Raw genomic sequence first — 53229 nt, forward strand, 5'->3', positions numbered from 1 at the left:
AGTACGCGCCCGCCTGCAGCAATGCGAACTGCAGGTCCGAATCCTCGCCCCCCGCCGCATCGTGATCTTCCGCGCGCTGCAGCTCGGCGACATGCTCTGCAGCGTGCCCGCGTTGCGCGCGTTGCGTGCAGCCTGCCCCCGCGCGCACATCGCCCTCGTCGGTCTGCCGTGGTCGGCCGATTTCGTGGCGCGCTACCCCACGCTGGTCGATGAGCACATTGTCTTTCCCGGCGCGCGCGGCTTTCCCGAACAGGCCGAGGACGAGCGCGGCCTGCCGGCGTTTCTCGACGCGATGCGCATGCGCCGCTTCGATCTCGCGATCCAGCTCCATGGCAGCGGAGGTGTGGCAAACGTGCTGGTCGACGAGTTCGGCGCGCGCGCGCTCGGAGGCTTTAGCCAGCCCGGCGAAGCGCCGCCGCCCGGCTGTTACCTGCCGTGGCCCGACGCGCTGCCCGAGCCGCAGCGCTACCTCGCGCTGATGCACGCGCTGGGCGCGCGAGGCCATGCGCTGCGCGACGACACCCTCTGGTTTCCGCTCTACGACGCGGACTACGCTGCGTGCGACGACCTCGTCGAGCGCTTTGGACTCGACCCCGGGCGGCTCGTGCTCGTGCATCCGGGTGCGCAGCTGCCCTCGCGGCGCTGGCCGGCCCAGCGCTTTGCCGCCGTTGCCGACGCGCTCGCCTTCGACGGCTGGCAGATCGCCGTGACCGGCACCGCGGGCGAACGCGAGTTGACCGCGAGCGTACTGGGCGGCATGACGCAGACGGCTCATCATCTCGCGGGCGAAACCACGCTCGGTGCGCTGGCGGCGCTCGTGCGCCAGGCCCGGCTCGTGCTCTGCAACGACACGGGCATTTCGCATGTGGCGGCCGCCATGCGCACGCCGAGCGTGGTCGTCGCCTCAGGCAGCGACACGCGGCGCTGGGCGCCGCTCGACCGCGTCCGGCACCGCGTGCTCGCCGACTGGCCCGCTTGCCGCCCCTGCTCGTTCCACGCCTGCCCGTATGGCCACCCTTGCGCGCTCAACGTGAGCGCGGAGCAGGTCGCGGCCGTTGCGCAAGCGCACTTGCTCGATACCCACCGCATGCCCGGCTTCGCAGCCCGGGGAAGCGTTGCCCCCATGCCGATGAGGAGGACCCCGCCATGCTGATGCGAAACACGCGGCCCTTGCGTGTGCTCACCTGGCACGTACACGGCAACTATCTTTATTACCTTACGCAGGCGCCGCACGACTTCCATGTCGTGACCAAACCGGGGCGCCCGTCGGGCTACGCGGGCCGCGCGGGTGTGCTTCCCTGGGGCGCGAACGTCCATGAGGTCGTTGCCGAGGACGTCGCCTCGAATGAGTTCGACGTAGTCGTGTACCAGCAGCGCAGCCATTGGGAGCATGACCGGTTCGATCTGCTGAGCGACGCGCAGCGCCGCTTGCCGCGCGTGTATATCGAGCACGACCCGCCGCAGGAGGCGCCGTTTGCGCAGCGGCACTGGGTAGACGACGGCGGCGCGTTGCTCGTGCACGTCACGCCGTTCAACGCGCTCATGTGGGACAGCGGCGCGACGCCCACGCGCGTGATCGAGCATGGCGTGCTCGTGCCTGAAGGCGCGCGCTACACGGGCACGACGCCGCGCGGCATCGTCGTCGTCAATCATCTGCGCGAACGGGGGCGGCGGCTCGGCGCGGACGTGTTCGCGCAGGTTCGTCACAAGGTGCCGCTCGATCTCGTGGGCATGGAGGCGCAAAGCCTCGGCGGCATCGGCGAGATTTCGAATGTCGAGCTCGCGCAGTTCGTGTCGCGCTACCGCTTCTTCTTCAATCCGATCCGCTGGACGAGCCTCGGTTTGGCCATTGTCGAGGCGATGATGGTCGGACTGCCCATTGTCGGGCTCGCCACGACGGAACTCGCAAGCGTGATACGCGACGGCGAGAACGGCTTCGTCGATACGCGCATCGACCGCCTGGTCGACTGCATGCGCACGCTCATCCGGGAACCTGCACTCGCACGGCGCCTCGGCGAAGGCGCGCGGCGCGGCGCGCTCGAACGCTTTTCCATCGATCGCTTCGCGCACGACTGGGATCTCGCGTTGCGAGAAGTGACCGCGTAAACGCGTGGCTTGCAGCGCTTTTCAAAGGACGGCAAACGTGAAAGAACTCATCCGCAAACGCATTCTCGTCACCGGCGGCGCAGGCTTTCTCGGCTCGCATTTGTGCGAGCGGCTAGTGGCGCTGGGCCACGACGTGCTGTGCGTCGATAACTTCTATACCGGCTCCAAGCGCAACGTGGCGCATCTGCTCGACAACGCCAACTTTGAACTGATGCGCCACGACGTCACCTTTCCGCTCTACGTGGAAGTGGACGAGATCTACAACCTCGCCTGCCCCGCCTCGCCGGTGCACTACCAGCACGATCCGGTGCAAACGACCAAGACGAGCGTGCACGGCGCGATCAACATGCTCGGGCTCGCCAAGCGCGTGCGGGCGAAACTGCTGCAGGCCTCCACCAGCGAAGTCTACGGCGACGCGCGCCGCCATCCGCAAACCGAGGACTACTGGGGCCACGTGAATCCCATTGGCCCGCGCTCGTGCTACGACGAAGGCAAGCGCTGCGCCGAAACGCTGTGCATGGACTACATGCGCCAGCATGGCCTCGACATTCGCATTGCGCGGATCTTCAATACGTACGGACCGCGCATGCATCCCCGCGACGGCCGCGTCATCTCGAACTTCGTCATGCAGGCGCTGGGCGGCGAGCCGCTGACCGTCTATGGCGACGGATCGCAAACGCGCTGTTTCTGCTACGTGGACGATCTGATCGACGCCCTCGTACTGCTGATGAGTCGCGCAACGCCCCCGGACGGCCCCGTGAATATCGGCAACCCGCAGGAAATCTCGATGCTCGACACGGCCCGCCGCGTGATCGCCGCCGCGCAATCGAGCTCGGAAATCGCCTTCGCGCCGCTGCCCGTGGACGATCCGTGCCGCCGTTGCCCTTCCATCGAACGCGCGCGCGCGCTGCTCGGCTGGTCGCCGCACACATCGTTCGATGCCGGCTTGAGCGCGACCATCGCGTATTTCCAGCGCGAGATCGCAAGCGCTGATCCAGGAGGCTTGCTCGCGAGCACCGCCGCGGCAGCGGCGAAGACGAACCGTGTGGAGACGCAGGTATGCAAGGTCTCTTCTTCCTGAACCGCCGCATCAGCGTGGTCGTGCTCACGCACAACCGGCGCGCCGAAGTCATGCGCACGGTCGCCTCGCTGTTGCGTCTGCCGGAGCGGCCCGAAGTCATCGTGGTGGATAACGGCTCGACCGACGGCACGCCAAACCTGCTCGCGCAGACGTATCCGGGTTTGCGCGTGCTGCGCTGCGAAGCCAACCTCGGCGCAGCCGCGCGCAATGCGGGCGCCGCCCGCGTGACGACGGACTATGTGGCGTTCAGTGACGACGACACCGACTGGCAGCCGGGGTCGCTTACACGCGCTGTCGAATTGCTGGACCGCCATGCGCGCATTGGCGTGCTCACGGCGTCCGTGCACGTGGGTGAGGAAGACACACTCGATCCAGCCTGCGCATTGATGGCCGCGAGCCCATTGGCGCATGCGGCTCATCCTCTGCCGAATCTGGTCGGCTTCATGGCAGGTGCATGCGTGTTCCGCACCGCGCTCTTCAACGCGCTGGGCGGTTATGAACCGCGTCTTTTCATCGGCGGCGAGGAAGCATTGCTTTCGCTCGATGTCTTGCAAGGCGGCCACGATATTGCTTATGCGAGCGAACTCGAAGTGCACCATCGGCCTTCGCTCGCGCGTGACAGCGCGCTGCGCCGCCGAATGCTGGCGCGCAATGCTGCGCTCGTTGCGTGGCTGCGTCTGCCCTGTGGCGAAGCGCTGACGGCGACGTGGCGGGCACTCGGCAGCGCGTGCCGTGCGGGACGGCCAGGCGAGGATCTTCGTGAGCTTTGGCGGGGCATAGGCTGGGCCCTGCGCCGCCGACGGCCCGTTGCTGCGCGCGTGCTGCGCATGCGCGCGGCCGTGCGGGAGGCAGAAAAAAACCGTGGCGATCGCGCGCCGCGGGGGGCCGTCGAGCACGCGGACACGTCGGCTTCAAATTGGTAGTGGAGGCGCTGTGCCTACGTGGGCAATGCAGGCCGCTCCACCTGCCAGTAACGCTCGGGCCGCTCCACATCCGGCGGAAACGGCCCAAATGCACGCATCTGGCTCGGATACGCCCCCACTGCGCGCCGCTTGATCGCCGCGAGCCGCCGAGCCGGATACCGGCCGAACGCCTGCGCGCGCATCGGGCTCACCCGCAAGCGCTCTGCTTCGAGGCGCTGGAAGCCTGCATCGAGCACACCGGGCATTGCGCGGTAAATCGCGTCCTCATAGGCGATATATCGTTTAATGCGCTCCGTTTGCAGCAGCGAACGGCACGCGGCGCCCACGAGTTGATGATCGGAATGCCACAGGCCGAACGGGCACACGGGCAGCCAGGCGCCGAAACGCGCGAACTGCTCGGCCAACGCGTGCGCAACGTCCGCGACGTCGGGCGTCGCGCCGTACTGTCCATCCAGAAAATCCAGCCACAACGGCGTCGCGCCACACAGCGCAAGCGCGCGCTCGTCCTCCCGCTTGCGCGCGCGCACGGCTTCGTGCGCATCGGCAAAGCCGCTGGCTTCATCCCATTGCGTATGCATCGGCGTGGCGGGTTCACCCGCGAACACCGTGCAAACGATCGAACCAGGGCACCTTGCGATGAGACCTGCGCAGCCGAGCACCGCGTCGTCCAGATGTGGCGAAACCACAATCAGCCGCGGCGCGCCGTCGCTCATGTCGTGAGGCAGAGCAATCGACATCGTTTCTCCTTTTGGGCTCCAGACGCCCAATGGCATGCACGTGATATGGCGCGGTGGTGCCCCGGATCGTATCGCTTGCAGCGCTTGCACGTAGCTTCTACAACTGCATATGGCCGTGCAATGCCGATCAGATTCATTTCGCACGCGGCGGCTCGATACCTTCGTCGGCGCGATGCAGCTTGCCCGCGCGGAGCGCGACCACCGCTTTTCCCACCGCGCGCGCCACATTGGCCACCTCCTGCTGGAAGCGCACGTCGGCGTCGAGTGCGTCATGTGAGCTCGCGTAGGGTTCGTAGTAGCCCACCATGCGATCGATGCGCGCCGACGCGCCCGCGTCGACCCATCCCATCCAGTCGAGCCAGTCGGCAAGCGCGCGGCGAGTGTCCTCGATGCCTGCCACATCGCCATGCACGATCGCGCCGTACGCTCGTCCCGCAAGATGCCTGGGATAATGCCAGCCCGCCAGTTCAAGCGCTTTCGCTTCGTCCGGATGCTTGCCGTGAGTCGAGGAGGGATCGGGATTGCCGCCGTCCGCGCATACGAGCCGGTCCATCATCAGCTTGAGCGGGCTACTCACCTGATACCAGTACACCGGCGTCACGAAAATCGCGCCGTGGCAGGCCGCGAAGCGCTCGTAAATCTCCGCCATCCAGTCGTTGACCTGACCGAGCGAATGGTTCGGATAGCAGCTGCACGGCCAGTGGCATAGCGGCATTGCCGTGGAAACACAGGCCTTGCACGGATAAATGTGAAGGTCGGGTTCGGCAGCGAGGCGCGAGAGGTCGAGCATGTCGGCTTCGATGCCGGCCTGCGTCAGTTCATGCTCGCAGATCTGCGCGAGTCGAAAACTCTTCGACATCTCTCCCGGGCACGTATAGTCATTGCGCGACGACGCATTCACCACGATCACGCGGGAGCGCGTGCCGCTCTCCCGCTGGCGCCGCTGCGCGGCTTCAAGACGCTGGTGCGTCAGGCGCCATTCGGTGGAGAGGTCATAGTCGGGATCGGCGTAACCCTCCCCCGCCTTCGCGGTCAGCGGCGCCTTGCGTCCTTCGCTATAGGCATCCCAGGCAATCGTTTCGAGGCGCGCGAGCGCGGCGTCTTCGGCACGAAACGCGGGATCGTGATAGCGGGCCATAAAACGCGCCCGAAACGCCTCGCGCGACAGACCTTGCATCATCTGTCCTTTTCGCACCCGCGGCGTGCGTACTTCCGCCGGCTTCTGTTTCATGATGGATCCCTTGTCGATACGGCTTGTCGAACGCCTCTCCCGCGCAATTGGCGTTCCGGCTCGGCCCGTTGCCATGGCGCGCCGCCGCGGGCGCGCGGGTTGCGGAACGGTGTTTGCGTGCACACCTGGGCGCCGCCGCTGTGCTGCGCTCGCCGGCGCGGTCCTCGAGTCCGGCGAAGACTGGCGGCAGCGCTAAAACCCGCGATCGCAAGGATAACGATGGACCGTCCCCCCACATCGCTCGCCAGCTATTTCGACAGCAAGTTCGCCGCGAACCCCGATCCATGGCACTACCGCGACAGCTGGTACGAGGCGCGCAAGCGCGCGCTGCTGCTCGCGTCGCTGCCGCGCGAGCGTTATCGCATGGCCTTCGAGCCGGCTTGCGCAATCGGAGCCTTGTCCGCCGACCTGGCGCGGCGTTGCGAGCATCTGGTTTGCGCCGACTTCTCGCCTCGCGCCGTCGCCGTGGCACAAGAGCGCCTCGCCGCGTTCGCGAACGTGGACGTGCACGCGCTCGCCATGCCGCGCGACTGGCCCGCCGGACAGTTCGACTTGATCGTGATGAGCGAATTCGCGTACTACCTGAACGCAAGCGACTGCACTTCGCTCGCCACGCTAGCCGCCTCCTCGCTCGCCGCCGATGGCACGCTGGCATGCTGCCACTGGCGTCACGGCGGCGAGACGTGGATGCTGCAAAGCGCCCAGGTGCATGGCATCTTCGCGCAGGCGGCGGCAAACGCCGCGCTGCATGCGGTCGTTCAGATCGAAGACACGGATTTCCTGCTCGATGTCTGGAGCCGCGATCGGCTCAGTGTCGCGCGCCGCGAACGCGCGTGAAGACACGCTGAGACTCAAGGCGCAACCGACTGCTCGCTATCGTCCACGCCGTCCGCCCACGCGGCGAGCGTGTCGCCGAAGCCGCCGCGCGTACGCGCGTCGCGCCGCCCGCTGGTCACCACGCGCGGCGCCGCGCTCCACGCGAGCGTGGCGCCTGTCGCGATCAGCAGATCGACCAGCGCGACGTCTTCGCTGCAGGCAAGCGGCGGAAAACCGCCAGCGCGCAAATACGCGTGCGCCGCGACGCCCAGGTTTGCGCCATGAATGTGGCGATGCCCGTCCGCGTCGCGGTAGCGCCGTTCCCAGGTCGCGCGGGCGCAAGGCGCCAGCGCGCTCCAGTCGTCCACGCTCACGGGCCCGCACACGGCGTCCGCGGCAAGCGCGAGCTGCGCGGCAAGCCAGTCGGGCGCCACGTGACTGTCGGCGTCGGTGAAGGCCAGCCAGCGCGCGCCGCAGGCGAGCAAGGCCTCAGCACCGGCAGCGCGGGCGACGCCAACGTTGCGCGCTTCTATGCATAGGGCCTCGAACCCGAAGTCCGAGACGATCTCAGCCGATGCGTCCGTGCAGGCGTCGAGCACCACGAGCGGCCGAACCGCTTCGCCTCGCAGCGCAGGATGCGTCGCGGCGCACCGCACCGAGGCAAGACACGCGGCGATCAGGCCCGCTTCGTTGTGCGCAGGAATAATGACCCCGATCATTCGAACTCCATGGTATTGGCGTGACATTGCGTCATGCCACCCGAAGTTCCATCGTGGCGTACGCAGCAAAGGCCAGACTGCGCCGCTCGCGCATTTCGCGCTCGAGCGGCGCAGTCTCATCCCCTGCAGCGCACGCCGGATGCCTGCGCCGACCGCCCCTATACCGGCGCCTGCGCGGCCTTCGACACCCGGAGTCGCAATGTCGATGCGTACGTACCGTTCTCGTCCACTCCTTCGCCGATGCCTCAGTCGAACCTTTTCGCAGCGTTGCGCCGGCCCCGCTCGCGCCTTGGCGCGGCATTGGCGCACACGCGTCTCGCGGCACATCGATTGCGCTTGGGGTCCCACAGAAGAGACCGGAGCACGCTATGGCTGGATGGATCAAGGCAATGGATGTGGCAGCAGTGCCCCCGACGGCCATGCGGCGCATCGAGCTGGAAGGGGTCGCCGTGCTGCTCGTGAACGCGGGCGATCGCATCCGCGCATTCAGCGCGGACTGCCCGCATGCGGGCGCGCCACTCGAACAGGGCGCGCTTTGCGCAGGCCGCATCGTGTGCCCATGGCACAAGGGCGTGTTCTCGATCGAAAGCGGCGCGTGTCTCGAACCGCCTGCGCTGGAGGGGCTGACGTCGTACCCGGTGCGTATCGAAGGGGACGCCGTCCTCGTCGAACTCACGCCACTGCGTGCCGCCGCGCCTCGCACGCCCTCCGCGCACGCCAGGTCCGCCCGTCGTTTCGCGGTGATCGGCGGCGGTGCGGCGGGCGCAGCGGCCGTCGCCACGCTGCTGGAAAGCGAATTCGCGGGCGAGGTGACGATATTCACCGCCGAGCCGCAAGTGCCCTACGACCGTACCTGTCTCAGCAAATTCGTGCCCGCCGGCGAGATGACGCCCGACGAGGTCCCGCCGATCCTGCCCGAAAGCGTGGCCCACGACAAGCGCTTGCGCGTCGAGCACAGAGCGGTCAAACACTGCGACGTCCAGACAAGACACGTCACACTAGCCGATGGCGACATGCATACCTTCGACGCCGTGCTCATCGCAAGCGGCTCGGTGGCAAAACGACCCGATATACCGGGCGCCGAACTTGGCAACCTGTTCACGCTGCGCACCCTGGCAGACGCCACAGCCATACTCCACGCGCTCGCGCCAACCGAGCGCGCCGTGGTGCTGGGTGACAGCTTCATCGGCCTGGAAACGGCCTCGGCATTGCGTAGACGCGGCGTCGAAGTCACCATCGTGTCCCCCGCAGGTGTGCCGCTGCAACGCGTGCTTGGCGAGCGTATCGGCGGGATGTTCCGCGACTGGCACGAATCCCACGGCGTGGTGTTTCGGCGCGCGAAGGCGCTGCGCTTCAGCGGCGCGCGCGAGGTCGAAGCGGTCGATCTCGACGACGGCAGCGCGCTGGGCGCGAAGGCCGTGATCGTAGGCATTGGCGTGCGCCCGGCTACGCACTTTGTCAGCGGCGCCGAGATCGGCGAAGACGGCGGACTCGATGTGGATGCGACGATGCGGGTCTGCGGCGAAACCTACGCGGCGGGAGATATCGCGCGATTCACGCTCAGCAGCGCGTTGGAAACGCCGCAGCGCACACGCATCGAACATTGGCGCGTTGCACAGCAACAAGGACGCATCGCGGCGCTCAACATGCTGGGCCAGACGGCAAGCTACGACGGCGTGCCGTTCTTCTGGACCCAGCACTACGACAAGCGCGTCGACTATCTTGGGCATGCCGGACATTGGGACGATCTGGTGATTGCCGGCCGCGCCGGGGACGATCGCTTTGGAGTCCTCTACGCTGAGTCGGGCCGCCTTCGGGCCGCACTCGCCTGCGGCTACGATCGCGAGATGGCGCTCATGAGCGAGCGCATGCGCAGGCCCCTGTCCGTCGACGCAGCGCGCGGAATTCTGGGCTTTTGATCCCTTTCTCTGCGTGCCGGAAGAACAGAATGCGATGCGGACCCATGACTCGAGGCGCTGATTCTTTAACGCCTGGTAAGTCCAAACAGCAAGCTCGCCAAAAAGAGGATCACGAAAATGACGAACAGAATTTTGGCGATACTCGCCGCGCCTGCGGCGATCCCACCAAACCCGAAGACAGCTGCGATGATGGCTATCACGAAAAAAACGATCGCGTAGTAAAGCATTGCCCGCTCCTTGAAGTATGCCAACCAGAGCGCACCCTCTGTGCCTGGGCGCGCACTGCGAGGAACTGGCTGTCAAACGGAGTGTTTGCGTGAAATGGGATTGCGCGGCATGCGGGATGCTGTTCAGTGATCGCCTCTAACCACCCTGGAGCACGAAATGACTACCTCTGATCCCCTCTCGCCCAACGCTGGCGCCAAGATCACCGGAGGCGGTATCGGCGATGGGCCGGGCCCTGAAGTCATGGCCGCCGCCACGCTCGACGGCAACAAGGTTTATTCGTCCGACGGCGAACACGTGGGCAAGATCTCCGACATCATGCTTGATGTGCGAAGCGCCCGCGTTGCTTACGCCGTGCTGTCCGAAGGCGGATTTCTCGGTATGGGAACCACCCTTCACGCGATCCCGTGGAGCGCGCTGACGCTGGACACTGCCGAAAAATGTTTCCGCGTCGACCAGACGGCCCAGCGCATCAAGGACGACCCCGGCTTCGACAAGGATCACTGGCCTTCGATGGCCGACGTTTCGTGGGGTACGCAATTGCATGACTACTACAACCGACGCCCGTACTGGAGCGCGAGCGGATCGCCTGTCGCGCGTAGTGGATCGGAGGACCCACTGCTCTGAGAGCCAATGGCGGAGGTTTGGCAGTCATGCCTCCCTTCGGCTATGAATGTCCGCGCTGTGGCCTCTTCGAGGCCCGGCGCGCGATCGCCCAGCGAGACCACGAACGCGCTTGCACGGCTTCATGAGAACGCTATGCAGCGACGGCAGCGCCGGGCGGCTGCATGCCATTCTCCCAATGATGGTCTGACTATTCGCGATGAGCCATCCTGTTAACCATACCCAACCTCACTATCTCCATGGTTCGCATCGCGATGCATGCTCTATTGTGGCCGGAGCCCCATATTTTCTTTTAATTCGTTTCCCATCGAATTCAGAATTAATATTTGTGCTCCGGGCCTGAAGGCTTGGCTTCGAATTCGCAAGGTCCGGAAAAGCTTCCGGAATAAATGCCAATTTCTCGCGACTGATCGTCTGAAGGCGTGGCGCCCCTATGTCCTTCCTTATGTATCTCACGTGAAATCTCCATGCTGAAGCCCGACGACGCGCTCGCATTCGGTACTGCGGTGGCCGAGCTGAAAAGAGCGACGCAGGACCTGGAACGCCTTGAGCACGATCCAGCGACGTCCCCCGCTGGGCTTGCGAGGGCGCAGGATCGCTATTATCTGTCTCGACTGGAGTGGCTGCGCAGCGAGTGCCAGCTGCGCAGGTCTGCCGCCCATGGCGTACCGAAACCAGCGCCGGTATCCGGACCGATTGTGATTGTTGGGCACGACAAGTGGGTCCGGGATTCGTTAGCCGTTTTGCTCGACGTGAAGGGTTACGGGCGGGGTTACGGGCGGTCGAAGGCGCGTGCCTTCGATACCTGGCACGAAGTCTGGCTCGAACCATCGCAACTGATCGTCGTCGATGTCTCGCTGTTTTCTCGCGGCGCCTCCACGTTGCTGATAGAGGGCTTTGATACCTGCATCGAAAGACCACCTATCATCGCACTGGTGTGGCCGCAGGACGCGCCGGCTTTCACCGGCAAGGTCGACGAGATCATCCACAAACCACTGGCGCTCAATGAGCTGCTAAACGCGATCGACAGGATCGGCGACTGCCATGTCGAGCGCATAGCAGACGACCACTGACCGCGTGCCGATCATGCTCCCGTACGGGCCGACTCAATGAGATCGCGCAACTGCTCTGCCGAAAACGGTTTGCGCACGGAGGCGAACTCAAAGCCCACATCGTGGGCGGGCGGCGCCTCGGTGCCCGAAGCAAAGATGACTTTCAGTGTCGGCACCCGCTGAAGTGCAATCCGGGCGAGTTCGATGCCCGACCCGTCGGGCAGCGCGATATCAGTGACAAGGATCTGCACACTTTCACTCACCTCGCGCAGGGCGCACTCCAGATTGCCGGCCTCCCGGACTGCGTAGCCCATCTGCGACAGTAGTTCGCTCACTGCTTCGCGGGAAGCAGCGTCATCGTCGACTACAAGTATGGAAACTTGCGGCGCGCCCGCGTTGGGTGCACTTCGCGCAGCGGGACGAACCGAACCGGGCCGATGTGCCAGCATGCGCCGTATTTTCCTTGCCAGCTGTTCACGGCTGTACGGCTTGCTGAGCAGATGCACCCCCGGGTCAAGCCGTCCTCCATGGACGATGGCGTTCTGTGTGTAGCCCGAAGTAAAGAGCACCTTCAGGCCCGGCAAGACACGCACCGCCATTTTTGCCATTTCGGTGCTGCGCATCGGCCCCGGCATCACCACGTCGGAAAACAGCAGATCAATCCTGGCGCCGCTCCGGATGATCACCATCGCGCCTTGTGCGTCATCCGCCTTCAGCACGACGTAACCAAGTTCGGTGAGCATCTCGATCACGGTGGACTGAACACGCTTGTCGTCTTCGACCACGAGAATGGTTTCTGAGCCGCCCGGAACTCGTGGCATCGGTAAAGGCTCCGGCTCGACAACCTCTTCCGTCGATCGCGGCAGGTAGATCTTGACCGTGGTCCCGTGTTCGACTTCGCTGTAGATCCGCATGTGGCCTCTACTCTGCTTGACGAAGCCGTAGGCCATGCTCAATCCCAGTCCCGTCCCTTCCCCTTCGGCCTTGGTGCTGAAATACGGTTCGAACGCATGCTCCATCACTTCCGGCGGCATGCCCGTGCCTGTGTCCGTAATCGCAAGCAGCACATACTGCCCCTCGGCGACATCGTCAGGAAGCGCGTGATAGTGGCTGTCGAGCGTTGTGTTCGACAACTCAAGCGTCAGCCGACCGCCCCGGGGCATCGCGTCGCGGCTGTTGATGGCGAGATTCAGCACGACATTCTCCAGGTGATTGGGGTCGACGAGCGTGTTCCAGAGACCACCCGAGACCACCGTTTCCACCTGAATCATTTCGCCGAGCGCCCGGCGCAGCATGTCGTTCATATTCCTGAGCATGACCGCAAGGTTGACCACTGCGGGCTGCAATGCTTGCCGCCGACCGAAGGCGAGCAGTTGTGAAGCGAGGGTTGCGCCTTGCTCGGTCGCCTCGATTGCCTTTTCGAGGCGCTCGCGGGACCAGGAATCGCGGTGGCGGCGCTCCAGCAGCTCGAGATTGCCACGCAGCACCTGAAGGACGTTGTTGAAGTCGTGCGCGACTCCGCCGGTCAGCTTGCCGATGGCTTCCATTTTCTGCGACTGCAGCAATGCGGCCCGCGCCTTCTCCAGCTGTTCCTGGGCAACCTTGCGCTCGGTCACGTCGCGCGTGATCTTGGCGAAGCCAACGAGTTCGCCGTGCTCATCCCGAATCGCATCAATGATGGCGTTGGCCCAGAAACGACTTCCGTCTTTCCTGACGCGCCATCCTTCCGCTTCGAAGCGGCCCTCACGCGCAGCGATCTCCAGACCGCGTTCGGGTAGCCCCTTCGCAGCGTCTTCGGGCGTATAGAACCACCGCAGGTGAGTCCCGACGATTTCGTCCGCCTCGTAGCCCTTGATTCTGGCAGCGCCGACGTTCCAGTTCGTGACAATGCCCTCTGGCGAGAGCATGAAGAGCGCGTAGTCGGTAACACCCTGGACGAGCAGCCTGAAATTGCGCTCGCTTTCGAGCACTGCTTCGTGAGCAAGCCGCTTGTCCGTGACATCCCGGACGATGTTTGCGAACCCGCTCAAACTTCCGTCCGGTGCCGAAAGCGGTATAACCAGGACGTTCGCCCAAAAACGTGAGCCGTCCTTGCGCAAGCGCCACGCCTCGGCCTCGCAGTGCCCGTGCTCACGGGCAGACTGCAGCATCGCCTCCGGCACGCCGGCTTGCCTGTCCTCGGCGGCGTGGAAAACGGAGAAGTGCTTGCCGATTATCTCCGCGGCATCGTAACCGCTGATGCGCGCCGCGCCTGGGTTCCAGGTGGCGACGATTCCCGCATCCGTCAGACGGAAGATCCCGTACTCGGAGACGCGAGCGACCAGCGCCATTTCCCAGGCCATCGCTGGGTCGGTGGATGGAGACTGGGACATGCGCTGCTCCATTATCGCGACTCGCTGCGCGACTCCCGGCGCTTCCCGCAAACCGCGGCGTCGAAAACGGCGTCAACAATGACTTTCAGCATTGGCCCTCCCGATGGAATCCTGAACAGCACACCCCAGAGTGGACGTAGAGAGCAATTTCTGAGCCTTGGGTGAATTCGTCCCGAGCCCGACATTGGAACAAGCCGTATTTCCGTGAACGAGTCCATCCGCGGCGGGCATACGGCCAGGGGCGATATCCTTCACACAAATAATCTGCCAGTTTGGAGGGATGCCTCGGCGCCTGTTATGTCGCTTTCCCACGCATTTGGCTGAGATAGCTCATCTATCGCGCGCCCCTGCCGCGATGTGTGCGACGACCGGCAGATGATCCGAGGCCACCGGTGCCTCGCCGTGGCTCCAGGCCTGCACGCTCGCCAGGCGCGACGCTGGATGCATCCACACGCGATCGAGCGCGAGCATGGGCCAGCGCGAGGGAAAAGTGGCTGGTGCCGGCGCTGCCCGGAAATGCCCGGCCAGCATGCGCAATGCGCGGCCCCATAGCAACCACTCGTTGATGTCGCCCGCAAGTATGACGGGAAGCCCCGGCCGGTCGAATGCTGTCAGCAGCTGGGCAATCTGTGCGCGCCGCTCACGCGGCCGCAAACCGAGATGCGTCGCGACCACACGCAGCGCCTCGCCGTTGCACAGGAGGTCGACGTCGAGTGCGCCGCGTGGCTCGCGCCCGCCAAAGGAGAGGTCGAGCGTGCGCGCCTCGGTCACAGGCCACCGTGTGAGCACCGCGTTGCCAAACCGGCGCTGAGGCGTATCAAGCGTCGGGCCCGCTACGGCCCGGCGGTTCGTGGCGCGGGCGAGTCCCGCCAAAACATCGGCGCTCGCCGCAGCCGCGCCGCCGAGTGGCACTTCCTGCAGCGCAACGATGTCGGCATCGATTTCGATAAGCACGCGCGCAATGCGCTCCGGTGCGCGCGCGCCGTCCGTTCCCACTGCGCCGTGAATGTTCCAGGTGACAAGCGTCAGCTCGCCGCCCCGCCCGCCTTGCACCTCCTTCACGAGACCGGCTGTCACTTCGGGCCGCCTTTCGCCGCAGCGTTTCCTTGCGATGCACGCGCTCCGAAAAAGCGCTGCAGCGCTGCGGACAGTGCCACCAGCACGGCACCGATTGCCACAAGCAATGCCACCGACCCGACTCCCGGATGGTGCACAGCGGCGGCAAGCTGTTGCGCGAAGGTGGCACCGAGGATAATGCCAGGCCCCATGCCAATGAGCGTGCCCAGCAGATAGTCGCGCAGTCCGATGTGCGAAGCGCCCGCCGCCAGATTGACGAGCACGAAAGGGGCCAACGGGAGAATGCGCAGCACGACCACCGCGGCCACGCCTTGTTTGCCAAGCCGCGCCGAAAGCAGGTTCAGGCGCGAACCGGCGTGCCGCCGCACCGCGTCGCGGCCAGCCCATCGGCCGATCGAATAGGTGATCAGTGCGGCGAGCAGCGATCCAGCCAACGCATAGAGACTACCCGCGAACGCGCCGAATAACACCCCCGCGCAGACGATCAGAACCGTGACAGGCACCGAAGCGACTGCCGCAAGCGCATAAGCGCCCACCACGAGCACGGGCCCGAAGCGCACGGCCGCCAGCGCCCGGGCCGCGTTGCCGATACTGGCGAGGTTCGCATAGCGAGCGAGCCCTGTGTAGTGCCACGCGAGCGTCATCAAAACGGCAAAGAGCGCGCCCAGGCCGAGCAGCATGAGCCGTCCGGTAATCGAGCGTCCCCCGCGGCCGGGCACGAACTCGCGCACGACTTCGTCCGGCACGGCAGGTTGCTCCGGATCGACTACGGCGCTTTCGGGAACCCATTGGTCGAGCATCGCACTCACCTTCGGCTCGAGCACGTGCAGACCGCGCGTGCCGCCTGCACAAGCACCGATCACGCGGTGGATGTCGCCCTCGAATCGCACGAAAGCGGCGTCGACCTGCGCGCGATCCACGCCCAGATGCTCGGCAAGCAGCGCATTGCGCATCGCCGCGATCGCGGCGCGCACACGTTGGTCGCCGGCGGCTTCCAGCACGACGTTGCATTCTGTATCGAGCACCATCGATCGATTGTTGAGGTTCGCACTCCCAACGATCAGCAGCGCATCGTCGACGATCATGAGCTTGCTGTGGACGTTTATGGATACGTCACCTGAGTCGCCGCTCCAAGGCGAGTACAGTCGTAGCCGCGCATACCGGTCCATATCACGCAGTCTACGATAGAGTCGCGCGCGCAGCGTGCCCATGGTCGCGGCTTGCAGCCAGCCGGTCTGTTCGCGCGGCATGACGGCGGCGACCGCGGGCGGATCGGGCTGCGAAAGCCGCTGCGCGAGTGCGTCGCCCACGGCACTCGCCGTAAAGTACTGATTCTCGATGTAGAGGGTTCGGCGCGCAGCGTCAATCGCGGCGCGATAGAGGGCGCCGATCTGCTGGACCCCTTCGCGGTGGTCATGGGGAGCGCACGTAAGCGCAATCCCCAGCTTCACGTCCTCGATATCGGGCGCGTAGCCCGGGGGCCAGGGATCGACGCTTGCAGATGGGGATGCCGGCGAGCGGACCGGCTCAGTCGCAGGCCACGGGGACACTTCCTGCGCGCGCGGGGCCCTCCGCGAGATCCTCTGCGCCATATGCCACCGCTCGTTCGCTATTGCCGCTACAGTGCGGGCGGCCTCGCCGTCGAACATGGCCTGTATGTCATGGGTCGGTCCATAGTACTGGCGCGGACCGTTGCTCCGGCGCGGCTCATATGGCGCGTGCGCGGACGAATCCCAACGTGAACGGGCAAGATCAATGCCTCCCACGAAGGCCAGCCGGTCGTCCACGACCACCATCTTCTGGTGATGCGAGGCACCCGGTGGGTGATGGCTGTCCAGCCGCACGTCCATGCGCTTGCCGCTGCGCCAGCCCAGCTTGTATGCGGGCAACCATTCGCGCTCGAGCGCATACAGCATGGCAAAATCCCACGCCAGAATCCGAACGTGCAACAGAGGACGGCTGGCCACCACGGCGGCAAGAAAATCGCCGAGCGGCTCGGGGAATCCATCGCCCGCGCCCGCGGGCACAAGCGTCATGCGGCTGTCAATGTCCCAGCCGACAATGATCACGCTGCGGCGCGCCCGGACTATCGCTACACGTAGCGCCGCGAAATAGTCCGCCGCGTCGATCAGCAGACGGAAACGCGCGGCATGACGAACGCATTCGCAGGTCTGGCCAGGCTGGAGCAAGTTTGGGGAACCGGCGCGCGGGTCCTCGAGCGCACCGCTTGGACGCCTCTTGATCTGCGGGTTCATGCGTGGACCGGCGCAATTCGCGGTCCCGAATCACTTAGCCTGCATACGACCGGATCAGACCACGGCTGGTCTCGGCGCAAGTGGCCCCGTGTAGATCACGGTTGCCACTGCGTTCCGGTTCAAGCGCCGCTGCGCGCGAAAGCCAACGCCGAATTGACGCGGAGTGGCGGCACGTCGTCATGCCACGGTGGTCGCGGCGCGAAGCGCTCGACGACGCCCGGCTGGAAAATCAGGCAGTAGGTGCTTCCCCCGTACTGAAACCACCCGAGCTCGTCGCCCTTTCCAAGCTCATCGCCTGGGCGTACGCATATCTGGCATGACGAAACCTCGGCCATGCCCACGAAGACGCACGCAACTTCCCCAATGACAGGGTTGTCGCTTTCGATGACGATCACTGCGCGAGCGGCAACGGCAGTGGTGTAGCCCTGGGAGTCGTTAAGTCCACTCGGGTCTTCGCCCTCCGCTTCGGCATCCGAATAGTAGGTGCCGTCGACGTTGTAGGCTTCGCGGACCCTGCCGTCGACAGGAGCGTGCCACCGATGGTAGTTGTACGCGCTCAGATAGCCCTGGTACACCGTGCCACCGACAAAGCGTCGGGCAAGCGCCTCGTCGCTCGACGTCAGTATCTCCTTGAGCGAATAGGGCTGCGACTTGATCCAGAAGCGGTCGATCAGCTGCACGCCCTCGCGCACGTCGAAGGGCGACGCTTCGCACGCGTTCACGATCACGGCAGGATCGTCCGGGCTCGCCACCGGCCGGGCGCCGGGACGCAGATGGCGCGTAAAGAAACCGTTCCACGAATCGAAGCCCCAATGCGCTCGCGTACGATCATGGACGAAGTCGTCCATCCCGAGCTTCTCCAACGCGGGAGGGCTGAACCAGCCCTTCGGCGCATCGTTGAGCCATACGCGTGACCGTGGGCCGCTGAGAAACGCGCACCACGTATTGAGGACGCGACGCAACTGCGCATTGAACGCCGGATCCCGGAAAACCGCATAGCCGGACGGCATGCACATTGGCCATTCAAGAACGGTATTGAGTGGCGTGGCCATCGGTGCATCGCTGTCGAATGGCGGGCTGTATGTCGTCAGATAGTCAATGATGGCGAGCAGCTCGTGGATATCCGAATACCCCAGCTGCTTACCCTGCTCAAGCGCCTCGCTTATCGCTCGCGCGAGGTTCATCCGTAGCACCGGATCGCCGTCAATGAGTTTTCCGAGATCCTGCACGACGCTGGACAGCGCTGCACGCGCCGCGCGCGCTCGGGCCTGCCGCGCGATTTCCAGCCTGAACGCCGCGCTTTTTTGCTCCTCGCCTGGCATCCAGTTACCGAGGCGCCGGCGCACTGCTCCCGTTTCCATACTCATTGCCCTCCTCCACGCAATGTCGAAGTCCCAGCAATCCGCACGCCCGCTACGTTGGCGAGCCGCGTTCACGAACAGCCGTCCTGCCACTGAGCGAAGCATAGAGAGTGGCAACACGACGACCATTCGTCGCGATACTCACGGGTTGCCCGCTCCACCCGAGGCGCCGTAGATCTGTCCGGTAATGTACGAGGCCTGCGCCGATGCGAGTTCGACATAGATCGGCGCGATTTCTGCCGGCTGACCCGGCCTGCCCATCGGCACCTGCTCACCGAACTTCTGCACGTTCTCCATGGTCTGGCCACCACTCACTTGTAGTGCGGTCCAGAAAGGTCCTGGCGCCACACCATTGACCCGGATTCCCCGCTTGATCATTTGCTTCGCGAGCCCCTTGGTGAAGTTCGCTATTGCCGCCTTGGTCATGGCGTAGTCGAGCAAGTTAGCAGACGGGTCGTAGGCGTTAACGGAAGTCGTGTTGATAATTGCGGCGCCTGCCTGCATGTGCGGAATGGCCGCCTTGGTGATCCAGAACAACGCATACAGGTTGGTCTTGAGGGTCCAGTCGAACTGCTCGGTGCTGATGTCGAGGATCGAGTCGTGGCTTTGCTGTCGTCCCGCATTGTTCACGAGGACTTCGAGGCCGCCTAGCCCTGACACCGCGCGTTCCACCAGCGATTGACACGCCGCTTCGCTGCGGATGTCGACTGCCAGCGGAACCGCCTTGCGGCCTGCAGACTGAATCAACTGTACAACTTCGCGGGCATCCGGCTCCTCCTGCGGCAGGTAGGCGATCGCGACATCGGCGCCCTCCCGCGCGAACGCGATGGCGGCTGCGCGGCCAATGCCCGAGTCGCCGCCCGTTACGAGCGCCTTGCGGCCGCTTAGACGCCCGGTGCCGCGATAGCTCGTTTCCCCGTGGTCGGGCCGCGGCGTCATGCGTCCCGCGAGTCCGGGCCAGGGTTGCTGCTGGGCAGGAAATGGCGGATGCGGATAAGCGGCGCGCGGATCCTCCTGCGGCGTCGGACCACTCGCGGTACCCGGCTCCTGCGCCATCGCGGCGGGCGCTACTGCGGCAAGGACACCTGCCGAGGCGGCTTGCATCCAGTTGCGACGGGACGCCGATATTTCGCGGGAAGGCATGCTGGACTCCAATAGGGATGGGCAACGGAAAGGCGAACCTGTTTGTTTGTGCCCGCCTTCTGCGCATTCACCGTACCCACGGCCTCGGCCGGTACGCCGTCGCGGTCGGCGCTGCGGGAGGGTCTTCGCGGGCTGGGCATGGCGACTGCGCTCAATCCTGCCTGATCGTCAGGCCTGAAAACGCCAGACGGGCATTCACTTTCAAGGGGCTAGCCATGCAACGTACAAAGCCGGAATCTGGCCAGAATGAAATTCCATTGAATCCGGGTAACGAAGGCCAACCGGGCGCGCCAGGCGTAGGCGAGGACCTGTGCGGAGCCTGCCACGGCACCGGGCTGGTGCAGGGCAAGCGCTGTGCCGTTTGCGGAGGCACGGGAAAGGTCATGCAAGGAATCGGCGGCGGCTGAGCCGCCATCGCTGCGCGCGCCGCTTACGCTCACGTCGTGCGAGGCACGGCACAATGACTTTGCCTCGACGTCTGCTTGCTGGCGGTTGCGGTCCTGATCGCGCTGCTGGTTCATTGCATGCCGGGTATCGTTCCCGCGCCACGCACGGTTGATGCGTGGGAACGGGGCGGCGGGGTCCAGGCGCTCGCGTCGCCTCGCCCCCCGGTGCTCGAAGCAAGGACTGGAGGTGCGAAAAATGAACACACTGAACGCGGTTTTCGGGGAAGGCAAGGATCTCGACGCGTGGCAGATGGCTGCCCGCGCCGCAGCAGCGTTCCTGCTTACCCTCGTCCTCATCCGTATTTCGGGCAGGCGGTCCTTCGGGCAGCGCTCGACCTTCGACTATGTCGTTGCCATCCTGCTCGGCGCAACCCTGAGCCGGTTCATTGTCGGCGCGTCGCCTGCCGTCCCCACCGTCGCGGCGTCCCTCGTGCTCGTGCTGATGCACCGGGCGCTTGGGTGGCTGTGTGTGCGCTCACGCTTCGTCGAGCGCGTCATTGGCGGTCAGGCCCGTACGGTGTACCGCGACGGGACCTTCGATGATGCGCAGATGTCCGCGGCGCTCATCACGCGGGCCGATGTGCTCGAAGCCGTCCGCGTCGGACTTCACGGTTCCTCGCTCGATAGGGTCGAGGCTGCGCTGCTGGAAAGGAATGGCGAAATCAGCCTGATCGTGAAGCCCAGCGCCGACGAACGCAACAGCCGCTGACAAGGCACTGCAAATTTCGCCCCGGACGGCCGAGCGCGTGGAATGGGGCTTGCGCACCGGAAGCGCGTTCACGTCCCGCGCGAGGCATGCCATGGCAAAAGGTCAGAGATCGAAGGAAACGCCCCAGGCGCGGGAGAGCCGCCGGACTTCGGAGTATCCCTACGCCTCCGGTGGCTGGGGATCGCTGAAGGCCGTCACCCGTATCCTCGTGAAGGAGAAGGTTGCGCTCAAGGACATGAGTCTGCTTCCCCTTCAAAACAAGCCGGAAGGCTTCATGTGCGTGAGCTGCTCGTGGGCCAAACCAGCCAGGCCACACGCCTTCGAGTTTTGCGAAAGCGGAGCAAAAGCCACGGCGTGGGACACGACGCCGAAACGGGCCGACCGTGAATTCTTTGCTGCACACAGCGTGACCGAACTCATGCAATGGCACGACCATGACCTCGAAGAGGCGGGCCGCCTGACCGAACCGATGCGCTACGACGCGGCAACCGATCATCTGGTGCCGGTTTCGTGGGAAGAAGCATTTGAGTCGATCGGCGCCGAACTTCGCGGGCTTGATCCGAAGGGCGTTGTCTTCTACACCTCGGGCCGCGCGTCCCTCGAGGCGTCGTACATGCTCCAGCTTTTTGCGCGAATGTACGGGACCAACAACCTGCCCGACAGTTCGAACATGTGCCACGAAAGCACGAGTGTCGGCCTGAAGGAGGCCATCGGCGTGGGCGTAGGAACGATCGGCCTCGATGATTTCGACACGACCGACCTGATGTTTTTCTTCGGGCAGAACGTAGGCACGAATAGCCCCCGCATGCTCCACCAGTTGCAGGATGCGCGTCGGCGCGGCGTGCCGGTCATCACCTTCAACCCGCTGCGCGAACCGGGCCTCGTCGCCTTTGCCAATCCGCAGTCGCCCCACGACATGCTGCTGCCTGCGAACACGCAGATCAGTACCCAGTACCATCAGTTGCGTGTGGGCGGCGACACGGCGGCGATAACAGGAATCTGCAAGGCCGTTATCGAAGCGCATGACAAGGCAGTTTCACTGGGGCAGCCGCCGGTACTCGATCTCGTCTTCATCGAAGCACACACCAAGGGTTTTGACGAATTCGCGCACTTCGTCCGCGAGACCGGCTGGGACGCCATCGAGCGAGAAAGCGGCTTGCAGCGCGTTGCGCTGGAAGCCGCCGCGCGCGAGTATAGCGTCGCCAACGCGGTCATCGTTCATTACGGCATGGGCCTCACGCAGCACCGTCTGGGCGTCCAGAACGTTCGCATGATCTGCAATCTCCTGTTCCTGCGTGGCAACATCGGCAGGCCGGGCGCAGGTCCCTCGCCAGTGCGAGGACACTCCAACGTGCAGGGACAACGCACGGTCGGCATCACGGAGAAGCCCGAACTCGCCCCGCTGGACGAGCTCGCGAAGCAGTTCAACTTCGAGCCGCCGCGCGATAAAGGGTTCAACACGGTCGAAGCCTTCGAAGCGATGCTGGAGGGCACGGTGAAGGCCGTCGTCAATTTCGGCGGCAACCTTGTGCGTTCGGTGCCTGACAGGAACCGCACACAACCTGCATGGGCGAACCTGCAACTTGCTGTGAACGTGGCGACGAAACTCAACCGCAGCCATCTGGTGCACGCGAAGACCACCTATGTGTTGCCTTGCCTGAGCCGTATCGAAATCGATCGAACCGGTGGACATGAACAGTTCGTCTCGATGGAGGACAGCACGGCGCGTTTCCATGGCTCGCGGGGCGTGGCCGAACCTGCCGCGCCGACCGTACGGTCCGAACCCTTCATCATCGCGGGGCTTGCTCGCGCCACGTTGCGCGAGCGTTCGACCGTCGACTGGGAGGACTGGTGCGCGGACTACGCGCGGGTGCGTACGGAAATGGGCAAGACATGGCCCGCGATGTTCGCCGGCTTCGAGTCGAGCATGTGGACACCTGGCGGGGTTGTACGGCCGCTGCCCGCGCGCGAACGCACGTGGAAGACCAAAAGCGGCAAGGCAGAATTCATGGTGCCCGAAGCGCTTTCAGAAGATCCCGACATGAATGAGCGCGAGCCCGACGCGCTGCGGCTGATGTCCCTGCGCGCGGATGGCCAGTTCAACACGACGCTTTATAGCCTTGACGACCGCTTCCGTGGCGTGAAGGGTTCGCGCATGGTTGTACTGATGAACCGCGATGACATGGAGGCACGCGACATAGAAGAGGGCGACCGCGTAACACTGCGCACCATCGCGGACGATGGCGTTGTGCGTGAGGTTGCGGGCCTTGCGGCGAAGCCCTACGATATCCCCCGCGGATGCGCCGCAGGTTACTATCCCGAATGCAATCCCCTGCTCCCGCTGTGGCACTACGCAAAGGAAAGCAAGGTCCCCGGTGCGAAATCGATACCGGTGCGCGTGGTCGCGATTGAACCAAAGCGTGCGCGCGGAAGTGGGTCCGACAGCGCGGGCAGCGACAAGTTGCCTGGAGCAACCGCGTCGCACTAAGTGCCACGACAGCGGGCGAGTGGCTCCGACGGTGAAACTCCGTAGCGCCGGCAATGCGCCGCGGCGGTGGCGGCCTGCTTGATGTCGACAAGACAGGGTGGCCCCCCTGGAGAACACCTGCCGTCGAGCGCCTGCTTCATCGCAACCCTGACGACTGTCGGCCGTTCCGCGCGTTTCGTCTCGTCCGTGCGTGCGTCGTCGAACCCGCTCCTCCGAAGCCGGATCGCTTCGCGCCCGCCGTCCGGACATACAAACAACGCTTTTATCTGGTGATATCCCCTGCGTTCAACCGTGCCAGGTCGCCGAAAAACGCCATCCCTGTCATGTGGCCGCCTTGTCAGACAAGCGGGCAATGATGGTGAGCTGCGAAGAGCGCGCAAGTGCCGCGTTCCATGCAACCGGCCCTCCCCGGCGCGCCACGGCGGGATCAGTGTTGAGCGCCGTTGACCGTCGGTCTCATCGGCAGTAATGTGCGATTCCGTCAGCGCATACGGGGCGCCCTCGCCGTCGGTACGCCCCGCAATGAAGCCGGACTGATGGACCCCGCGTGCCGGGCCGGCGGTGACAACGAAAGGACTTCAGCATGACAACTAGTGCTCCAGGCGAAGACAGCCATGCCAGCGGCGCGCGCCGCGTGACGACTGGCTCGCCATTCGCGGTCGTCGGCATTGGGGCGTCTGCCGGCGGCGTCCCCGCGCTGGTCGACTTCTTCAGTAACGTGCCCGCCTCAATGGAGATGGCGTTCGTCGTCATTCTGCACCTCTCACCGGAGCACGAAAGTCATGCCGACGCGATCCTTCAACGGGCGACCTCCATGCCCGTGAAACAGGTCACCGCGTTGACGCGCCTGGAGAAGGATCACGTCTACGTGATCGCGCCAGGCAAGCAGCTGCACCTGTCGGACGGCTGCCTGAAGGTGACCGATCGCTACGAACATGACCGCAGGATTCTCACGATTGACGAGTTCTTCCGCACCCTGGCCGACGCCCAGGGTATGCGCGCCATGGGAATCGTGCTCTCGGGCACCGGTTCGGACGGCGCAGCGGGGCTCAGTCGCATCAGGGAAAGCGGCGGCGTGACGATGGCTCAAGACCCGAGTGACGCCGAATATCCGGAAATGCCTCAGCATGCCATCACGACCGGTCATGTCGACATCATCCTGCCCGCGGCTGCAATGCCCGGCAAACTCCGCGAATTAAGGAACAACGCCCAGCGGATCCACGTGCCCGAACTGGACGGGATGACGCCCGGGAAGGACGCACCGGATATTCCGCGAACCGGTGACGAACGCGCGCTCCAGGATATCCTCATGCACCTGCGAGTACGTACCGGCCACGATTTCCGGCATTACAAGCGCGCAACGGTGCTGCGCCGCGTCGAGCGGCGACTGCAGGTGAACGGGCTGACAGATCTCGAGAGTTATCGCAATTTCCTGCGTAGCACGCCGGACGAAACCAGTGCGCTGCTGGCCGATATGCTGATCGGCGTGACGCAGTTCTTTCGGGACCGGGAGGCCTTCGATGTTTTGCGGCACGCAGTGATCCCCGGTTTGTTCCGTACTGCCGCCAGCGATGGGCAGATCCGGGCCTGGGTTGCCGGCTGCTCGACCGGCGAGGAGGCGTATTCCGTCGCGTTGCTGATGGCGCAGGCGCGCGAGGCGGCCGGATCGGCTTCGGCGATGCAGGTATTCGCGACGGATATCGACGACGCGGCCATTGCGCGGGCGCGTTCAGGATCCTATCCCGAGTCGATTGCTGTCGACGTGCCCGCCGACCTGCTGCGACGCTACTTTACGCATGAAGGGGGGCGGTATGCCATTGTCAAGCCGGTACGTGAGCGCATTCTCTTTGCCGCGCACAGCCTGCTCAAAGATCCGCCGTTTTCCCATCTCGACCTGATTACGTGCCGCAACGTGCTGATTTACCTGGAGCGCTCGGTACAGAGACAGATCCTCGAACTGTTCCACTTTGCACTGCGCCCCGACGGCTATCTGTTCCTTGGGTCCGCAGAATCGGCCGACGCTGCCGATGATCTTTTCGCCGTCGTCGACAAGAAACATCGCGTTTATCGAGCGCGCAAGATCGTCAATCGGGCAAGGCAAGCTACGGCCTTTCCCTCGCTCGCGCAGGCGAGCGGGGTCCCCGAGGAGGTGCAGGCGGTCGCGGGAAGCGCAGTCCCGCCGCCTCCGGTCGAGCGCCGGAGCTTCTCCTTCTCCGCCCTGCACCAGCGGGTCCTGGAAGAATACGCGCCGCCGAGCGTCATCGTGGACCGTGATTCGGCGATCGTGCATCTATCCGACAACGCGGGCAGGTTCCTGCACCACGCCGGGGGCGAGCCGTCGACGAATATCATGACCGTCGTCGTGCCGGAACTGCGTCTCGATCTGCGTACGACATTGTTCCGTGCCCTGCAGACCGGAGCGAGCGTCGAGGCGAGGCGCGTGAAGATGGTCCGCGACGGCCGCCCGTCGTGGATCAACATGACCGTTCGCCCGTTCCATGATCAGGGCGTGAACGCCGACTTCTTCCTGGTGCTTTTCGACGAGGTGCAGGAACGCATGTCGGACGAAGGCGAAGCCGAGCAAAAGGGGCAGGACCCGGTTCTCATGCAGCTCGAACAGGAGCTGCAGCACAGCCGCGAGCAGCTGTCCACTACCATCGAGCAGTACGAAACTTCCGTCGAGGAACTCAAGGCTTCGAACGAAGAACTCCAGGCAATCAACGAGGAGCTCCGCTCGGCAACGGAGGAGCTCGAAAGCAGCAAGGAAGAGCTGCAGTCGGTCAACGAGGAACTCACCACGTTGAACTCGGAGCTGCACGCGCGTGTCGAGGAAACCGCCAAGGCTAACGATGACCTGCAGAACATCATCGTCTCGACCGAGATTGCGACCGTGTTTGTCGACAGGAAGATCCAGGTCAAACGCTTCACCCCGAGCGCCACACACATCTTCAAGCTGATCGAGTCCGACATCGGACGCTCGCTGTTCGACATCACGCACTCGCTGAATCACCCCACGCTAGCCGCGGACGTCAAGGAAGCCTTCGAGACGCTCAAGCTGATCGAGCGCGAACTGCAAAGCCAGGATGGGCGTTGGTATCTGATGCGTCTGCTTCCCTACCGAACGGCCGACGACCGTATCGACGGCGCCGTGCTCACGCTTATCGATATCACTGCGCGCCACGAGGCAGAAGAGCAGGCACGCATCGGCGAGCAGCGGCTGCGGCTCGTGGCGCAGTCAACCAACGACTATGCCATCATCGTTCACGATCGCGCCGGCAGCATTGTCAGCTGGAATACGGGCGCGGAACGGATCTTCGGCTACACCGAACGCGAGGTCATGGGCCAGGATATCGCGCTCATCTACGAGCCGGACGACCGCGACGCGCACGTTGCGGCGAGCCAACGGGAAGCCGCCGGCATTGAGGGCCGCGCTGACGATGAGCGCTGGCACGTCACCCGGGACCAGCGGCGCGTATGGTGCAGCGGCGTCGTCACGCCGATCGCCGATGCCTCCTTCACCGGCTTCGCCACGATCCTGCGCGATCTCACGCAGCGCAAGCAGCGCGAGGATGCAAAAGAGATCGCGTTGCTGCACGAACAGGAGGCAAGGCAAAGGCAAAGCGAATCGAACCAGCTCAAGGACGATTTCATTGCGGTCCTTTCGCACGAGCTGAAGCACCCGTTGAATCTGATAGGCATGAAGGCAGAAATATTGACGCGGCAGCCCGAGACCCGCGAGATCACGTTTGTGCGGGAAACCGCCGACGCGATTCGCCGTGCGGTTCGGGGCCAGGCGCAGATCATCGACGACCTGCAGGACCTGTCGCGGGTGCGCACCGGCAAACTGGCGCTGGAGCTGGAGCCGCTCGACATTGCCTCGATGCTGCAGGGCATCGCGGGCGCCTGCACACAGGATACAAGGGCGAAAGGCATCGACCTGTCGGTAACCGTCCCCCCACCGCCGGTTATGGTCCATGCGGATCGCACCCGCTGCGAACAGATCCTGTGGAACCTCGTTTCCAATGCGATCAAGTTCACCGGTGACGGAGGCAGGATCGAGCTGCGCCTCGCTCCTGAAGCGTCGATGGTGCGGATCGATGTGATCGACAGCGGCCAGGGCATCGCCCAGGAGGAACTCCCGCACATCTTCGACATGTACCGCCAGGGAATGCGCGGGCGCTCAAAGACAGGCCTCGGAATCGGGCTTGCACTGGTCAGGCAGCTGGTTGAAATGCATGGCGGGCGCGCGATTGCCCATTCCGACGGTCCGGGCCTCGGATGCGCGATGACGGTGTGGCTGCCGGCCGTCGAAGCGGCAGGTGAGTCCGGCGCTGCAGCGCTACCCGCCGGTTCGCTCTCAGGTGTACGAGCCATGATCGTACTTGATGATCCGGATACCGCAGCCTCGTTGGGAAAACTTCTCGAACTGGAGGGCGCATCGACCGTGATGCTGGCTGGCGCAGACACGGTCCTGGCGGCACTGGAAGCAGAAGTCGTTGATGTCCTGATTTGTGACGTCGGCAGCTCTGGCATCGACGCCGCCACGATCACCGCCCATCTGAGGTCGGATCCGCGGCTTGGGAAGCTTCGATCTGTCGCGGTGACCGCGAACGACACCGAGGCGAACCGGCGCGCCGCACGCGAAACTGGCTTCGACGCGCATGTGAGCAAACCGGTCGACTTCCAGACACTGGTTCGGGTGCTCCGCGACCTCCTGCCAGCGCTGCGCCGGTAAAAAAGGGCGGCGTGCCTGAGCGCGACGCGGCCGTTGCATGCAGGGTGTGCGGTTCCTGCCGGTCGCTGCACAGCGGGACCGCCAAATGCGCTCGCTAGAGGCATGGAACAACGTGACATTGTCGTCATTGGCGGCTCACGCGGTGCGTTCGGCGTTTTGCGCATGATCGCCGCCGGTCTGCCCGCCGATCTCCCGGCCGCCATCTGCATCGTGCTGCACGTTGGCAGGCACGATAGCGTGCTGCCTCAGTTGATGTCGAATTGGGGCCCCCTTCCTGCCAGCCATCCCGCCGACGGCGAAGCGCTCGAGAATGGCAGGATTTACATCGCGCCGCCTGACCGGCACATGCGGGTGTCGCAGGGGCGACTCAGACTGGATAGCGGAGCCGCCGAGAACTTCGCGCGACCCGCGGCGGATCCGCTATTCAGGTCGGCCGCGCTGGATTACGGAGCCCGCGTGGTCGCCGCCGTCCTTACCGGCGACCTCGATGACGGCGCGGCAGGCCTTGCCACCGTCCGGGCGCATGGCGGCTACTGCATCGTGCAGGATCCTGACGATTGCGAGGCGCATTCGATGCCCCGTTCGGCGCTTGCGGCCGCAGGCGCGGACGCTATCGCCGACGCGGCGCATCTGGCAGCGCGCATCGTCGCCGCAGTGCGCGGCGCTCCAGTGAAGGAGCCGCTCCCGATGTCCACGAACGATCTTTCTCTCGAGGCGCGTCTGGACCAGCTTGACGTGCTGCAGCCCGAGGACCTCGACCGGATCGGCGAGCGCTCGCCGCTCGCCTGCCCGGAATGCGGCGGCATGCTATGGCGCGTGCTTGACGATCGGGTGCTACGTTACCGCTGCCACACCGGCCATGCATACAATGCACTCTCCCTCGAAGATGGCCATGAAAAGGCTGAAGAAAACGCGATCTGGACGGCCATACGGACGATCAACGAACGCATTGTCTTTGCAAGAGAGCGGCAGAAATGGGCCGAGCGCGTCGGTGACAAACAGCAGATAGAGATCGAACAGGCGCGCATCAACGAAGGGATGACGCTCCTTGACGCGCTCCGGCATGCGTTTCCCGCAACCCGCACTGACCGGCGGCCTTGAAGCCGATACGACTACCGAGGCATACCCGCGTAGTGGCTAGACAACCTGCCGCTCTCCCATGCGTGCGGCCAATCGCGGTTATGACGCGAGCCTCGTTCGGCTCGCCTCACTCGCTTGCGATAGACAGCTCCCGACCCATGCTGGAGCCGCATGCATCGCGCCGCGTCGCGCGATCAGCGTGTCGTATGCGGCGAGATAGTCATCGCACATGCGTTCGGCCGTAAAGCGTCGCTCGAATTCGGCGCGGCAGCTGTCGCGGGAAAGCGAAGGCAAGCGTGCTACCGCATCGACGGCCGCTTCCAATCCATCGACGATGAACCCGCTGACCCCATTGCGGAGGACCTCGGGCACAGCGCCGCGCCGGTTGGCAATCACTGGCGTTCCGCTCGCGAGTGCCTCGATCATGACAAGTCCAAACGGCTCGTCCCAGGTGATCGGCATCAACAACGCTTCAGCGCGGCTCAACAGCATCGTGCGCAACTCGCCGCCCACTTCCCCGAGATACTCCACGCAGCTGGCATGTCGCCTGAGCAGTGGACGCATACGATCCTCGAACCAGGCGCGCTCTCCCGAATGGACTGCTGCCGCCATCTTCAACGGCTTGCCGGATCGTCGGGCGATTTCGATGGCCGCGTCGGGCCCCTTGCCCGGCATCATGCGGCCCATCCACAGCAGATAGCCGTCGTGAACCGCGCTGGGCCTGAACAGATCGAACGGCAAGCCGTGCCCGATCGTCGAGAGCCAGTTCGCGTGCGGAGCGCCCTCACGCTGCGCTTGCGACAGTGCGACGAGCACCGCGTCCCGCGATACATCCAGCAGCACGCCCAGATCCTGCGGGCGGATTACGCCGTGCAGCGTCGTGAGCGAAGCGACGTTCAGTCGGCACGCCAGCGGCAGATGCAGCGGTTCGGTGTGAAAATGCATGACGTCGAACTCGTGCGCTCGCGCGGCCACCCGCTCCAGCTGCGCAACATGGTGAACCAGTGTGTCGGTAACGTCCCGGTCGTGCCATAGGGCCCGCGCGCAGCAGGGGATGAGGGTGGCGTGAGTCTGCGAATCGCCACTCGCGAATAGCGTCACCTCGTGGCCGCGCTCGACCAGGGCTTCGGTCAGGTAATGCACGATCCGCTCAGTGGCACCGTAACGCTGCGGCGGTACGCATTCATAAAGCGGAGCGATCTGGGCAATACGCATGTCATTCCTTCGCAAGCGCAACCGGCGCCGGGAAATGTCGGCGCACTAGTCGGGGCCTGGTACGCGGCGCGCGACTCGATGGATGAGGGGCGAGCGGTTCCGACGCCACTGTGAGCGTCGGAGCGCGCACCCACTCGGTCGTACCGGGCACGACGACTTCACTGCGTCGAGGTCGCCTTCGGATGGGTCGTCTTCCGGTGGTGCATCGTCCCGCTCGACGGGCCAGAATTGCCCATGGTGTTGCCACCCTGGGCATTCGATTCCGTGGCCGTAGAGCCGCCGGAGTTGGGCGCGCTCATGCCTGTGCCGCCACCACCGCCAGAGCCTCCTCCGGTGCCACCTCCGGTGCCGCCTCCGCTACCACCACCTCCACCGCCTCCGGCGGCGAATGCGCCACCGGAAAGCGCAAGACAAGCCAGCGCTGCTATCAATTTAGACTTCGTCGTCATGTTTGCCTCCATTCCAATCGATTCGAAACTCAAGGGGTCGTCTCGCGACATCGACGCCGCCAGAGTCAAAGCCAGCGAGTGCGCCATGCAAAGCGCGGCAGTCGGCGTCCGCGGCGGCAGCAGTCACAATCCGCAAGGCACATGCCGGGTGACGGGGCTGGCGCATACGCACCACGCAGCCAGTCGACAATATGCTTCTGCGCTGCGGTCATTTTGAGTCTCCCTCAGGCGGCACCTGAACAGGGCTCTCGGGCCGGATGGCTGCCTCGCCAAGCTCGGCTCCCGTCTGCGGGTCCACGGCGGTCTCCGAACTCAGTCGCTCGCGCATGGCTTTCAGCGCGGCCTGCTGGCTCTCGTCCAGGTTGACCCACGCGTTGCCGTCGCCGCCATCAACCGCCGGTTCACCCTGGCGCATCTCCAGGCCGTTGCCGCTGTTCCATGGCGCGGCGATCGTTTCGCCTCCGTGCGACATCTTGTAGTAGACGTTGGCGAATTTGGCGACGGGCGGACGCTTTCCCGGCGGGAAGTTGCCCTGTATCGCATACAGGGCCTTCTCGAATGACTTCTGGTGCGAGACCTCGCGCGTCATCAGGAAGCCCAGGGCGTCACGGATACCAGGATCGTCCGTCACATTGATCAGCCGTTCATACACGATCTTTGCCCGTGCTTCCGCGGCGATATTCGAGCGCAGGTCTGCCGTCGGTTCACCGATGGTGTCGATGTAACCTGCGTTCCAGGGCACGCCTGCGGAGTTGACCAGCGGCGGCCCGCCACCGAACAGGACCTGCGTGACGTGGCTGTCGTTGCCAGCGCCGTTGAGCTTGCGGTAAAGCTCAGCCTGCTCATCTACGGCTTCGGCAAGCTCGCCCTTCGCACCCTTGTTGAGCATGGCGACGATCGACCCGATGATTTCCAGATGGCTGAGTTCCTCCGTGGCAATATCGAAGAGCATGTCCTTGCGGCCGGGATCTTCCTCGGCAACCGCCTGGGTGAAATAGCGCATCGCAGCGGCCAGTTCCCCCTGCGGCCCGCCGAACTGCTCGAGCAGCAGGTTGGCGAGACCAGGATTGGTCACGTCGACGCGGACGGTGTACTGCAGTTTCCTGTTGTGCATGAACATCAGGATCTCCCGGTATGACCTAAAAAATTACGCATTGCTAATCAGTCGTTGCCGCACGAAGCAGGCGCCGCTGCCGGGTCGCTCACCCCTTACCCGCCGCCTTCGCGTTGCCCGCCGACTCGGCAAACTTCGAGAGCTTCAGATCGGTAGCCTTTTCTTCCTCAAGCGTTTCCTTGAGCAGCTTCACCGCCTCGTCGTGACCGAGAAGCTTGCCCAGCGCACAGAGGCTGCCGTATGCCGCTATCTCATAGTGCTCCACCTTCTGTGCCGCCGCGATGAGGCCGGCATCGAGGACCGGGCCCTTTTCGATTTCCTCGATCAGTTCGTCGGCTTCCTCAATCAGGCCTTCCATCGCGACGCATTTCATGCGCTTCAGTCGCAATCCGGTGGATTCAACCGCCTTGTCGATGCGCTCGACCTGCCCGTGCGTTTCTTCCAGATGCGTCTTGAAAGCGCCTGAAAGCTCAGGATCGCTGACCGTACGCGCGAGCTTTCCGAGGGCGCGGGTCAGTTGCTTTTCTGCGCTGTAGATGTCCGACAGCATATGGACGAACAGGTCGTCGACCGTCTTTCTCTGGCTCATGATCACCTCCGTGGTTTGGGTGATGCGCCTCACGCAACAGCCATTCCTGAGGGAGGGGTTCTGGACGGAAACGGCGCGCTCGCCGCTTCTCTGCGCGGCTCGTCAATCGACGCCAAACGGGGGCGGCACGGCCAGCTGTCTCGCGGCATCACCGCTTGCCGGCGCCCCGCCGAAGCGCGTAGCGCCGGCAATGTTCGAGATACTCCGCTTCGTGGGCGACAGCCAGCTCGACCATGCTGCGCCAAAGCCACGATGGCGCGCCCGGCGATCCGGGCCGCCTCGCCTGCAGTTCATGCAGCCAGCTCCGGCGGGTCGGGGCATCCATCTGTCCCGCGTGCGCCTGCCCGACCACCAGCGCCAGGAAATGTGCAGCTTTCACGGCGTCGGCTTCCGTGAGCCGGTCTGCGTCGATTTTGAGATCCTGTGGCATGAGCTCGCGGATCACAACCGCGCAGCCATCCAGACGGGCGGCGAGCATGCGGTCTCCAAGCAGCGGCGAGACGTGTCGGGCACCCTCCGCCACCCGCTTTGCATTGTCGCGCGGCATCGTGGCGCCGACGTGGCGAGGCGCAGCGGCGGCGGCGGCCTGCTTGATGTCGACAAGACAGGGCGGCCCTCCTGGAGAACACGTGCCGTCGATATCGAGCAGCACGGCATAGCGCCGCCGCCCGAGGGAGCTGCATCCCTTTACCCAGAAGGCAGCGTCAAGGACGTCTATTTTCCCGCCGCCCCGCACAGCGCGTCCCAGCGCTTCCCGTACCGCAAGCCCTGACTGCGATTCGAACAGCGTGCGCACCGCCTGCGATTCCTCTTCGGACAGGGGCCAAAAACGTTTGCCAAGTGGTATGCGAGGCGCGACGCCGTCAATCGTCTGCCGGTCCAGCTTGCGCCACGAGCGGTGCAGCGCCTGCTTCATTGCAACCCTGACGACTGTCGGCCGTTCCGCGCGTTTCGTCTCGTCCGTGCGTGCGTCGTCGAACGCCTGTTCGTATCCATCGATAAGCGCTTCAGCCATACGGCTGGTGATCACGCCGGGCAGATCCGCGCTACGGGCGGCAGTGGTCAACGACAGTCCCAGGCGCAGGAGATCGTGCACCGGGTTGCCGATGACGCTTTGATCCAGGTCCCGGATCTGGACTGCCACCCGCCCTGAGGCATCGGCCAGCGGGCCGAGATTGCCGAGGTGGCAGTCGCCGCAAATCCATACGGGAGGCCCGTCAGGCAATGTCCCGGATGCCTGGCTGTCGAGCCACGCATAAAAGCGGTCCGCGCTGCCGCGTACATACGCGTGCGCTGATCGCGCCATCTTGCGCATGCGTAGATCCGCCAGGCGGGGCGCCCGCTCCTCCGGAGTCGGGACACCTTTTAGCGATGCTTTTTTCACGACTTCTCCCTCAGCGCAACACCGGCTGCACACGGCCGCTGGCGCGGCCTGAACCCCGGGGCGCAAGGACCGTGCCAGACGCGCCGAAGCGGCAGTCAGGCATTCGGCACGGAAGTTGCGGAATGGGGCTATGCCGCAGGCTGCGGCTTCGAAAGGAGAGCTGCGCCGTGTCGGACGAAAAGGATCTGGAACAGGACCATCTCGAGCCCGAGGCCGCGGTCACCGACCGCACGGAACGCTCCTGGCTGTCGCGCCTCGGCCCCGGCCTTGTGACCGGCGCGGCGGACGACGACCCGAGCGGCATCGGGACGTACTCGCAAGCGGGTGCGCAGTTCGGCTTTACGCTGCTATGGACGCTTCTGCTGTCCTATCCGCTCATGGTCGCCATCCAGATGACGAGCGCGCGCATCGGCCGCGTCACGGGCAAGGGACTCGCCTCGAACATGCGCGCGTTCGGTCCGAAATGGCTCGTCGTCGTGCTGGTGCTGCTGCTGGCCGTGGCCAATACCATCAACATCGCAGCAGATCTCGCCGCGATGGGCGCGGCGATCCACCTTCTCGTTCCTGGCCCCGAGCATCTCTATGTCGTTGCCATTGGCGTGCTCTCTGCCATCATTCAGATTACGCTGCCCTATGAGAGCTATGCGCGCCTACTCAAGTGGCTGACCCTGGCGTTGTTCGCCTACGTCGCGGTCGCGTTCGTCGTCCCGGTCGACTGGACAAAGGTCGCCGTCTCACTGGTCTGGCCGCGCGCCAATATTTCTGGCGAGTATCTCACCACCGTTGTGGCCGTGCTTGGTACCACCATCAGCCCGTACCTGTTCTTCTGGCAGGCGTCACAGGAAGTCGAAGAAATGCGCTCGAAGCCTGGCGAGCGGCCGCTGCGATGGATCTCATCGTTCCGGGCCTACCGGCACATAGACCGGATCACGGCTGACACCTGGATCGGTATGGCCGTCTCGAACGGAGTGGGATTCTTCATCATGCTGACGGCCGCCGCGACGCTCTACACGCATCACATAAAAATCCAGACATCCGCCGATGCAGCGAGAGCCCTCGAACCGGTTGCAGGCCATCTGGCGGCATACATCTTTGCCGCCGGCATTGTCGGCACAGGCCTGCTCGCGCTGCCTGTTCTGGCCGGCTCCGCGGCGTACGGGGCTGCTGGCGCGTTCCGGTGGCGCAGCAGCCTTTCTCTGCACCTCACTCTTGCGCGTGAGTTCTATGCCGTCATCGCCCTGGCCATCCTCGGCGGCACCGCCATCACGTTCTGCCACCTCGATCCGGTCAAGGCGCTGTACTGGAGTGCCGTCGTCAACGGACTGGCGGCCGTGCCTGTCATGGTCGTGGTCATGCTGATGGGTACCAACCGGCGCGTGATGGGCAAGTTCGCGATATCCGGGCTGCTGAAAGCGGGCGGCTGGATCGCAACGGCATTCATGGCGGCTGCGGCCGTGGGCATGTTCATTCCCGGCTAGTGGACAACGTTGCAGTGCCGCGAGAGTGGGTGAAGCGTCAGGAAAGTGCCCCGCGCAGGTCGTCAGCCGTATAGGGCTTGCGCAGTTCGCGCCATGAAAAAGGCAGCTGGCCGGTTGGGGGAACGCTCGAGCCCGATCCAAATATCACGCGAATATGGGGCCGTTCGCGCACGGCTTTCAGGGCGAAATCCACGCCTGACATGCCAGGCAACGAGATGTCCGTCAGCAATACGTCGAACTCCTGCTTGCGCAGTGCCTCGTCGGCGCTCTCGGCCGATTTGTGCAACTGAGGGCAATGTCCAAGCATTTCGAGCAGCGCGCCCACGGCATCGGCCGAGCCCGCGTCGTCGTCGACCACCAGTACGCGCAATGAGCCGGGGGCCAACCCTTGTTCGCGCTCGCCTTCCTCGACCACTTCGAGATCGATGCCGGGCGAGCCAAGCAGGCGGCGGATCTTCCGCGCGAGCTGGTCGCGGCTGTACGGCTTGCTGAGGAGTTCAACGCCCTCGTCCAGCCGCCCGCCATGCACGATGGCGTTCTGGGTGTACCCGGAGGTGAACAGCACCTTTAGCTGAGGCAGCGTCTCGCAAGCCTGCCGCGCCATGTCCGGACTCTTCAGCGGACCCGGCATCACGACGTCCGTAAAAAGCAGGTCGATATGCACGCCGCTACGGATGATGGCCAGCGCCTGTTGTGGGTCGTCAGCCTTGAGCACCGTGTAGCCAAGGCCGCCCAGCATGTCGACAACGGTCGATTGCAGCTTCGCATCGTCTTCCACGACGAGCACGGTTTCCCTGCCACCGCGCAGCGGTGTGCTGACGGGCGACGGACGCTCGATCGCACTCCCCGTCGAGCGCGGCAAATACACCTTGACGGTAGTGCCTTGGCCGACTTCGCTATAGAGTCGCAAATGGCCGCCGCTCTGCTTGACGAAGCCGTAGACCATGCTCAGACCCAGGCCTGTTCCGTAGCCTTCCGGCTTTGTCGTGAAAAACGGGTCAATCGCCCGCGCCAGTATGTCGGGGGACATTCCCACTCCCGTGTCCGTCACTGCCAGCAGAACGTATTGTCCCGCTGGAACGTCCTGCAGTCCGGCCACATAACGGTCATCGAGCATTGTGTTGCCGAGTTCGAGCGTCAGCCTCCCGCCGTCGGGCATCGCGTCGCGGGCGTTGATCGCAAGATTCAGAATGACGTTTTCGAGTTGATGGACGTCCGCATAGGTGTTCCACAGACCACCGGCCACGACGGTTTCGACCTGGATGGTTTCGTCGAGCGCGCGGCGCAGCATGTCGTCCATGTTGCGCAGTGCCGTTGCCAGATTGATGACAACCGGCTGTAACGGCTGCCGCCGCCCGAACGCGAGCAATTGCGAAGCGAGCTTGGCCCCGCGCTCTACGGCGTCGATCGCCTTGTCGAGGCGCTCCTGTATCTGGCTGTCGCGACTGAGCCTGCTCTCGATCAGCTCGAGATTCCCGCGCACGACCTGCAGCACGTTGTTGAAGTCATGCGCGACACCGCCAGTGAGCTTGCCAATCGCCTCCATTTTCTGCGACTGGTACAGCGCCATGCGCGTTTCGTCGAGCGCGCGTTCCGTCTCGCGCTGCTCGGTAACATCCCGCGTGATTTTCGCGAAACCGGCCAGCGCACCGTCGTTGTCGCGAATCGCATCGATGACTACATGCGCCCAGAAGCGGCTGCCGTCCTTGCGCACGCGCCAGCCCTCGGATTCGAAGCGACCCTCGCGCGCGGCCGTTTCGAGCCCGCGCTGCGGCAGCCCTGCCGCGGCATCCTCGGGCGTATAAAAACGCGAAAAATGGGAGCCGATGATTTCAGGTGCCGCATAGCCCTTGATTCGCCGTGCACCCTGGTTCCAGTTTGTAACGCGCCCATCGGGCGACAGCATGAATATGGAATAGTCCGTGACGCCGTCTACCAGCATCCGGAATCGCCGCTCGCTTTCGACCACCGCGTCGTGCGCCCGCTTCTTGTCGCTCATGTCGCGCACAATCTTGCCGTAACCAAGCAGTTGCCCGGCAGGATCGTGCAGTGCCGTGAGAATCACACTTGCCCAGAAGAGACTCCCGTCCTTGCGCGAGCGCCAGCCTTCGGCTTCGCTGCGACCGGTTTCCCGTGTCTCGCGCAGTACATCCTCGGGTACACCGTCGCGACGGTCCTCGTCCGTATAGAAGATGGATAGTGGACGCCCCAGAATTTCCTCGGGGGCATATCCGTAGACCGACTCGCCGCCGGGGTTCCAGCTCGCAACGCGTCCGTCGGTCGTCAGCGCAAAAATCGCATAGTCGGAAGTTGAGTCAATCCATCGGGCCGCCCAGTCTGTCGTCTCCCAGACTACGGTCAGCTTTTGCGATTCGGCCATGCTGGTCCCCTCTTTTGCACAATGACGTCCCCGCACTGCCTGAAGCGCGGCGGAGCCCGCCGCGCTTCGCGCTTCGCGACGACAGTCGAAATGGCACCTTCGCCATTTTGCATGCTGTCGGCAAGTCGATCCGTTGCATTTCGTCGACGCGCCGCCCACGCGCCCTGATTTCATCGCCGTGCCGGGACGGAGTTCGCTGCACGGCTACGTAAAGGATGCGGCACAGGAAACCCGGCGAGAGAAAACTGTCATCAAGGCCGACGCTCGGGTTGCGCCGCACGCGCCACCCCGGCCCGTTTGGCGGCATCGCGACACACAGTTTGCACCAGTTCGAAGGCGGGGCGCCCCAACGAAAGCGAACGCGCATGCCGTGATCCTGGATCAACCGGGTGGCATGTGAACGGGAACACAAGCACCAGGTCACGTCGTGCAAGCGCTGCGAGACTATGCGAGCGACAGCTCCGTCACGTCAGCCAGACGAGATGCAAACTGGGTCTGCAGGTGCCAGTCCTGAGAGGCACTCTCACGCCAGAACAATATTCCCATATGTTGGGATATCTGGCACGATGGAATGGTGTCCACCCAAGGAAACCGCTCATGCGGCCCACGCCGAGTGTACCGGGAGTCGTGCACTTCGCTCACGCCTGCATCCACCCTCCGTCTAAGGTGGCGCTCTCACGACTTCCGGACCGACGACGGGGGTGCCACTCGTGACACCCAACAGGTGGCTGCTTCTCGGCGTATTGCTGCTTGTCGCATCGATCGCCGCACTGTTCATATGGCACTGATTGCGCGTCTATTGACTCGCAAGGATGCGCCTCACATGGCTTCGGGCGTCGCGGCGAACGGGCAGCTTGTCCAACATGCGTCGCGAGGTTCGCAAACGTTCCGATCAATCAAACATCACCCATCCCGGCATTGCGGAAAGCGCAGGAACTCGGGCTGGCTGATGGTACGGCTTCACAGGAGTCCGAACGTTTTCCTCAAGCTTGAATCGACGGGGCCGGTGGGCATAAAGCGTCGCAATTTTCTCAACAGAGAGGCCTCACCCGCCGGTGTGCGACGCATGCGCCAGCTCCCAAGCGCCGCTTCGACAATCGTGTTCGCTACGCCGTCGGGCGCGGGGGCGCCTTTGACACTCTTGACGACTGCGCTCGATGCAAGGCTACGCTCGCGATCATAGGCGGCGATTTTCGAGCTTGCCAGAGGGGCGTTGGTGTCCAGGTTGGTCCTGGTAAAGGACGGTTCGACCAGCGTTGCGCGTATGCCGAACTGGCGCACCTCATGGTCCAGGGTCTCGGTCAGCCCTTCGACGGCATGCTTGGACGCCGAATAGAGACCCATGTAGGGGGCGGGAAGGAAGCCAAGCACCGAACTGACATTGACGATCCTTCCGCCACGCTGTTCCCGCATGTGAGGGAGTACCGCCTGCGTCGTGCGTAGAATGCTGAATACATTGGTATCGAACAGCGACACGGCCTCGGCAGCCGAAGTTTCCTCCACGGCACCGATCAGGCTCATTCCCGCATTATTGACGAGCACATCGATTCGCCCGGCGAGTTCGATGACGGACTGGATTGCGGCCCGGACCGATGCATCGTCGCGAACGTCCATCTCGACGAGCTCGACGCCGGAGACAGGCACCGCTGTTGCGATGCTGCGCACGGTACCCAATACGCGGCAACCCCGGCCGGCAAACTTCTCGGCGGTGGCGCGTCCGATACCCGATGACACCCCGGTCACAACGACAACGGTGGATTTCGACATGAACAGCTCCCCTCAGGTGAAATTGATGATGTTTTAAGTGCGCGCGTCGAGCGCATCCTGCGTCACCGGTTCTGAATGCGATGACTGGTTATCCCGGCTCTTGTGCGAACCCGCAGAAGTGCCGGGGCGGATCTTGAACCAGATGGAATACATCGCCGGCAGGAACACCAGCGTGAGAATCGTCCCGGCGAACGTACCGCCGATCAGCGTGTAGGCGAGCGTTCCCCAGAACACCGAGTGGGTCAGCGGGATGAAGGCGAGGATCGCCGCCATGGCCGTCAGGAGCACCGGGCGGGCGCGCTGCACGGTGGCTTCGACAATCGCATGGAACGGATCCAGCCCGGCATGTTCGTTCTGATGAATCTGCCCGATCAGGATCAGCGTGTTGCGCATCAGGATGCCCGACAGCGCGATGAGGCCGACCAGCGCGTTGATACCGAAAGGCTGCCGGAACAGGATCAACGTCGGCACCACGCCGATCAGGCCGAGCGGGCTCGTCATGAACACCATCACCATCGCGGAAATCGAGCGAACCTGGAAAATGATGATGACCAGCGTGATCGCCAGCATGATCGGGAACAGCGGCAACATGGCGGTCGTCGCCTTGCCCGATTCCTCGATGGAGCCCGCCTGCTCGATGCGATAGCCGCCGGGCAGCTTCGCGATGATCGGCTGAAGCTGCCGCGTGATGGCCGTTGAGACGTCCGGTGGCTGCAGGTTGTCGGCAATGTCGCCGCGTACCGTGATCGTCGGCACGCGGTCGCGCCAGCGCATGACCGGCTCCTCCATGCGCACGTCGACCTTGCCCACCTGCGACAGCGGGATGCGCTGCCCGTTGGCCCCGGCCAGCGTGAAGTCGCCGAGCCGGGCCGGGTCGAGACGCACATCGCCGGCCGAACGCGCGATGACCTGCACGCTTCGAATATCCTCACGCACGGCGGTGACGGGCACGCCGGTGAGCAGGAACTGCAGTTGTTGCGCGACGGCGCTGGAGGTGAGCCCCACCGCCTGCAGACGGTCCTGCTGCAGCGTGAAGTGCAGCGTGGGCGAGCGTGTGCCCCAGTCGGTGTTGACCGTGCGCATCATCGGACTGGCCTCCATCACCTGCTGAACTTCAGCCGCGATTGCGCGCAGCTTGTCCGGGTCCGGACCGGTGACGCGATAGGCGACGGGAAACGGCGAATACGGCCCGAACACGAGTTGCGTGACCCGCACGCGCGCTTCCGGGGCGAGACCGTCGGCGATGGCCTGACGCAGTCGCTGCTTCAACGCGTCGCGCTCGTCCTGGCTGTCCGTACGGACCACGATCTTGGCGAACGACGGATCGGGCAGCTCCGGCCCCATGGCCAGGTAAAAGCGCGGCGCACCTTGCCCGACGTAAGCCGTGACGATTTTGGCTTCCTTCTGTTTTGCCAGCCACGCCTCCACCTTTTCGGTCGCGGCGCTGGTTTGGGAAATGGAGGTGCCATAGGGCATCTGCACCTCGACCAGCACTTCAGGACGGTCGGAGATCGGGAAGAACTGCTTCTTGACCACGCCCATACCGAGGATGGCCAGGGCGAAGAGGCCAACGACCGAACCGGCGACCAGCCATTTGTGCGCGATGACACGCGTGAGCAGCTGACGGAAGCGGTTGTAGCGGGGCGTGTCGTAGATCGCGTCGTGGCCGCCTTCGACCTGTTTGAAGTCGGGCAGCATCTTCACGCCGAGGTACGGCGTGAAGACCACAGCGACGACCCAGGATGCGATCAGCGCGATGCCGACGATCCAGAACATGTTGCTCGTGTATTCGCCCGCGGTGGACCGTGCGAAGCCGTTGGGCATGAAGCCGACCGCCGTCACCAGCGTGCCCGAGAGCATCGGCGCGGCGGTGTGGCTCCAGGCATAGGCGGAGGCGGCCACGCGGCTATAGCCTTCTTCCATCTTCACCACCATCATTTCGATGGCGATGATCGCGTCGTCGACGAGCAGGCCCAGCGCCAGGATCAGGGATCCCAGCGTAATGCGGTCGAAGTTCTTGCCTGTCGCGGCCATGACCACGAACACGATGGCCAGCGTCAACGGCACGGCGGCGGCCACCACCAGGCCCGCGCGCCAGCCCATGCTCACGAAACTCACGAGCATGACCACCAGCAAAGCGGCGAAAAACTTGAGCATGAACTCGTCGACCGCCGAATGAATGTTGACGGCCTGATCGGTGACCTTGGTCAGGCTCATTCCCAGCGGCAGCCCGGCGTTGATTGCGCCGACCTCGCTGTCCAGTGCCTTGCCGAGATCGAGCCCGTTCCAGCCGTCGCGCATGACGATGCCGAGCAGCAAGGCCGGTTCGCCGTTGTTGCGGATCATGAAGGTCGCAGGATCTTCATAACCGCGCTCGACGGTGGCGATGTCCGACAGCTTCAGCGTGCGACCTTGCACGACGACGGGCGTATCGCGGATCTTCTGCAGCTTGTCAAAGGCGCCGTCCAGGCGAATCAACACTTCCGGTCCTTTGGTCTCCACGGAGCCGGCTGGCGTCAGGGCGTTCTGGCCATTGAGCGCGGCGAACACGTCCTGCGGGCCGACACCGAGCGTTGCCAGCCGATCATGTGAGAACTGGACGTAGATGCGCTCGGCCTGCTCGCCGATGATGTCGACCTTCTTCACGCCCGGCACGTGCAGCAACCGCTGGCGCAGCGACTCGGCGTCGCGCACGAGCCGGCGTTGCGGTTCGCCCCCGGCCTTCAGCGCAAAGAGTGCGAAGGTGACGTCCGCGTATTCGTCGTTGACCATCGGCCCGATCACGCCCGCCGGAAGGTTGGCGGCTTCGTCGCCGATTTTTTTCCGCGCCTGGTAAAACTCCTCCTGCACCTCCGACGGCGGGGTGCTGTCGAGCAACGTCAGCGTTGTGAAGGCCAGGCCGGGCCGCGTGTAGGTCTCGGTCCGGTCGTACCAGCGCAGCTCCTGCATGCGCTTTTCGATTTTCTCCGCGACCTGATCGTGCATCTCCTGTGCGGTGGCGCCAGGCCACGCGGTGACGATGGTCATCACCTTGATGGTGAACGCCGGGTCTTCGGCGCGACCCAGCTTGAAGAAGGACAGGAGTCCGGCCAGCGAGATCAGGCAGATCAGGAACAGGGTGATGGAGCGCTCGCGCACGGCGAGCGCCGACAGGTTGAATCGGCCTTCGCTCACGGACGTGCTCCCTGGTTCGCCACTACGACGGCCTGGCCGGACATCCGGACCTGTTCGCCTTCGCGCAGCAACTGGGCACCTAGCGCGACGACGCGCTCGCCCTGTTTCAACGTACCGGAGACGCGAGCGCTGTCGTCGTCCAGGTGAAGGACCGTGACCGGCCGCCATGCAACCCTGGCCGGCTCGCCGTTGACGACCCATACGCCGGGCCCTTTGCCCGCGTCGAGCAGCGCGCCGATCGGCACCTGCAAGCCGCCCTGGAGCGCCACGCGTGCGTCCGGTATCTCGATCGTGACGGTGGCGCCCAGCGGCGCGTCGGCCAGCGCACCCTGCAGGACATAACGCGCTTCGAAGGTGCGGGTACGCGGATCCGCCGTATCCGAGAGCTGGCGCAGCGTGGCTGGCACGCTCACGCCGCTGTTGCCGAACAGGGTGGCCTGGGCGACCGAACCGATGGCGGGGCGCAGGGTTTCCGGTAGCTGGATGACAGCCTCGCGGCGCCCGGCGTGGGCCAGGCGCACCACGGGTTGTCCGGCGCTGACGACCTGACCCGGCTCGGCGAGCGTTTCCATCACGACGCCATCCCCGTCCGCCACCAGCTCGGCATAGCCCGTCGCGTTGCGCGCCACGTCGGCGTCAGCCTCGGCCGCGCTGAGCTGCGCCCTGGCTGCATCGGCGGCCGCCTTGGCCTGGTCGTAGGCCGAAGCCGAGATCGCACCCGTGCCGCGCAGGTCGCGATAGCGCTCCTCATCGTGCGCGGTCTGCTGCGCCCGTGCCCGTGCAGCGGTGACCGCCTCCTGCCGGGCCTGCGCGGCAAGCTTGAGGTCGATGGGGTCGACGCGCATCAGCAGCTGGCCGCGTTTGACGGTTTGCCCGGCATCCACCAGCCGCTCCAGCACCTTGCCGGAGACGCGAAATCCCAGGTCGCTTTGCACACGTGCGGCGACGGTTCCGGTAAACGAACGGGACGCGGGAATCGCGGCCTCGGCGATGGCGGTGCGCACCAGGGGCGTCTCGGTGCGCGGATCGGAAGGCGCTTTGTCGCCGCAGGCGGCTAGCGCAAGTGGCAGTGCATAGACGACTGCAGAGGTAGCGAGGCGACGCCGAAGCATGAAAGTCCCATAGATGGAGGAATCGGGGCTTTCATTGTGGTTCTTGTGACCAATTTAGTCAATGGTCACAAACGAAATTTCCCTCAAGGCGACAGACTGCGGAGCACGAGGCTGGACAGTTGCGCGGGCGCGACCTTCGTGTAATCGAAGCTGTACTGCAGGAGCATCGGGTTCAGGTAGGGGCGCATGACCAGATAGATCGCCATCGCGGTCTCATCGAGCGGCGTTTTGCGCTCGAAGTCCCCGCTCTGCCGGCCCTCCTGAAGGATGTCCCGAAGCAGCTTCTGGACGCGCGCCTCATACGAAACCACGGCCTGCCAGTTCTCCGTGGCCGCTGATGCTGCAATCTCGTAGAGCTTGCGGTCCTGGAAAAACAGACGAAGGCTCGCCTCGGTGAAGACGCTGAACATTCGCCGCAACTTCTCCGGCGGCAGATCGGTCTGGGCGATGGCCGCCCTGACCTCGGTTTCGATCTCGTGCAGGCAGTTCGCACAAATCATCTCGCCAATGGCTTGCTTGGACTCGAAAAACTTGTAGATGTAGGCCTTGGAAAACCCGATCGCCCTGGCGAGATCGGAGACTGTCGTTTTCTCGTAGCCATACCGGCTGAAGTGCTCGGTGGCGGCGGCAACGATCTGATCTCGTACTTCGTGGTCAGCGGGGCCGCGAGTCGTGATGGGAGGAGTGGTGGCGTTTTTCATGGGGATAAGCATACAACAATAGACAACCAGTGACCGTTTGGTATTATGGTCACCACAGTAACCCTGCGAAGACGCTCATGCTACCCAATCACATGCTCGCCGCGATCATCGTTGCCGGCCTCTCGACAGCCTGCGCCGTGGGCCCTGATTACGTCCGGCCCAGTGTAGCCATGCCCGGGCAGTTCCAGGGCCAGGACGCGGTGGATCAACGGCACACGGTGGCCAGTTCTGACCTCGTCACGTGGTGGACGGGTTTCGGCGATCCGCAACTCACACGATTCGTCGCGCTCGCGCTGGAACAGAACCTGGACCTCGAGCAGGCCGCCGCGCGCGTCTCGCAGGCGCGCGCAGGACTCGGCGCAGCGAATGCCGCGCTGCTGCCTTCAGGCAATGTCAGCGGCCAGGCGGCGCGAGTCTACCAATCTGTCGAAACGCCCTTGGGGCGCGTCCTGAATTCAACGCCCGGATTCGACCGCTACGGCAACGACTACGAGGCCAATTTCAGCGCGAGCTGGGAACTGGATGTGTTCGGTGGCCTGCGTCGCGGGCGGGAAGCGGCACTCGCCGAGTATCAGGCTTCGGAAGCCGGCGCGGTGGCCACGCGCCTGGCTGTGGCAGCGCAGACTGCCGATATTTACATCACGATTCGCGGATTGCAGGCACGTCTGAAGGTGGCCCGGCGGCAGGCGCAAACGCAACAGGATCTGCTTTCGACCATCAAGCTTCTGTATGGAAAAGGACTGGCGGCCGATCTTCAGGTAAGCCAGGCTGAGGGTGCGCTGGCCCAGGTGCAGGCATCCATCCCTGTCCTGGAGACGACACTGGACGCGGCCATGAACGCACTGGATGTGATGCTGGGCTCACAGCCCGGCACGCATCAAGCCGAACTGGTCGATGCTGGGGACATCCCGCCCGCCCCGCGGATCGCGCACACGGGAACGCCGGGAGAGTTGCTCAGGCGCCGACCCGACCTGATCGTGGCCGAGCGTCGCCTGGCTGCGTCGAACGCGCGTATCGGAGTGGCCATCGCCGAGTATTACCCGAAATTCTCGCTGAGCGGACTGATCGGGAGCGCAACGTCAATGGCCGCGGGCAATCTGTTCACTGGCGGCGCCAGTCAGGCGGCCGGGGTGTTGGGTCTGCGCTGGCGTCTGTTCGATTTCGGCCGCATCAATGCACAAATCGCGCAGGCCAGGGGCCAGGACGCCGAGATGTTGGCCGCGTATCGGCTCGCCGCACTGCATGCCACGGAAGATGTGGAAAACGCCTTTTCAGCGCTCGTCAAGCGGGAGGAACAGGCCGCGGTGCTCACCCAGGGAGTGAACTCACTTGGTCGGGCACGAGCCGCTTCGTTTTCGGCCTATCAAAAAGGTGTCGTCAGCCTGATTGAAGTCCTGCAGGCCGACGAAAATTTACTGCGCGCATCCGACGAGCGGGTGCAGGCGCAAACGGAATCGGCCCGCGCAGCCGTCGCTGCCTTCAAGGCACTTGGCGGTGGTTGGCAGCCCGGCGACCCCGAGGCCGTGGCAAGCCGGTAGACAGCACGATGTATGCCTCATTCAGCCTCCGTCGCTTCACCCGGGTGATTCCGGTCGCCTCGTCTCTGCGAAGCTTTCCGTGCCGGCGAAGCGTCCCGCATCGATCGCGCGGATGGCGTACTCGACGGTCTCCCGATGTGCGTCTTCCGCACTCGCCCAGCGCTGTGCGACGCACGGCAGGTGCCAGTCCTCGACCGTCTGCTCGCCGCGCCGGATACGCACAATGGCCATGTACCTGCCTGATCCCTGCGGAAGTACGCAGTGCCGCACGGCAATAGCGCTGGTTTCGATCGCGAAGCCTTTCCAGTTCTGATTGCGTGTATCGTCCATGGTTGTCTGAGCGCAAGTGCCGAAACGGCGCGGACCCGGCGGCCCGCGCCGCACGACCGGAAACATGTGTGCAATGTACCTAGCCAACGCTCACCTCGATACGACGGGGTTTCGCTTCCTCACGGCGAGGAATCGTCAGCATGAGCACGCCATCGCGCAGTTGCGCGTCGATGCGCGAAACGTCGAAGTCCGGGCTGAGCGCGAAGGCGCGGCGGAAATGCGGGTGGCGAACTTCGCCATGCTGCAGCCTCAGCCCGGATGGTGTCGGAATCACCGCCTCGGCCTCGATCGTCAGATTGCCGTCCTGTACCCGCACATCGAGCTTCTCGCGCGGTACCCCCGGCAGGTCCGCATATAGCGTGATGCCCCTGCTGTCCTCCAACACGTCGACGGCGGGCGTGAGGCGGGTGGGCTGCTTCGTGGGTCCGCCGCGCTCACGGTCGGCGACGTCGTTGCGCGCCGCACCGGTGGTCAGTTCAATGCTGTCGTTCATGATGTCCTCCGTGATCTCCTGGCTCGCACCGTGCTCACTGCACGGTGACCGCGCGGGGCTTCGACGCCTCGGAACGTCCGATGCTGATGGTCAGGCAACCATTTGCATAGCGCGCATTGACGTTCCCGGGATCCGCGTGCCGGGGCAGCTCGATCACGCGCCGGAATGCGCCCATGAAGCGTTCGCTGGCATACACGCGCGTATCGTCCCCCGATTGCCGCTCGGGCGGCCTGCGTTCACCGCTGATCGTCAGCAGTCCTTTGTCAATCGAGACGTCGATCGCCGCCGGATCGAGCCCCGGCGCAAACGCTACGATCTCGACACTGTCGTCGGTGCTGCCGATGTTGAGTAGTGGAAACGTCTCGCTGCGCGTGGCGCGCAGGCTTGCGGGAAAGGCTGGAAAGAGGCTGGCCATCTGCCGTTGCAGGCGGTCGAATTCGCCCAGCAGATCGGTGCTGAAGAAGGGATCGCTCATGACTGGCTCCTGGAAAACCGGGGCCGACACGGAGGACGAATGGAACCACGCGCTCCAGTCCGCCTGTCCGTGGGAAACCCCGCCGACAAACAAATCGAAACACGCAGCGCTTGTCGCGACTGCCTGAGCGATGAACAAAATAGCGCATGGAACGGAAATTTCAAGAGGCCCCGCAGCATGTCACGAGCGAAGTCTCATGGACGATAGCGACAGGCTTCAAGGACCGGCGCGAGTTTGCGCACGCCGCTGCGGCGCACAACCCCCGGTTTGATGGGGGCCGTACTGGATTCACATAGTAGCCTTTCAGGCCCGTCCCATAAGGGTATGGGCGATGCGGCGATGACCGGTTACCCCCGGATCTACCCCCACGGGAGGGGCACGCGTACTTCACGCGCTGATGCTGGATGACGCGTACCTGTTCGGGAATCACATTGAGCTGCTCGCTGGTCTCGACACCGATCTCAACCAGCGAATCGCCGTCATGCGCGCAGAAGCGGTCCGATTCGGGCAATTCGTGCCGCACGATCTCGCGCGGCAGATTCTGATCCAGCGGCTTGCGTCCGCGCTTGCCACGTGTGTGCCCGGCAACCTGCGTGGCAGTTTCTTCCTCACGCGCGGGCGCGACGTCAGTGCCGAGTGCTCCGGCATCCAAAGCCGTCGGTGTATGCGATCCGAAAACGGCCTCATCGACGTCGAGCCTGGTTTTTGCGTACGGCACTAACGGGGCCCAAGTCGCGACGCTGATTCCGGCGAGGAAAATGAGGCCCGCGTCGCTGCCCGCTTCTTATTTTCAATCCCTGTCTCGACAGCCATAGTTTGAGATGAATTTGTGAATCTAAGGTTTTCTATGAAATAGACTGATCTGACTCAGCCGTGGATATTTTCATTTCTGTTCGGCAGCAAAATTCAGTTGTCAATTAGCAAAATCAGCTTAAAAAAAGACCCCGAAAGCTTCTCGGGATCGAAGGAAACACGCAACCGCAGAAGACAAGGCGAAACGTGATCGCCCTGTCTATGAACAGAGTTAAGCCTTATGGCTTCGACCCAGTCGCTCGAAGATCTCTGGCCGCATATGTTTGAAGTACTGTGCCAATCCGATCCCGACAAACAGCACGCCGATACCCGCGATGCTGGCAGGCATTGAAGGAGCGGGCAGTATCCGGTTCGAGCGAAGTATCGAGACTCACACAGCATTGTTAATGCTGGCGTGCTGCATCATTTGTTCCCGGCATCTTGAGCGCCACTGCCGATGACCTGTTATCGCGCATACGTGGGACCATCCCAGCCGTCGAGATACTTCGGCAAATCATCCGAAACGTCAACTACACGCTAGCGATAGAACAGGTGCATTGTTGGAGCCAAGGCCGCATCGAGCTTCCCATCGGTAGCGCGGGCAACCAATGCATTTGGAACCACACGCATTCCCAGGCGATTGGTACCGAACATCACTTCGCCGCAGACGTCGCAAAATGCTTTCGTCAACTGCTTTTCTGGATGTTTGAAAGTCCGGCCTGCGCCGTCAATGCTGACTGCATCAGCCGCCCAAGCTGTTGCAGAAAACATGGACGTCCCATAAAAGCTCCTGCATGAAGAACAGTGACAGTTCGCACGTGCCGCCGGACTGCCGTGCAAGTTGACGGAAATCTTGCCACATAGGCACGTAACACAAAGTGACATAGTTATCTCGGTCGTAGTGACGGGTTCTCATTGTACTGTGCCATTGCTATGCAACCGCCGTTCGTGAACTCACGAAGCAGTTTTGTTAGCGACACTTAGCCCGCAGAGCGGTTCTCTTCGGTTTGCCGTAAGCAGTACTTTATATCAAGGCTGCTTCGACCATCCGCTCCGGCCACGAGGGCCCCGCCACATATGCTCTGGCGGATGAGCTGATGGCGTGTGGCTCGTCCGACAAGACGTCGCGATTCCCGATGCTGGACTGGCGGAAATTGACGGCAACCTGGGATAACACACGGGCCGTTGCCGGAAGACTTCACGGGTCACTTCACGAAACCCGCCGACCGGCAGGCACTGCTGCCGATAGTCGACAACAGTTGAGCGACGCCCCGCGCACTGCGTGCACACCCCAAACGCGTCACCTGCGAATGTGACGACCCAAATACGCTCGAACTGAAGCAATGCGAGTGCGATCTGATCAGTGATTCAGCCGACCGTCTCGCCGGGATCTTTCCTGGCTGCAAAAGCGCAGGCGGCCGCGGCAAGATTCAGTTCGTTCAGATCGAGCATGAGCAGCAGGCTGTCTATCTCGCCCAGCTGACTTTTGTTGACGCGGCCGGTATCGAGCAGGGCATGCAGCCTATGGCGCCAGTAGCTCGCAGGAAAGACGGGCCCGGCAAGATCTCTGGCGAGTGATACCGATACCGCGTGCCGGATATGTGCGATTTCCTGGTCAATCAGGTTCGACATAGTGCATCCGGCCTGAAGGCGCTCTGCGTTTGTCTTTTTCATTTTGGCACCCGTTCCCGCGGGTTGATCGGCATGACAGGAAAGCATGGTCTGAAGATACGATAGCACTTCGCTGTCGGTAGCGCCGCCCCTTTGTCTCTGGACGTTTCACCTCTTCAATATATGCCGCTCGAAAATAGCATTACTATTCAAATCGAATCATGCTGACTTTGAACGTGAGCGGCGTATTGCGATTGACCGACGGGCGGCTGCATGCCATTCGCAGAATCATTGTCTGACTATTTGTGATAAACGATCCTGCTATGCGCGCCATTGCGCGGTGAGGTACCTCCACCAGCACACTGGATTCGGGTCGCGTCGCGATGCAAATGCGTCCCGCCAAGATGCTCTATTGTGGCCAGTGCTCCATATTTTCTTTTAATTCGTTTCCCATCGTATTTCGAATTATTATTTGTGCTCTGACCTTGAAGGCTTCGAATTCGCAAGGTCGGAAAAAAAGACCTGGAATAATTGCCAATTCGGACGTGCTGGGTGTGTCATCGGTAATAGATGCTCCCAGTCAACGTCCAATCCAGAGAGAATACGGAGACATCTAAATGCTAAGCCCTCACGAATTCGCTACCCTGATGCTCGTCAAGGCCGCTCCAGAGCAGATCGATCTGGACCGCGAAGAGCTTGACACCTTGCTGGAACACCAACTGGTCGCTCTGGAACAGCTAACATCTGGAGGCCAACTTCCACGCCTTACCCGTGACGGTGACACAGTGCTTCAGGCAATCGCCGGGAAGCGCTGAGCGGCAATCGTCTGCGAACCTTGTTTCGGATTTCACTCGCCTTACGCGGCCATATCACGCGTATGCCCGAGGCTACGCTGGCAGTCAATTCCGTGGGGATCCCGCAGGCCGGACGTACCTTGGCTGGTCGACTGGAACCATTAGTCATGCGGGTTTCACGTGGTGGCGCGCATCATCGGTCGCAATGGAGCCGCATATGCATCCGAACGAGCATGTGGCGCAGGAACTCGCTCACATCCGCGCCATGATTTTGCAGCTTGAGCATCTGCTTATGGAGAACGATGGCGCGAAGTCAACGCCAGTGATGTCGCCGGACTACTGGCGCGCGCGGATCAATGGCGTGCGAGGAACTTCAGGGCTGCCCGCAACGCTGGAGGACGAGGCGCACGCCCTGTTGGACCGTCTGGACGCGCTCCGGGAAGAATCAGGGAACCGCTGCCTGCAGGCTATCGGATCCGCGCGTCAGCCTCGCTGAACTCGATGAACTGACGGGTGATCGTCCGGAACCGGCATGGTGGTCCACATCTCCTTCTTTAGATTTCCTACGCGACATCCCCATGCTGAAGCCAGAAGACACGGTCGCATTCGATACTGCGGTCGCTGAGCTAAACAGGGCGACACAAGACCTGGAACGCCTCGAGCACGATTCAGCGACGTCCCTCACTGGGCTTGCGAGGGCGCAGGACCGTTATTATCTGTCCCGACTGGAGTGGCTGCGCAGCGAATGCCCACTACGCAAGTCAGCCGCCCATGGAGTACCGAAATTAGCACCGCTATCCGGACCGATCGTGATTGTTGGGCACGACAAGTGGGTCCGGGATTCGTTAGCCGTGCTGCTCGACCTGAAGGGTTACGGGCGGTCGAAGGCGCGTGCCTTCGACACCTGGCACGAAGTCTGGCTCGAACCATCGCAACTGATCGTCGTCGATGTCCCACCGTTTGCTCGTGGCGCCTCCATGTTGCTGATAGAGGGCTTTGAGACCTGCATCGAAAGACCACGTATCATCGCACTGGTGTGGCCGAAGGACGCGCCGGCTTTCACCGGCAAGGTCGACGAGATCGTCACCAAACCATTGGCACTCAATGCGCTGCTAAACGCGATAGACAGGATCGGCGACTGCGACGTCGAGCGCATCACGGACGACCGTTGACCGCGCGGCGATCAGGCTCTCCCGCGGGATCGCAGAACCGGCCAATCAGAAAACCGCCGGAACACTCGTCTGCTGCGTTCCGATATCCAATCCGTTCCGGGCGACCCGACAGTCCCGTTCATTCATCCTGCAGGTGATCTGCGAAATTTCACCCGAGGCGATCGAGGATCATTTTGGAGCCCGACGCGCCGACCGTTCATGGTTTGCCGATAGCATTTGAAGCGCATCGCGAGGAAATCCTGTCGTTTACGAGGAGCATGCTTCTGCACAGAATTTCAGCGTCTGCTGTTTTCAAGGGATTTTGCCCATAGGCAGCCGCGCACGCCTGACACACGACAGGCCAGCCACCGATGAAATTGTGACCACTTGCGACAATCCCGCACGTACGTGGGGGCATTCAGAAGCCAAGGGATGAAGCGGGGCGGGCCATTCTCGTCGGTCTTAACGCGGGGAGTACCCCGCGTGATGAATGATGACCCTCACCTTGCCTGGTCAGATCGATGTGCGGTGTAGCGGCGCGCTTCGGGTCTGCTGTGGTCGCGTCCTTGATCCAGTTAGGCGGCTCGTCCCCTGCCCGACCAAGTCGCGCCCGTCTTTGGATCACGATATTTGGGAGGCACGACGCCCCCGCCGGGCGTCGCACGCGTGCCCCTCCGGCGTCCGAAGATGTCCCGCTCGGTAAACCCATAGTCGGCTACCTTCTCGCCCGATGCCGTTCGCGTCGACTCATCGCAACTCGGCCCAGGCTACGGATTAGCAACGGACTCGATGCGCGGCGCCGTCCGGTTGCTTGCCTCGCAAGAGGGGCTACTGCTCGATCCTGTGTATAGCGGTAAAGCCTTCGCGGGGCTGATTGAAGGTGTCACGTCAGGTCGTTATGCGTCAGATAAAAACATGCTCTTTGTCATGACCGGAGGGTTGCCTGGCTTATTCGCCTACCGGCAAGAGTTTCAGGCTGCCTAAGGTGGCTCGGTGAGCCAGCCATGACGTCCAGACATGACCTCTGGAGACAGAGCAGGAATGCTCGACAATTGCCGTTTCCCGGAGATTCTGCAGCAGCAACGGGGAGCGGCATTTCCCGGCGAGCAGTTCTTGACGTACGCAACCGGCTAAAGTAATCCGGTCGTTCCGGGCAACCGGCGGAAACCTGAAAACGCCGCGCTGTTATGCCTTTCGCGTGAGACCGAGGGGTGGCTGCAAGGGTAGCCTGAATTCCCGAAGCTGAAAAGATTCATCTAACGTATGCATTTAGGGGAAATCCCGCAATTTCCTTAAGGCTGGCAGTTCGCTGCCGATACGAAGGTCAGCTGATTCAATTTGCTTCCTCCGGGCCAGTCGAACTTTGGCCACCGATTTCTTCTCAACGCGAGGCGTCAACCGTGCAATCTCTCAAAAACCTTAAGGTGGTCACGCAGCTGATCCTGGGATTCTCGTCGGTCATCGTTTTGTTGGTGGGACTGGGCGCGTTCAGCGTATTCGAAGTCAGCAGTGAAAACGATCACGTTGCCCAACTCCGCGATAATTGGTTGCCCAGCGTGCGCAGCAGCTTGCAGATGCAAGCG

40 protein-coding genes and 5 pseudogenes are annotated in these 53229 nt (G+C 63.6%); 20 read left to right on the forward strand and 25 right to left on the reverse strand.

Features of this window, described 5'->3' with window-relative positions; all coding sequences use genetic code 11:
• Window positions 1–91 precede the first annotated feature (91 nt).
• From AB4Y43_RS33710 to AB4Y43_RS33725, 4 genes are read left to right on the forward strand one after another with little or no spacing between them, the layout of a single operon-like run.
• Window positions 92–1153 (forward strand): glycosyltransferase family 9 protein, encoded by a 1062-nt coding sequence (locus AB4Y43_RS33710; RefSeq protein WP_368729784.1) that lies wholly within the window; start codon window positions 92–94, stop codon window positions 1151–1153.
• Complete coding sequence (locus AB4Y43_RS33715) at window positions 1150–2106, forward strand: glycosyltransferase family 4 protein (protein ID WP_069263506.1); 957 nt, start codon at window positions 1150–1152, stop codon at window positions 2104–2106. The genes AB4Y43_RS33710 and AB4Y43_RS33715 overlap by 4 nt, the downstream gene beginning before the upstream one ends.
• Before the next feature lie 37 nt (window positions 2107–2143).
• Complete coding sequence (locus AB4Y43_RS33720) at window positions 2144–3187, forward strand: UDP-glucuronic acid decarboxylase family protein (RefSeq protein WP_069263071.1); 1044 nt, start codon at window positions 2144–2146, stop codon at window positions 3185–3187.
• Window positions 3166–4110 (forward strand): glycosyltransferase family 2 protein, encoded by a 945-nt coding sequence (locus AB4Y43_RS33725; protein WP_368729770.1) that lies wholly within the window; start codon window positions 3166–3168, stop codon window positions 4108–4110. The genes AB4Y43_RS33720 and AB4Y43_RS33725 overlap by 22 nt, the downstream gene beginning before the upstream one ends.
• A 14-nt stretch (window positions 4111–4124) precedes the next feature.
• Here AB4Y43_RS33725 and AB4Y43_RS33730 read toward each other — a convergent pair whose 3' ends face one another.
• On the reverse strand, window positions 4125–4847 hold the full coding sequence (locus tag AB4Y43_RS33730) for a PIG-L deacetylase family protein (protein WP_176732853.1): 723 nt from the start codon (window positions 4845–4847) through the stop codon (window positions 4125–4127).
• 133 nt (window positions 4848–4980) lie between these two features.
• The gene (locus AB4Y43_RS33735) at window positions 4981–6015 is read right to left on the reverse strand and encodes a flavodoxin family protein (RefSeq protein ID WP_368729785.1); all 1035 of its coding nucleotides are present in this window, start codon (window positions 6013–6015) and stop codon (window positions 4981–4983) included.
• A 282-nt stretch (window positions 6016–6297) separates the two neighbouring features.
• Here AB4Y43_RS33735 and AB4Y43_RS33740 point away from each other — a divergent pair, with 282 nt between their 5' ends.
• Window positions 6298–6915 (forward strand): SAM-dependent methyltransferase, encoded by a 618-nt coding sequence (locus AB4Y43_RS33740; RefSeq protein ID WP_368729771.1) that lies wholly within the window; start codon window positions 6298–6300, stop codon window positions 6913–6915.
• 14 nt (window positions 6916–6929) lie between these two features.
• Here AB4Y43_RS33740 and AB4Y43_RS33745 read toward each other — a convergent pair whose 3' ends face one another.
• Complete coding sequence (locus AB4Y43_RS33745) at window positions 6930–7613, reverse strand: glycosyltransferase (protein ID WP_342949744.1); 684 nt, start codon at window positions 7611–7613, stop codon at window positions 6930–6932.
• 389 nt (window positions 7614–8002) lie between these two features.
• Between AB4Y43_RS33745 and AB4Y43_RS33750 the strand changes: the two genes are divergently transcribed.
• Window positions 8003–9532, forward strand: coding sequence for an FAD-dependent oxidoreductase (locus tag AB4Y43_RS33750; RefSeq protein ID WP_368729772.1), 1530 nt, complete (start codon window positions 8003–8005; stop codon window positions 9530–9532).
• A 65-nt stretch (window positions 9533–9597) separates the two neighbouring features.
• On the opposite strand, the gene AB4Y43_RS33755 is transcribed toward AB4Y43_RS33750, so the two are convergent.
• Window positions 9598–9759: a DUF1328 domain-containing protein gene (locus AB4Y43_RS33755; RefSeq protein WP_069263066.1), complete on the reverse strand. Its 162-nt coding sequence runs from the start codon at window positions 9757–9759 to the stop codon at window positions 9598–9600.
• 157 nt (window positions 9760–9916) lie between these two features.
• On the opposite strand from AB4Y43_RS33755, the gene AB4Y43_RS33760 reads away from it, so the two are divergent.
• Together AB4Y43_RS33760 and AB4Y43_RS33765 are read left to right on the forward strand one after the other, a co-directional pair.
• On the forward strand, window positions 9917–10384 hold the full coding sequence (locus tag AB4Y43_RS33760; RefSeq protein ID WP_069263065.1) for a PRC-barrel domain-containing protein: 468 nt from the start codon (window positions 9917–9919) through the stop codon (window positions 10382–10384).
• 464 nt (window positions 10385–10848) lie between these two features.
• On the forward strand, window positions 10849–11454 hold the full coding sequence (locus tag AB4Y43_RS33765) for a response regulator receiver protein (protein ID WP_368618333.1): 606 nt from the start codon (window positions 10849–10851) through the stop codon (window positions 11452–11454).
• 11 nt (window positions 11455–11465) lie between these two features.
• Here AB4Y43_RS33765 and AB4Y43_RS33770 read toward each other — a convergent pair whose 3' ends face one another.
• The 5 genes from AB4Y43_RS33770 to AB4Y43_RS33790 all read right to left on the reverse strand — a co-directional run bounded on the left by AB4Y43_RS33770 (window position 11466) and on the right by AB4Y43_RS33790 (window position 19641).
• Window positions 11466–13805 carry a PAS domain S-box protein gene (locus AB4Y43_RS33770; RefSeq protein WP_368618334.1) on the reverse strand — a complete coding sequence of 780 codons (2340 nt, stop codon included), beginning with the start codon at window positions 13803–13805 and terminating at the stop codon, window positions 11466–11468.
• A 330-nt stretch (window positions 13806–14135) separates the two neighbouring features.
• Window positions 14136–14882 (reverse strand): endonuclease/exonuclease/phosphatase family protein, encoded by a 747-nt coding sequence (locus tag AB4Y43_RS33775; RefSeq protein WP_342949740.1) that lies wholly within the window; start codon window positions 14880–14882, stop codon window positions 14136–14138.
• Window positions 14879–16918 (reverse strand): VTT domain-containing protein, encoded by a 2040-nt coding sequence (locus tag AB4Y43_RS33780; protein ID WP_368618335.1) that lies wholly within the window; start codon window positions 16916–16918, stop codon window positions 14879–14881. The genes AB4Y43_RS33775 and AB4Y43_RS33780 overlap by 4 nt, the downstream gene beginning before the upstream one ends.
• Window positions 16919–17256: 338 nt before the next feature.
• Window positions 17257–18504 (reverse strand): phosphatidylserine decarboxylase family protein, encoded by a 1248-nt coding sequence (locus AB4Y43_RS33785; RefSeq protein ID WP_342949738.1) that lies wholly within the window; start codon window positions 18502–18504, stop codon window positions 17257–17259.
• A gap of 135 nt (window positions 18505–18639) precedes the next feature.
• The gene (locus tag AB4Y43_RS33790) at window positions 18640–19641 is read right to left on the reverse strand and encodes an SDR family oxidoreductase (RefSeq protein WP_368729773.1); all 1002 of its coding nucleotides are present in this window, start codon (window positions 19639–19641) and stop codon (window positions 18640–18642) included.
• 215 nt (window positions 19642–19856) lie between these two features.
• Between AB4Y43_RS33790 and AB4Y43_RS33795 the strand changes: the two genes are divergently transcribed.
• The 5 genes from AB4Y43_RS33795 to AB4Y43_RS33815 all read left to right on the forward strand — a co-directional run bounded on the left by AB4Y43_RS33795 (window position 19857) and on the right by AB4Y43_RS33815 (window position 29120).
• Window positions 19857–20048, forward strand: a complete 192-nt coding sequence (locus AB4Y43_RS33795; RefSeq protein ID WP_368729774.1) for a hypothetical protein — start codon at window positions 19857–19859, stop codon at window positions 20046–20048.
• Between the two features lie 235 nt (window positions 20049–20283).
• A complete protein-coding gene (locus AB4Y43_RS33800; protein WP_069263057.1) occupies window positions 20284–20796 on the forward strand; it encodes a DUF421 domain-containing protein in 513 nt (170 codons plus the stop codon).
• A gap of 91 nt (window positions 20797–20887) precedes the next feature.
• Window positions 20888–23284 (forward strand): FdhF/YdeP family oxidoreductase, encoded by a 2397-nt coding sequence (locus AB4Y43_RS33805; protein ID WP_368602778.1) that lies wholly within the window; start codon window positions 20888–20890, stop codon window positions 23282–23284.
• A gap of 583 nt (window positions 23285–23867) precedes the next feature.
• Complete coding sequence (locus AB4Y43_RS33810; RefSeq protein WP_368729775.1) at window positions 23868–28019, forward strand: CheR family methyltransferase; 4152 nt, start codon at window positions 23868–23870, stop codon at window positions 28017–28019.
• A 102-nt stretch (window positions 28020–28121) separates the two neighbouring features.
• On the forward strand, window positions 28122–29120 hold the full coding sequence (locus tag AB4Y43_RS33815) for a chemotaxis protein CheB (RefSeq protein ID WP_368602780.1): 999 nt from the start codon (window positions 28122–28124) through the stop codon (window positions 29118–29120).
• Window positions 29121–29198: 78 nt separating this feature from the next.
• On the opposite strand, the gene AB4Y43_RS33820 is transcribed toward AB4Y43_RS33815, so the two are convergent.
• The 4 genes from AB4Y43_RS33820 to AB4Y43_RS33835 all read right to left on the reverse strand — a co-directional run bounded on the left by AB4Y43_RS33820 (window position 29199) and on the right by AB4Y43_RS33835 (window position 33850).
• On the reverse strand, window positions 29199–30242 hold the full coding sequence (locus tag AB4Y43_RS33820; protein WP_368729776.1) for a glycosyltransferase family 4 protein: 1044 nt from the start codon (window positions 30240–30242) through the stop codon (window positions 29199–29201).
• Window positions 30243–30971: 729 nt separating this feature from the next.
• Entirely contained in the window at window positions 30972–31883 is a 912-nt protein-coding gene (locus tag AB4Y43_RS33825; protein ID WP_368729777.1) for a manganese catalase family protein, read from the reverse strand.
• Window positions 31884–31965: 82 nt separating this feature from the next.
• Window positions 31966–32466, reverse strand: a complete 501-nt coding sequence (locus tag AB4Y43_RS33830) for a ferritin-like domain-containing protein (RefSeq protein ID WP_069263495.1) — start codon at window positions 32464–32466, stop codon at window positions 31966–31968.
• A gap of 148 nt (window positions 32467–32614) precedes the next feature.
• The gene (locus AB4Y43_RS33835; RefSeq protein ID WP_368729778.1) at window positions 32615–33850 is read right to left on the reverse strand and encodes a DUF2252 family protein; all 1236 of its coding nucleotides are present in this window, start codon (window positions 33848–33850) and stop codon (window positions 32615–32617) included.
• A 185-nt stretch (window positions 33851–34035) separates the two neighbouring features.
• Here AB4Y43_RS33835 and AB4Y43_RS33840 point away from each other — a divergent pair, with 185 nt between their 5' ends.
• Window positions 34036–35328, forward strand: a complete 1293-nt coding sequence (locus AB4Y43_RS33840; RefSeq protein WP_342949799.1) for an Nramp family divalent metal transporter — start codon at window positions 34036–34038, stop codon at window positions 35326–35328.
• A 37-nt stretch (window positions 35329–35365) separates the two neighbouring features.
• Here the strand turns inward: AB4Y43_RS33840 and AB4Y43_RS33845 are convergent, their stop codons facing one another.
• The 5 genes from AB4Y43_RS33845 to AB4Y43_RS33865 all read right to left on the reverse strand — a co-directional run bounded on the left by AB4Y43_RS33845 (window position 35366) and on the right by AB4Y43_RS33865 (window position 44462).
• Window positions 35366–37708, reverse strand: coding sequence for a PAS domain S-box protein (locus tag AB4Y43_RS33845; RefSeq protein ID WP_069263052.1), 2343 nt, complete (start codon window positions 37706–37708; stop codon window positions 35366–35368).
• Window positions 37709–38668: 960 nt separating this feature from the next.
• Window positions 38669–39475, reverse strand: a complete 807-nt coding sequence (locus tag AB4Y43_RS33850; protein ID WP_368618341.1) for an oxidoreductase — start codon at window positions 39473–39475, stop codon at window positions 38669–38671.
• Window positions 39476–39508: 33 nt separating this feature from the next.
• Window positions 39509–42649, reverse strand: a complete 3141-nt coding sequence (locus AB4Y43_RS33855) for an efflux RND transporter permease subunit (protein ID WP_368729779.1) — start codon at window positions 42647–42649, stop codon at window positions 39509–39511.
• Window positions 42646–43761, reverse strand: a complete 1116-nt coding sequence (locus AB4Y43_RS33860; RefSeq protein ID WP_368602785.1) for an efflux RND transporter periplasmic adaptor subunit — start codon at window positions 43759–43761, stop codon at window positions 42646–42648. The genes AB4Y43_RS33855 and AB4Y43_RS33860 overlap by 4 nt, the downstream gene beginning before the upstream one ends.
• A gap of 83 nt (window positions 43762–43844) precedes the next feature.
• Window positions 43845–44462, reverse strand: a complete 618-nt coding sequence (locus tag AB4Y43_RS33865) for a TetR/AcrR family transcriptional regulator (RefSeq protein WP_368602786.1) — start codon at window positions 44460–44462, stop codon at window positions 43845–43847.
• Between the two features lie 77 nt (window positions 44463–44539).
• Here AB4Y43_RS33865 and AB4Y43_RS33870 point away from each other — a divergent pair, with 77 nt between their 5' ends.
• Window positions 44540–46000 carry an efflux transporter outer membrane subunit gene (locus AB4Y43_RS33870; RefSeq protein WP_368729780.1) on the forward strand — a complete coding sequence of 487 codons (1461 nt, stop codon included), beginning with the start codon at window positions 44540–44542 and terminating at the stop codon, window positions 45998–46000.
• Window positions 46001–46036: 36 nt separating this feature from the next.
• Here the strand turns inward: AB4Y43_RS33870 and AB4Y43_RS33875 are convergent, their stop codons facing one another.
• The 6 genes and pseudogenes from AB4Y43_RS33875 to AB4Y43_RS33900 all read right to left on the reverse strand — a co-directional run bounded on the left by AB4Y43_RS33875 (window position 46037) and on the right by AB4Y43_RS33900 (window position 49722).
• Entirely contained in the window at window positions 46037–46330 is a 294-nt protein-coding gene (locus AB4Y43_RS33875) for a DUF6566 family protein (protein ID WP_342949726.1), read from the reverse strand.
• Between the two features lie 79 nt (window positions 46331–46409).
• Window positions 46410–46823: an Hsp20/alpha crystallin family protein gene (locus AB4Y43_RS33880; RefSeq protein ID WP_368729781.1), complete on the reverse strand. Its 414-nt coding sequence runs from the start codon at window positions 46821–46823 to the stop codon at window positions 46410–46412.
• Window positions 46824–46857: 34 nt separating this feature from the next.
• Window positions 46858–47298, reverse strand: a complete 441-nt coding sequence (locus AB4Y43_RS33885) for an Hsp20/alpha crystallin family protein (RefSeq protein WP_368729786.1) — start codon at window positions 47296–47298, stop codon at window positions 46858–46860.
• A 373-nt stretch (window positions 47299–47671) separates the two neighbouring features.
• Window positions 47672–47947, reverse strand: a pseudogene (locus tag AB4Y43_RS33890) (IS66 family transposase zinc-finger binding domain-containing protein); the annotation flags it as partial.
• Between the two features lie 608 nt (window positions 47948–48555).
• Window positions 48556–48981: pseudogene (locus AB4Y43_RS33895) on the reverse strand (GFA family protein).
• A 477-nt stretch (window positions 48982–49458) separates the two neighbouring features.
• Window positions 49459–49722: a hypothetical protein gene (locus tag AB4Y43_RS33900; protein ID WP_342949723.1), complete on the reverse strand. Its 264-nt coding sequence runs from the start codon at window positions 49720–49722 to the stop codon at window positions 49459–49461.
• Between the two features lie 596 nt (window positions 49723–50318).
• Here AB4Y43_RS33900 and AB4Y43_RS33905 point away from each other — a divergent pair.
• From AB4Y43_RS33905 to AB4Y43_RS33915, 3 genes are all read left to right on the forward strand, one after another.
• Window positions 50319–50516, forward strand: coding sequence for a hypothetical protein (locus AB4Y43_RS33905; protein ID WP_368729782.1), 198 nt, complete (start codon window positions 50319–50321; stop codon window positions 50514–50516).
• A 196-nt stretch (window positions 50517–50712) separates the two neighbouring features.
• Complete coding sequence (locus AB4Y43_RS33910) at window positions 50713–50991, forward strand: hypothetical protein (RefSeq protein ID WP_368729783.1); 279 nt, start codon at window positions 50713–50715, stop codon at window positions 50989–50991.
• A gap of 82 nt (window positions 50992–51073) precedes the next feature.
• Window positions 51074–51667, forward strand: coding sequence for a response regulator receiver protein (locus AB4Y43_RS33915; protein WP_342949720.1), 594 nt, complete (start codon window positions 51074–51076; stop codon window positions 51665–51667).
• Between the two features lie 538 nt (window positions 51668–52205).
• Here AB4Y43_RS33915 and AB4Y43_RS33920 read toward each other — a convergent pair.
• Window positions 52206–52368 (reverse strand): annotated as a pseudogene (locus AB4Y43_RS33920) (H-NS histone family protein); the annotation flags it as partial.
• A gap of 13 nt (window positions 52369–52381) precedes the next feature.
• Here AB4Y43_RS33920 and AB4Y43_RS33925 point away from each other — a divergent pair.
• Window positions 52382–52630 (forward strand): annotated as a pseudogene (locus AB4Y43_RS33925) (D-cysteine desulfhydrase family protein); the annotation flags it as partial.
• Window positions 52631–53046: 416 nt separating this feature from the next.
• A pseudogene (locus AB4Y43_RS33930) lies at window positions 53047–53229 on the forward strand (chemotaxis protein); the annotation flags it as partial.

Origin of the sequence: Paraburkholderia sp. BR10872 (genome assembly GCF_040965835.1) — a bacterium.
GTDB classification, from domain to species: Bacteria; Pseudomonadota; Gammaproteobacteria; order Burkholderiales; family Burkholderiaceae; genus Paraburkholderia; species Paraburkholderia nodosa_A.

What these genes read in the sequence shown, in the direction of transcription:
- AB4Y43_RS33860 (WP_368602785.1), bottom strand. Translation starts at nt 43,761, where the DNA reads ATGCTTCGGCGTCGCCTCGCTACCTCTGCAGTCGTCTATGCACTGCCA.
- AB4Y43_RS33850 (WP_368618341.1), bottom strand. Translation starts at nt 39,475, where the DNA reads ATGTCGAAATCCACCGTTGTCGTTGTGACCGGGGTGTCATCGGGTATC.
- AB4Y43_RS33875 (WP_342949726.1), bottom strand. Translation starts at nt 46,330, where the DNA reads ATGGACGATACACGCAATCAGAACTGGAAAGGCTTCGCGATCGAAACC.
- AB4Y43_RS33885 (WP_368729786.1), bottom strand. Translation starts at nt 47,298, where the DNA reads ATGAGCGATCCCTTCTTCAGCACCGATCTGCTGGGCGAATTCGACCGC.
- AB4Y43_RS33790 (WP_368729773.1), bottom strand. Translation starts at nt 19,641, where the DNA reads ATGCCTTCCCGCGAAATATCGGCGTCCCGTCGCAACTGGATGCAAGCC.
- AB4Y43_RS33795 (WP_368729774.1), top strand. Translation starts at nt 19,857, where the DNA reads ATGCAACGTACAAAGCCGGAATCTGGCCAGAATGAAATTCCATTGAAT.
- AB4Y43_RS33760 (WP_069263065.1), top strand. Translation starts at nt 9,917, where the DNA reads ATGACTACCTCTGATCCCCTCTCGCCCAACGCTGGCGCCAAGATCACC.
- AB4Y43_RS33745 (WP_342949744.1), bottom strand. Translation starts at nt 7,613, where the DNA reads ATGATCGGGGTCATTATTCCTGCGCACAACGAAGCGGGCCTGATCGCC.
- AB4Y43_RS33870 (WP_368729780.1), top strand. Translation starts at nt 44,540, where the DNA reads ATGCTACCCAATCACATGCTCGCCGCGATCATCGTTGCCGGCCTCTCG.
- AB4Y43_RS33785 (WP_342949738.1), bottom strand. Translation starts at nt 18,504, where the DNA reads ATGAGTATGGAAACGGGAGCAGTGCGCCGGCGCCTCGGTAACTGGATG.
- AB4Y43_RS33765 (WP_368618333.1), top strand. Translation starts at nt 10,849, where the DNA reads ATGCTGAAGCCCGACGACGCGCTCGCATTCGGTACTGCGGTGGCCGAG.
- AB4Y43_RS33740 (WP_368729771.1), top strand. Translation starts at nt 6,298, where the DNA reads ATGGACCGTCCCCCCACATCGCTCGCCAGCTATTTCGACAGCAAGTTC.
- AB4Y43_RS33915 (WP_342949720.1), top strand. Translation starts at nt 51,074, where the DNA reads ATGCTGAAGCCAGAAGACACGGTCGCATTCGATACTGCGGTCGCTGAG.
- AB4Y43_RS33825 (WP_368729777.1), bottom strand. Translation starts at nt 31,883, where the DNA reads ATGTTCATGCACAACAGGAAACTGCAGTACACCGTCCGCGTCGACGTG.
- AB4Y43_RS33905 (WP_368729782.1), top strand. Translation starts at nt 50,319, where the DNA reads ATGCTAAGCCCTCACGAATTCGCTACCCTGATGCTCGTCAAGGCCGCT.
- AB4Y43_RS33755 (WP_069263066.1), bottom strand. Translation starts at nt 9,759, where the DNA reads ATGCTTTACTACGCGATCGTTTTTTTCGTGATAGCCATCATCGCAGCT.
- AB4Y43_RS33710 (WP_368729784.1), top strand. Translation starts at nt 92, where the DNA reads ATGCTCTGCAGCGTGCCCGCGTTGCGCGCGTTGCGTGCAGCCTGCCCC.
- AB4Y43_RS33780 (WP_368618335.1), bottom strand. Translation starts at nt 16,918, where the DNA reads ATGACGCTTGTGCCCGCGGGCGCGGGCGATGGATTCCCCGAGCCGCTC.
- AB4Y43_RS33900 (WP_342949723.1), bottom strand. Translation starts at nt 49,722, where the DNA reads ATGTCGAACCTGATTGACCAGGAAATCGCACATATCCGGCACGCGGTA.
- AB4Y43_RS33800 (WP_069263057.1), top strand. Translation starts at nt 20,284, where the DNA reads ATGAACACACTGAACGCGGTTTTCGGGGAAGGCAAGGATCTCGACGCG.
- AB4Y43_RS33865 (WP_368602786.1), bottom strand. Translation starts at nt 44,462, where the DNA reads ATGAAAAACGCCACCACTCCTCCCATCACGACTCGCGGCCCCGCTGAC.
- AB4Y43_RS33770 (WP_368618334.1), bottom strand. Translation starts at nt 13,805, where the DNA reads ATGTCCCAGTCTCCATCCACCGACCCAGCGATGGCCTGGGAAATGGCG.
- AB4Y43_RS33810 (WP_368729775.1), top strand. Translation starts at nt 23,868, where the DNA reads ATGACAACTAGTGCTCCAGGCGAAGACAGCCATGCCAGCGGCGCGCGC.
- AB4Y43_RS33750 (WP_368729772.1), top strand. Translation starts at nt 8,003, where the DNA reads ATGGATGTGGCAGCAGTGCCCCCGACGGCCATGCGGCGCATCGAGCTG.
- AB4Y43_RS33880 (WP_368729781.1), bottom strand. Translation starts at nt 46,823, where the DNA reads ATGAACGACAGCATTGAACTGACCACCGGTGCGGCGCGCAACGACGTC.
- AB4Y43_RS33815 (WP_368602780.1), top strand. Translation starts at nt 28,122, where the DNA reads ATGGAACAACGTGACATTGTCGTCATTGGCGGCTCACGCGGTGCGTTC.
- AB4Y43_RS33725 (WP_368729770.1), top strand. Translation starts at nt 3,166, where the DNA reads ATGCAAGGTCTCTTCTTCCTGAACCGCCGCATCAGCGTGGTCGTGCTC.
- AB4Y43_RS33805 (WP_368602778.1), top strand. Translation starts at nt 20,888, where the DNA reads ATGGCAAAAGGTCAGAGATCGAAGGAAACGCCCCAGGCGCGGGAGAGC.
- AB4Y43_RS33830 (WP_069263495.1), bottom strand. Translation starts at nt 32,466, where the DNA reads ATGAGCCAGAGAAAGACGGTCGACGACCTGTTCGTCCATATGCTGTCG.
- AB4Y43_RS33730 (WP_176732853.1), bottom strand. Translation starts at nt 4,847, where the DNA reads ATGTCGATTGCTCTGCCTCACGACATGAGCGACGGCGCGCCGCGGCTG.
- AB4Y43_RS33910 (WP_368729783.1), top strand. Translation starts at nt 50,713, where the DNA reads ATGCATCCGAACGAGCATGTGGCGCAGGAACTCGCTCACATCCGCGCC.
- AB4Y43_RS33845 (WP_069263052.1), bottom strand. Translation starts at nt 37,708, where the DNA reads ATGGCCGAATCGCAAAAGCTGACCGTAGTCTGGGAGACGACAGACTGG.